Here is a 55,874-nt window from a genome sequence, read left to right on the forward strand (position 1 = left end):
ACATCGTAGGTGTATCCAGACACCCTCTTAAGTGGAAGGGTCGTATTGGGCGTGTTTGGCACGTCGGCTAAAACGCGGTTAGGGCCACTGTTGGGGCCCAATTGAATGGTGCCGGATGAGCGCAATCCAGCCACGCCAGAAACGCCCGCAATGCAACTCGCCGTGGTCTCGATGCTAGCGTTATTGATCCGCAACAAATTCAGGGCGTAGAGGCTGGTGTCGACCTCAATTTTAGTAAGTTTTGAGTGTGCAAAACTATCGAAAGAATTGGTATCACCGCTTGCTGCAGGGCAGTTGATGGAACCGGTCCGAGCGCACGACGTCGACTTGACACCGACTGGCAAGACAAGACTAAGTGGGTGGTAGGTTTCATCAATAGGGACCGATTGTAGATCGGGCTGCGCTGTTGATCGAGTTGCGTTGGCTGGGCCGATCGCGCTTGTGCTGTACCTCCGCTCCATCGTGCCCCACGAAGAAATTCCCCTCGCGTACTCCTTGCCGACATCGACACTGGCGGTTAAAGAGGCGGAGTGTGTGTAAACATCGTCTGTCCAGTTCGCTTCGGTTGCTGAGATGGGGCCTGCGCCAACGGCGGCGGCCGTTACCACGGTTAGGGCGGTCAGCGACACTGCCCAGCCTTTCAGACTGTCCGGGAAGGTCATGAGGATGCAGCCCTCTGTCGCGGTTGGACAATCTGTTTCCGAGGCCAGAACGCCCACACCACCAATAGCGATGCCGCTACGGTGATTCCTCCCATATAAATCGGTTGACTTATAGCCGATACGGTGTAAGCAAGGCTGGGGAGATGCCACAGGACCTTCTTGACCTCGGTCACCTCGTACGGCTGCGAATCGGGTGAATCGTTGGCGTCGCCCTTCATCTCAATCGAATACACGCCGCCTCCGACCTGCGCGGTGGAGACGACCCGGTGCGTCACGGGGAGCTGAGCCTCGCCGCGAGACACTGTCGTCACATCGCCCACGCGGATGTCGGACGCTGGGATTTGTCTGACGACGGCAAGTGAGCCTGTGGGAATGGTCGGCGACATCGAACCGGTCTTGAACATGATCAAGCTGACGTTGAGGGCGAATGCGGCGATCGTCGCAATTATGCAGACGACACCGGCGCCGGCGAGAAAGGTGAGAACCCCGCTTTCCAGTGCGGCCCAAAAGACCCTTATGCTCGGAAACGAACTCCCGGAAGAGCGGGGGATGGCGGCTTGAACCTTTCGATGTCTCATCGCTTCACTGACTTTCCGGGAGCTAGAGAGTAAGGCGACGAGTCGGTCGAGCTCACTTGATCGCATCCTTATTTCGCAACAGTCGATAACCGTCAGACGGGAGTAGACACGGCATTGAATCGCCAGGCCAGTTGGCCTGTTTGGCCACCTTGGACCGCGCTGGTTGCTGAAGGATCAAGTGTGATCCTGAAGCACACGCCTTGAGGTGCTTGCGTGTTGCCTACGAGGGTGAGGAGAGTACTGTTTGCAGGCGACTTCTTCGTAAGGTTCTCGTACCCGAAATCGGGCAGAGGCGGGGTTGCGGACGGCAATTTCCCGTCTGTCCCATCATGGTTGCAGCTGGCTGGGGGAACGTTGTACAGGCTGATCCGTAGCTTGTTAAAGAACTCAAGGTTTGCGCCGCTAGCGGGCGGAGATGGCGCCTCACCGACAGTAATCTTGGCATTGTACTCGCTGGGGTTAGGGCCAATACGGAGGTTGAGGGGTGCGTACACCGACTGGCCCGGGGACATCGCGGAGGGAGCGACTTTGAAAACCAGCCCGCCGCCTGTCGAGGAGTTGTAGTCCAGCCAAGCGGACCCCGTGGAATCGACGGCGCCCTGGACGTTAAAGGTGCCAGCTTTGAAGCTGCCGCTAACCCAAACATCATCCGTCCATGCCGCAAGGGTCATAGTTGCGCCGAGTCCGAGGACAATGCCGCCAGCAAGAATCGCCTTGCGTTTGCGGTTACGATCCGAACGGACGGAGGTGGCGGGTGAGTCGGTCATCATCTATTTCCCGGAGTGTAGGGGCGGGCGGGACCGTTGAGCGGTCCCGCCCGCTGGGTAGATCACGGCCATGCGTCAGCTTCCCGATAAGCGACGTCGGCGATGATCAGGGGGTAGTTGTCTGGGTTCCGAGGAAATCCCAGGTGATGGTCGTTGCGACATCACCCGACGCGGCATTGATGGCGTTCCTGGAGTCCTGTGTATCCGCCAGAGTCACGGCAATGCACAATGGGACCTCATCAGCGGAGGCGGGGGCCACGGCCGGGGCGGTGCCGGTTAGCGTGCCGGGAGCCTTGACGGCGGTGAGGCTGCTTTGAGACGCCCAGGCAATCCCATTGCCCGTGCCGTCTGCCACGCACGTGGTGGCATCCTGCCCGATCGAGTAGCTCAGGAACGGGGAAAGGACGCCTCCATCTGTGTAGGCGGAAAGCTGCGTGAGGGTGCCTGGGAGGTCGGTCTTTTCCGTCGTTTGAATTGAGAACGGGGCGTAGACAGTTTCACCCGGGGCCATGCTGGCTGCGAAAGTGAGCACGGCAGCACCGGCTGCGGTGCCGTAAGGCCTCCAGTCCTTGGATTTCATTTCCGTGTTGAGGGGGTCGACGGCTCCCTGGAGGGCGAAGTTTCCTCCGGTGTTGAAGACGCCGTTCGCAAACACATCATCCGACCACGCGGCCAGGGTCACCGCGGTGCCGAGGCCGAGGACCACGCCGCCGGCGAGGATCGCCTTGCGCTTGCGGGCCCGGTCCTGCTTCCGCTGGGCTTCGGGAGTGAGGGGAGTGGTGGCGTCCATATGCGCCCTGCCTTTCCGAGGGGGACCACGCGATGATCCCGGGGGTGAGATGTGTCGGCCTCGTACAGGGAGCGGACTTGATCGACACCGGGCCACTGCGGTGACCCGCTGCTCACATTACGAAAAAGTTACTGATGCCGCAACCATGAATGTGGGTTTATTCTCCCAGCGCAATGCACCGATCGGTCGCTCGGTACGCACTCGTTAGGTGTCGTGAATATTAGTGTTGACTTGGATTTGGAGTGGGCTCCGACATTCGAGGAGGTCAGGGCGGTGCAAGGGGGAGCGGCTGTCAACCCGTGCACCCCCAACCTGGCTCGCTGGCATACTCGGCCCCGTGCCCCGCGCGCGCCAGAGGTGAATCTGGTCACATGCCTACCTGCAGGAGAAGCCGATGCCCGACACCCCGTCCCTGAAGCTCGGTTACAAGGCGTCGGCCGAGCAGTTCGGTCCGCGTGATCTGGTGGAGTTCGCCGTGATGGCGGAGCGGGCGGGGATGGATTCGGCGACGGTGTCGGATCATTTCCAGCCCTGGCGCCACGACGGCGGCCACGCACCGTTCTCGTTGGCGTGGATGACGGCGGTGGGCGAGCGCACCGAGCGGCTGCAGTTGGGCACCTCGGTCCTGACGCCGACGTTTCGCTACAACCCGGCCGTGCTCGCCCAGGCGTTCGCGACGATGGCGTGCCTGTACCCGGGACGGGTGTTCCTGGGTGTGGGCACGGGTGAGGCGCTCAATGAGATCGCCACCGGCCACCAGGGCCAGTGGCCGGAGTTCAAGGAGCGTTTCGCGCGCTTGCGTGAGTCGGTCCGGCTCATGCGCGAACTGTGGACCGGTGAGACCACCAACTTCGAGGGCGACTACTACTCGACCAAGGACGCGTTCCTCTATGACGTGCCCGAGGGTGGCGTGCCGGTGTACGTGGCGGCGGGTGGTCCGGTGGTGGCCAAGTACGCCGGCCGGGTGGGCGACGGGTTCATCTGCACCTCCGGCAAGGGGATGGAGCTGTACACCGACAAGCTGCTGCCCGCCGTCGAGGAGGGCGCGGGGATCAACGAGCGGGACTCGGCGCAGATCGATCGGATGATCGAGATCAAGATCTCCTACGACCCCGACCCGGAGAAGGCGTTGGAGAACTGCCGCTTCTGGGCGCCGCTGTCGTTGACTCCGGAACAGAAACACTCGGTGGATTCGCCGCGGGAGATGGAGCGCCTGGCCGACGAGCTGCCGATCGAGCAGGTGGCCAAGCGCTGGATCGTCGCCTCGGACCCCGACGAGGCCGTCGAGCAGGTCAAGAAATACGTCGATGCCGGCCTGAACCACCTGGTCTTCCACGCCCCCGGCCACGACCAGAAACGCTTCCTCGACCTGTTCACATCCGACCTCGAACCGCGACTGCGAGCCCTTGCATGAGTAACGAGAACAACCTCCCCGGCCCGGACACGGCCGATCTCTCCGGCCTCGAGGGCATCCTCGGCCACAAGGAATCGGTCCGCGTCCTGCGCTATCCGCACGAGACCGAGCCGGATGAGGAGGGTCAGACCACGGAGTGGCATTGCGACATCGTCGTCGTCGACGACGTTCCCGCGCCCGGCTTCTCCACCTACGCCACCGTGGGCGCCCGCGAGCTCCCCACCAACGTCACCACGCCCGAGGGGCGGCAGATCCGCTCCGAGTTCGTCACCGTCGGCCGCACCGGGCACCGCGCCATGGCCGACGTCCTGGACGCGTGCGCGCTCGCCGTGGCCACCGGTTCCATCCACGTGGCGCCCGGCGCGGTGATCCCCAACGCGGTGGGCCTGGTCGATCCCGGCCGCACGTGCGAGCACCTGGTCCTCACGCCGCCGTTCCTGTGGCCCGACCTGCAGGTGGTCGACGAGACCGGCGGGCCCGACGGCACCGGCCCCCTGCTCACGCGGCTGCAGGCCGTGCCGATCACCACCGCGGAGATGTCGGCCATCGGCCGCGACGGCGCCGACGCCCTGTTCGAGCGGCTCGACACCGCCGACGCCGACGTCACCAACCCGGACCGCCCGAGCGTGGTGTGAGTGGGGCTCGTGTGAGCGCGCCCGCGCCCGCGCCCCGGACGCCCGGCGGCGTGGCCCGCCTGCTCGACACGGCGGCCGGGCTGATGATCGTCGAGGCCACGCCCGACGGCATCGCCCGCCTGGTCCAGGTGGATGCGGAGCAGGTGGACGCCGACCAGCTCGACCACGACGAAGCCGCCCCGACCTGGTTCAACGTGAAACATCACGACGACGACGACGAGGGCCACGATCCCGAGCCCGGCGCAGCGGCGGAGCACCTCGCCCACCTGGCGGAACAGGTGGAGGGTTACCTGGCCGGGAGGCGCCGCGAGTTCGACGTCCCGCTGGACTGGTCCGCGGCCGGGGTCCACGACGAGTTCTCGCGTGAGGTCTACCGCGAGATCCAGCGCATCCCCTACGGCGAGACCTCCAGTTACGGGCAGGTCAGCATCGACGCGGGACGGCCCCGCAACGCCCGTCGTGTCGGCCGTCTGTGCACGCTGGTGCCGGTGCCGTTCGTCATCCCCGTCCACCGGGTGATCCGCGCCGATGGCGGAATGGGGAACTGCCCCGAGTACCGGCTGCGGTTGCTCGAGCACGAGCGTCGCAACGTCGCCGCCGAGCGCGCCGGGAAGGCCGGGCCGCTTCCGTTCCGGTAGCCGTCACCGCTGTTCCCGGTGTTGCGCTTCGGACAGTCGCCGCGAGCGGTGGGACAGCGGCCACCCCGTGGTTAGTGTGGCGGTCAGCGTCGGGGGCTGAGGTCCCGCTGGCGCCGAACGACTGCCGTCGACCACCACCCACGGGGGAAGCCATGACCGTCGGATCCGTCGCCACCGCCACGCGCACCGAGGGTGTGGCCGAGAAGTTCCAGCGGGTGCGGGGGCTGACCGACTTGCTCGCGTCCCGGCTCAGTCCCGAGGACCAGATCCCCCAGTCGATGACCGCCGCCAGCCCCGCCGCCTGGCACCGGGCGCACACGACGTGGTTCTTCGAGGAGTTCGTGCTGGGCAGGGTGCCGGGGTACACCTCACCCGAGCCGGTGTTCCGCTTCCTGTTCAATTCCTACTACGAGGCGGTCGGCCCGAGGCAGCCGCGGCCGGAGCGTGGACTCATCACGCGCCCGTCGGTCGCGGAGATCGGGGACTTCCGCGCGCGCGTCGACGAGGCCGTCGTCGCCGCCCTCGGATCCGGCCGGGTCGACGAGCGCGGCCTCGAGCTGCTCGAGCTCGGTTGTCATCACGAGCAGCAGCACCAGGAGTTGCTGCTCATGGACATCAAGCACCTCTTCTCCCACAACCCCACCGATCCGGTCTACGTCCACAGGGCCGCGGACCCGGCGGGTGCGGTGCCGGGGGAGACGGGGTGGCTCGCCGTTGACGAAGGGGTCGCGGAGATCGGCGCCCGGGTCCGCGGTGGGGGTGGCGCCGCCGACGACGGTTCCGGCCCTGCGGTCGGCTTCTCCTACGACAACGAACGCCCCCGCCACCGCGTGTGGATCCCCGGCTGTGAGGTCGCCACCCGCCAGGTCACCGTCGGCGAGTGGAAGCAGTTCATGGCCGACGGTGGCTACGCGCGGCCGGAGCTGTGGTTGTCCGACGGCTGGGCGACGGTGCAGGCGGAGGGCTGGGACGCGCCCGGGTACTGGCGCCGGGAGGACGACGGCCCGGCCGGCGGCATCACCGATCCCACGACCGCCGCCGATGGCGAGTGGACCACCTTCACCCTGAGCGGCCGACGCCCGATCGTCGACGCCGAGCCCGTCATCCACGTCTCCTTCTACGAGGCCGACGCCTACGCCCGCTGGGCCGGAGCGAGGCTGCCCACCGAGTTCGAGTGGGAGGTCGCGAGCAGCGGTTGGGAGATCCGCGACGAGCTCGACCCCGACCGGTGCCACCCGTTGCCCGCCGCGGAGCAGGCGATCGGTGGCGTGTGGGAATGGACCTCCAGCGCGTACCTGCCCTACCCGGGGTTCGTCACGGAGGAGGGCGCGGCCGGCGAGTACAACGGCAAGTTCATGTCCGACCAGCACATCCTCCGCGGCGGCAGCGCGTTCACGCCGGCCGGGCACACCCGCCGCACGTACCGGAACTTCTATCCGGCCAGGTCGAGGTGGGCGGCCGCCGGCGTGAGGCTCGCGCGGTGACCGGTGCGCGGGAGGTGGCCACGCTCCGCGGCGCGGACGGGTCGCCAGGGGCGACGGGCGGGGCCACGACGGCGACGACGACAGAGACGACGACAGCGACGACGACGACGATCACCGCCGATCCCGACACCGCCGCCCTCGAATCCGACCTGCGCGACGGCTTTTTCGGCGACCCGCCGACGGTGCCGCCCCGCTGGTTCTACGACGAGAGGGGCAGTCTCCTCTTCGACCAGATCACCCGATTGGCGGAGTACTACCCCACCCGCGCGGAGGCGGAGATCCTCCGGGCGCGGGCCGCGGACATCGTCGGCGATGCCGACACGATGGTCGAGCTCGGCGCCGGGACCTGCGAGAAGACGCGGGTCCTGCTCGACGTCTTCGCCGGCCGTGGCTCTGCCGGTGGCTCGCCCGCCGAGGCCGCGAGCCCCGCCGCCGATCCACACGCCGGCGCCGACACACACACCGCCGCCGCGGGGCCGCTGTTCGTGCCGGTCGACATCAGTACCGAGATGCTCTTCGGCTCCGCTCGCGCGCTCACGGCCGAGTACCCCGGGCTGCGGGTCGTCCCGGTCGTCGGCGACCTCACCGCCCTCGAGGGGCCACTACCGGGCGAGCCCGGAGGTCGCCTCGTGTTGTTCCTCGGCGGCACGATCGGCAACTTCACCGACGCCCAACGCACGGACTTCCTCGCGATGCTGCGCGGACTCACGGACCCGGGCGACCGCGTGGCGCTCGGCTTCGACCTGGTGAAGAGTCCCGAGCGGTTGGTCGCGGCCTACGACGACGCCGACGGCGTCACCGCGGAGTTCAACCTCAACATGCTCGACGTGATCGCCCGGACCGTCGAGTGCGCCGGTCTCGACCGCGTGGACTTCCGCCACGAGGCCGTGTGGAACGCCGGCGAGAGCAGGATCGAGATGTGGTTGCGGGCGATCCGCGACGTGCGAATCCACTTCCCGACGCTGGGGCGCTCGCGAACCCTGTCCGCAGGGGAGGGCATCCGCACCGAGATCGCGCGGAAGTTCGAGCCGGACGCACTGGTGGCCGAGCTCGCGGGGCACGGGTACGTCGGCCCGACCGTGTGGACTGACGACGCCGGGGACTTCGGTCTGGTCCTCGTCGTCGTCGACTAGGTGTGATGTCCAGGGATGCACCGCGACGCCCGCACGGTTGGTCGGCACCGCACAGACACCGAGGAGAGGGGCTCGACGTGATCACCCCAGACCGATCAGACCTCGGTGAACGCGCCCGCCGCCTCCTCGAGGATGCCCGCGCGGTCGAGGCCGCCGTCGATTCATCGGCAGCTGAGCTGTTCCGGCTGGGCGGCGAGGTCGCTCGCGCCGCGACCCGCGGCGAGGCGGCGCGGAGCGGGGCCCACGTCGCGGCCGCGCGGGACGTCGTGAACGGACTGCTCGAGGACCTGGCGGCGATCGCGTCGCTGGTAGACCGGCTCGCCTCGGAACTCGACCGGATGGGTGGTTCCGTGGACGCGCGTGGGACGGGGGCGGTCGGCACGGAGGCCAGCGCGGGGGCGCGCGGCACGCTCGATTCCGTTCGGTGCGTGATCGATGCGGCGGATGATCGGGGCCGTGAGTGCCGGTGGATGGGTGAGTTGGCGACGGACCGGGTGCGGGACTTCGCCGAGTTCGAGCTGCTGCACTCGCAGGCGTCCCAGCACCTCGACCGCAACCGGCTGGACGCGGCCGATGCCGTCATCCCTCGCCTCGTCGCCCTGGACCGCGCGCTGGTGAGCATGGAGGTCGGCACGATGCTCGACGAGCTGAAGTTCCGACTCATGACCTCTCGCGGGTAACCCTCGGCTGACCTGCACGTTCGTGCTCGCAGGCGCTCCGGTGTCGTACGTGTGTTCTATGCTTTGGGTCATGGAACAGGGAGTATGGGACGCGGAGGTGCGGCGCGCCGGGCATGACGAGCCGGCTCCGCTGACCGACGTCCTCGCGTTCCTCGAGGCGTCCGTGGAGACACTCTGCGCGGTCGACTGGTCCGAGCACGATGCCGAGGCACTCGCCAACGCGGTGGGCCGCGTGGAGGTGGTGGCCCGTCGGTTGGATTCCAGCGGATCCCGGGCCACCGCGGAGTTGGCCGCGCTGCACCGCCAGAAGGGACGCACCGCCGGAGGCGTCGCCGCGCTCCTCGCCGAGAAGTTGGGACTGGCGAAGGGCACGGTGCACGGGCGGATCGAGGCCGGCGGGCGCCAGGCCACCCCGGCCGGACGGGCGGCCGCGAGCGGGGAGATCACGGGTGAGCACGAACGGATCATCGCGAGAGCCGTCTCCGGTCTGCCCGGGACGATGGGCGGTGACGCCAAGGCCCGGTTCGCCGAGGAGCTCACGGAGTTCGCCCGCTCGGCCGCGCCCGCCGACCTGCGGACCGAGGCCGCACGCCGCGTGGCGGCCCTGTGTCCCGACCGCGGCAGGGACCGCGAGGAGCACCAGGAGCGGCAGCGATCCGCGCGGCTCGGCGCGGTCCGGTCCGACGGCACCAGCACCCTGACCATGACGCTCACGCCACGCGGTCGTGCACTGGCCGAGAGGGCGCTGTGCGACTTCGGCGGCCCCGGCGGTGCCGTGGAGTGCGAACCGGGATCCGACGAGCGCACCCCCGAGCAGCGGGCCCACGACGCCCTGGTGCACCAGTGGGCGCTCGGCTCGACCGTCGACCCCGCCCGACCCAAGGGCATCGCGACCATCGTCGTGCGGGTGACCCCCGAGCAGCTCGAGGACCCCACGGCGCTCGTGCAGACCGACGCCGGCACCCAGCTCAGCGTCCGGCAGGCCGTCTCCATGGCCGGAACGCTGCCGTGGTTCGTCTCCCTCCTGCGCGACGGCCGAGAAGAGCTGCACCGGATCGACGTGGACGCCCACCCCGAACGACGTCTGGCCTCGGCGATCCAGAGACTGGTCCTCTACGCCGCCCACGGAGGCTGCACCTTCCCCGGGTGCACCGCCCCTGCCAGACGAAGCCAGTTCCACCACGTGCGGGAATGGTCCAGAGGTGGGCCCACGACCGTCGCCAACGGGGCACTCGGCTGTCCCGTCCACCACGGCTTCGTGGGCGACGGCCCCGGTGGGTGGAAAACCGTGGTGAACCCTTGCTCGCCCGGGTCGTGCACGTGGCTGCCGCCCGGCGTCGACAGGCTCACCGATGTGTGACGACCCGCCCCGGACCGGGGTGGGGGATCGGCCCGTCGGGTGTGTACCAGGTGTGCCGCGCCGCGAGCGCTGTCACAATGCCCCCGTGCCCGATTCCCTCCCGCCCGAGTCCACAGCGTCCGATTCCCCGGCCACCGAGTCCGCTCGGACCGAGCCCTCCGCGACCGAACCCGCCGCGGCCGAGTCCTCCATGCCAGGGGCGGCGGTGTCGACCGGGGCCGAGCTGTCGGAGTCCGACGTCGCCGCGCTCTCGATCCCGTCCCAGTCGGTCGGGGAACCGCTCTCCTCGTCGGCCGTCTACGTCGTGGCCCCCGAAGGGGACACGGGCAAGTCGACCGTCGCCCTGGGGTTGCTGCGCATCCTCGCCGGGACCGTCCAGCGGGTCGGGGTGTTCCGCCCCGTCACCGTCGCACCCCGCCCCACCACTCCGGGCATCGACGAGGGCGAGCCGGAGCGCGACCGCATCGTGGAGATGCTGCTCCAGCACGCGACCGTCGACCTCGACTACGAGGATTGCATCGGCGTCACCAACATGCGCGTCCATGAGGACCGGGACGCCGCGCTGAGCGAGATCGTCGACCGGTACCACGCGGTGGCCCGCCAGTGCGACGTCGTGGTCATCGTCGGCACCGACTACACCGGGGTACCCAGCCCGACCGAGTTCGACTTCAACGCGACGGTCGCCGTGAACCTCGGCGCTCCCGTCCTGCTGGTGATCCGCGGAGCCGACCGCTCGCCGACCGAGATCGGCACCAACGCCCGGCTCACCCTCGACGAGCTGCGCGCGGAGCACGCACACCCCGTGGGGGTCGTCGCGAACCGGTGCGATCCCGACGCAATGGAGCAGATCAGGGCCGAACTCAGCACGCTCGACGTGCCCGCGTGGACCCTGCCGGCGCAGTCACTGCTCACCGCCCCCACGATGGGTGAGCTGCTCGAGGCGGTCGACGGTGAGCTCTACTCCGGTGACCCGGCGCTCCTCGACCGCGAGGCGATGGCCGTGATGGTCGGCGGCATGACCGGCGACAGAATCCTGGAACGGCTGGTCGACGGGATGGTGGTCATCGTCCCGGCCGACCGCACGGACGCGCTCCTGGCGATCCTGGCCGCCCACGCCGCCGAGGGCTTCCCCTCCCTGGCCGGGATGATCTGGAACGGCGGAGTCATGCCCAACGCCGCGATGGACAAGCTGGTCCGCGGCATGCGCTCGACCCTGCCCATCGTGTGCACGAAGCACGGCACCTACGACACCGCCCGCCTGGCCGCGGAGACCCGCGGACGCGTCTACTCGGGATCGGGGCGCAAGGTCGAGACCGCGCTCAGCCTCATGGAGAAGCACGTCGACACGGAGGAGTTGCTCGCCCCGCTCCGGGTCGATTCACCGGATGTGATGACCCCGCAGATGTTCGAGCACCAACTCCTCGAGCGTGCGCGGGCCGACAAGCGGCACATCGTGCTCCCCGAGGGCGACGACGACCGCATCCTGCACGCCGCCGGCAGGCTCCTGCGGCGGGACGTGGCGGACCTGACGATCCTCGGCGATCCCGAGGCGATCCGCCGGCGCGCCGACGAACTGGGTATCGACCTGGGCGGAGCGACCCTGATGGACCCGCGCACGAGCGAGCACGCCGACCGGTTCGCCGACGAATACGCCGAGCTGCGCAAGCACAAGGGCATGACGCTGGACGTGGCCCGCGACCGCATCCTGGACATCTCGTACTTCGCCACGATGATGGTGCACACCGGACTCGCGGACGGCATGGTCTCCGGTGCCGCCCACACCACCGCACACACCATCCGCCCCGCACTCGAGATCATCCGGACCCGTCCCGACGTGAAAACCGTGTCCAGCGTGTTCCTCATGTGCCTGGCGGACCACGTACTGGCGTTCGGGGACTGCGCGGTGGTGCCCGACCCCACCGCCCAGCAGCTCGCCGACATCGCCGTGTCCTCCGCCGAGACCGCCTCCCGCTTCGGGATCGACCCGCGCGTGGCGCTGCTCTCCTACTCGACCGGCGACTCCGGCAGCGGCGCCGACGTCGACAAGGTGCGCGAGGCCACCGCCCTGGTGAGGTCCCGGATCGAGGAGGCCACCGACGACGATCCGGTGGCCGGCCTCATCGTGGACGGCCCCCTGCAGTTCGACGCCGCCGTCGACCCCACCGTCGCGACCAAGAAGATGCCGGATTCCCCGGTCGCAGGCCGGGCCACCGTCCTCGTCTTCCCCGACCTCAACACGGGCAACAACACCTACAAGGCCGTGCAGCGGACCGCGGGCGCGGTCGCGATCGGGCCGGTCTTGCAGGGGCTGCGCAAGCCCATCAACGACCTCTCCCGAGGCGCGCTGGTGGAGGACATCGTCAACACGGTCGCGATCACGGCCGTCCAGGCGCAGGGCGCCCCCAACTCCCAGGAAAGCGACTCATGACCCGTGTTCTCGTCATCAATTCCGGATCCTCCTCGCTGAAGCTGCAGATCCTCGACACCGCCGTCGAGGGCGAGCTGGCCTGGGCGCTGGTCGAGAGGATCGGCGAGAGCGTCGGCACGCTGACCGTGCGCCGCAGTGACCTGACCGGAGCACCCGCCGAAGAACGCACGGCGGAGGCCGAGTTCCCCGACCACACCGCCGCGCTCGGCCGCGTGCTGGAGTTGGCGGAGGAACTGCACGTGCACCCCACCGACCTCGGTGTCGAGGCGATCGGGCACCGGGTGGTCCACGGCGGGCCGGCCTTCCACGAGCCGATCGAGGTCACTCCCGCGGTGGAGGCGGACATCGAGGAACTCGAGGTCCTCGCCCCGCTGCACAATCCGGCCAACCTCCGCGGGATCCGGGTGGCCCGCGAACTGCTGCCCGGGTTGCCGCACGTCGCCGTGTTCGACACCGGCTTCTTCCACACCCTTCCCGCCGCCGCCCACACCTACGCCATCGACCGCGAGACGGCCACCAAGTGGGACCTGCGGCGATACGGGTTCCACGGCACCAGTCACGAGTTCGTCTCCCGCCGCACCGCCGACATCCTGGGCCGCCCGTACGGCGAGCTCAACCAGATCGTCCTGCACCTGGGTAACGGTGCGTCGGCGTCGGCGATCGACGGCGGCCGCGCCATGGACACCTCCATGGGACTGACCCCCCTCGAGGGCCTGGTCATGGGCACCCGTCCCGGCGATCTCGACCCCGGCCTGATCATCCACCTCATCCGCGACCGCGGCATGTCGCCCGAGGACGTCTCCACCCTGCTCAATCGCAGGTCGGGCCTGGAGGGACTGGCGGGAGCGCGCGATTTCCGCGAACTCCTGACGCGGGTCGATGACGGCGACGAGGACGCCACGCTCGCCTACGACGTGGTGATCCATCGCCTGCGCCGCTACATCGGCGGCTACTGGGCGGTACTCGGCGTCGTGGACGCGATCACCTTCACCGCCGGTGTGGGGGAGAACGTCGCCCGCCTGCGGGCCGACGCGCTCGCCACCCTGCGCGGCTGGGGAGTGGAGATCGACACCGAGGCCAACGAGAACGGCACCGGTGAGCGCATCATCTCGGCGCCCGGCAGCCGCGTGACGGTCCTCGTGGTGCCCACCGACGAGGAATTGGCGATCGCCCGGGCGTGTGACGAGGTTCTGGGTTTGGGGAAGTAACTCCGTCCACATTTCCTAAGGACCTTTTTAGATATAGAGTGCAGGGGATCCCCGGCGACCGAGCCCGGGCTTGACGAAGTCGGACGATGCCGAACGCCTCACCTCTCTCCCCGGACGCCGGGCCCGCGCGCCCTCCGCGCCCGGGCCCGGCGCAGGGTCCTCGCAGGAGTCGCGGGGTCGTCCCACTCATCCTGGCGGCGGTCGTCACCCTGGTCCTGGCCGGTGCGTCTGTGGCGCGGGCGATGACGGTGGCTCCTCTCGATGCCCACGTCGATCTCGAGTTCTCACTCGACGGGTCCACCTGGACGGACGCCCCGGATCTGGTCCTGGGGTCCTGGGGATGCGACCTGGACGGTGGGTCCGCGGTCCCCGATCCGGCCGGGGCGATCGGCGGCATCCCCGAGGTCGACCCCTGCGCGATGCTCCCGGGCGAGTTCGTCGACCGCAGCTACCACGTCCGCAACGCCACCGACTCGGGCCGAACCGGTCGGTACGAGGTGGGGGTCGGGGACTTCGTGGTGTCGGACGGCGCCGAGTTCGCGGTGCGCTCGACCATCGCCGGTGCCGCGGCCGCCGACTCGGGGACCGTGATGCTGTACGGCCCGGGCACGGGGCAGGCCGGGAGCTCGCCGGCCCGCGGCTCCACGGTGGCAGTCCTCGACCTCGGGCCGGGGGAGTCGGCGAGAGTGGTGGACGAGGTGTCCGTCCCGCTTGACGTCCCCGACACGGCGCAGCGGCAGAGCGTCAGCCCGAGGATGTGGGTGTCGTTCTCCGATGTCGCTGGTGTCGACCGCGACGGCGACGGACTGCCCGACACCACCGAGGACCAGCTCGGCACCGATCCCGCGGACCCGCTCAACCCCCTGCCCGACGGAACGGCTGGAAGGGAGTACGGGCCCGAGCCGTTCCTCCCGACACCGCCGCCGGGCACCACGCTCGACGTCGACGCCGACACACTGCCGCCGGGCATGAGGGTCGTGGATGGTGTCCTGACCGGCACTCCCACCCGCCCCGGCACCTACGACATCGGTTTCACGGTCACCATGCCCGGCGGTGCCACCTACGCCTCGGTACGCCGCGTGGTGGTCCACCCCGCCTCCGGCGGAGGCTCCTCCGACCTGCCGGACTTCGTCTGGCCCGTCATTGTGGGGGGCGTCATCGGAGTGGTGATCGGGATCTTCGGCCCCGGGCTGGGCTCCCTCGCCGGTTCGCTCGGCGGGTCGTCCGACTCGCCCGGTTCATCCGGTTCCGGGGGATCGCGTGGCCCCGGTGGCCCCGGTGGCTCCGGTGGCTCCGCCGGGTCGGACTCGCTGGCGGGCACCACCGCCCCCACCGCCACCGCTCCCACCGCCCCCACCGCCACCGCCCCCACGACCGCGGCCACCACGCCTGATGCGGACCCCGCCACGGACGAGGGCGACGACACCGGTCGGGTCGCGAACGGAGCGTTGACCCCACGCGAGGGGGCGCCGTCGGACGAGTGGATCCGCGCCAATTCGGAGGTCCGTGGGTCGCTGGCGACGACCGGCGTCAGCGGTACCGAGCTCGTGCTGTGGGCGCTCACTGCGGCGGCGGCCGGCGCGACACTCGTCCTGTTCGCGAGGCGCCGCCACGGCGCGCATCACCTCGTTGAGAGCGACCCCGCTCGGGACGGCGAAGGCTGAGCCTTTCCTGCGCTTCCCCGTTCCCCGTTCCCCGTGTGCTCCCGCGGTCTCAGAACAGGGTGCGGGGGCGGATGCTGTTCGCCTGGTCGACGAGCCGGAACCGCTGCTGCCGGGTCTCGGTGGAGCGCGCGAGGGTCCGCAGTACTGTCTCGGCGCCGGACCGGAGCCCGAACTCGGTGAACGGCACGCCCCGCATGAGCGGCGACGGGGACGGTTCGTTGCCCGGCAACTGGATCCAGGACAGCGCCGTGGTCAGGACGGTCAGACGGATCTGGAACGCCCGGTGTTCGCCGGCGGACAGGTTGGTCACGCGGCGGGCGGCCTCGCGCAGGTGCGATTCCTCGGTCTCCCCGAGCGGACGGCCCTGGCACAGCAGGAGGATCGCGGTGAGGTTGGCCAGTGCCGAGTACCGCGAGTTGGGCGGGACGCGGTCGAGTTCCTCGATGGCGGCCGCGACCTCGCCGCGCCGCTGCAGCTGGCGGGCCAGCCCGAACGCCGAGCTGATCACCGAGCGGTCGACCGACCACACCGTGCGATAGAAGTGTTCGCTCGATCGGGCCCAGCGCGCCCGGTCGCTCTCCGGGCACACGTCGAGGATCAGTTCGGCCGTCGCGGCCAACGCCAATTTGGGGCCGTTCTCTCCCGGCATGGCCGAGAGCACCCGCTGGAACTGGGGGTAGGCCCGGACGGGATCCCCCTTGAGCAGGGCGATCACCCCGTCGTACCAGACCAGTCGCCACTCCGCGCTCTTCCGGTGGGCGTTCTGCTCCAGTAACGCCTCCGCCGCAGCGAGGTCGTCGCTCTCGAGGTAGGCGCGGGTGAGCGACATGATGACGCCGACGCTCTCGTGGGCCTCGGACTCGGTGTCCGAGTACAGCTCGCGGAGAGTGTCGATCCGCTGCTCGACCGACGTGTACGACGTCGCGGCGAGGATGCGGCTGGCGGGGTCGGAGGACTCCATCAGCGGCACCGGGAGCGCGTTGACGAGCTCGGACCCGGTGAGCGTCGTGTCGCGGGCGCGCCCGTCGACGAGGAAGTCCGTCGGCTCCACGGTGAACAGCGTCCCGAAGGTCGATCGCTGGGGGGAGAACACCGAGGAGAACGCCGGGTGCGGGACCCCTGTGCGCAGCGCCAGCACCTCGCGCAGCACGCCCATGAGCTGGTTGGCCATCCCGTTGGCGCTGCGGAACCGCGAGTCGGGTTCCTCGTGGGTGGAACGCAGGAGGAACCGGTACAGCGAGTCGTACCGGCTGAACACCGGCTCCTCCATGGGGGAGGGGATCCCGTCCGCGTAGCGACCGTCGACCACCGGCAGTCGCACGATGAGCGAGGCGAGGGTTCGGCCGACGGTGTACAGGTCCGAGGCGATGGTGGGCCCGGTCCGGGGGATCTCCGGGGCCTGGAATCCGGGGGTCCCGTAGATGTGCCCGTAGTCGCCGACGCCCGACACCGCGCCCATGTCGATCAGCTTGACGTGGTCCTCGGTGAGCATGATGTTCTCGGGCTTGAGGTCGTTGTAGACCAGTCCCACCGAGTGCAGGTACGAGAGCGCCTGCAGCACCTCGAGCACGTAGGCGATGGCCTTCTCCACGGGCAGCACCCGCCCCGGCGCCGCCCGTCGGACATCCCGCAGGCTGGGCCCGCCGACGTACTCCATGACGATGTACCCGCCGTGGGTCGGCGAGGTGGCCCAGTCGTCGTGGATGAAGTTGTAGATTCGCACGATCGACGGGTGGGACAGTTCGGCCAGGATCTCCCGCTCGGCGACCGCGACCTCCTGGGCCTCGGCCTGGTCGGCGTGGAGCAGTCCCTTGAGGACCACCCACCGGTCGGACACGTTGTGGTCGACCGCCAGGTAGATCCAGCCCATCCCGCCGTGGGCGAGCGCGCCGCGGACCTCGTACTGATCGGCGACGATGTCGCCGGGCCGCAGCTCGGGCCGCGGGAGCCTGCCGCCGGACGCCTCGCACTCGGCCTCGATGTCCTCGGGCTCCAACATGGCCGAGGTGGGGTCCACGGGGATGATGTACGGCAGGTCGACCAGGCCCTCCGCGGCCTGGCTCGGGCGGTCCTCCGGCTTGTCGGGGTGGCGCAGTCGGAACGGCGTCGACGTGGCGCGATCGCCGGTGGTCATCTCCCCGGTCCGGGCCGACGCGCGGGGGCCGGGCACGGACTCGGTGCGTGACTCGGGATCGTGACCGTGGCCCGCGCCCGGGGCGTGCCCCCTTCCGCCGGTGCCCGCCGCCCCCGCGTCGTCCCCGGCGTGCGGATCGGTCTCGGCCAGGAACCCGGTCATCGATATCGCGCCGGTACCGACGTGCGCGCCGGTGGCCTCGAGATCCCCGGTCGCCTCCATCGCGCCCGTGGCCTCGGTGACCCCGGTCGCTGCGGCTCCGCCCGTCACCGCGACCGCCCCGGTCCGGAGGGTGGCCTGGGTGCCGACGGTCGGCTCGCCGTCCTCGGGCGGGTCGTCCCACTTGCGGTAGCTCATCGCTGCTCCTCCGGCACGTACCTCGGCACCGGCATCCCGGGGCTCGGTCCCAGCCCGGACAACCATGTCGAGTACATGCGGTTCCACGTGCCGTCGGTGCGGATCCGCTCGAGCGTCGAGTTGACCTGTCGGACCAGCCCGTCGGTGTTGTTGCCCGGCGTGGACTTGGCGATGCCCACCCCGTACGGCTCGGCGTCGAGTTGCGGGCCCACGATCTCCAGGTACGGGTCCTGGGCGGTGATGCCCACTAGGATCGCGTCGTCGGTGGTGATCGCGTCCACCTGGTTCTGTTGGATGGCCACCAGGCAGTCCGCCCACGTGTTCACCGACAGGACCGTGATCCGCTCCAACTCCGACCACAACCGCGACGCCGAGGTCGTGCCCGCCGCGACACACACGCGCTTGCCCTCGAGGTGCTCGATCTCCGTGATGCCCGACCCGCGCACCGCCAACACCCGCTGGTAGGCCTGGTAGTAGGGCACCGAGAAGGTCACCCGCTCGCGCCGCGCGCACGTGATGGACATCGACCGGATCACCACGTCCACCTGGTCGTTCTCCAGTGCCTCGAGCCGGTTGGACGACGTCAGCGAGCGGAACTCGACCTGCCGGGGGTCGCCGAAGATGTCGGTGGCGATCTCCCGGGCCAGGTCCACATCGAAACCGGTGAGCTGCCCGCTGGCCGGGTCGCGGAAGGAGAACAGATTGGAGCCCTGGTCCAGCCCCACGATCAGCCGGCCCCGCTGCAGGATGCGGGGCACCCGCTCGGCGGGATCGGCGTCATCCGGCCGCAGACTGGGCAACGGGTCGCAGTTCTCGTCGTCCTCGTCGGGCAGGCCGCCCGGGATGTCCGTAGTGATCACCGCGCCGGCGGGCAGGGGCATCACCGCGTCCACCTCCGGGATCCCCGCCCCTTCCGTCTCGGGAGACTCGGCCACGGCACTCTGTTCCGGCCCGCCGGTGCCGGGGCCGCCCTCGCCGTCGTCGACCCCACACGCCGCCCCCATCGCCAGGGTCGCCACCAGGGCTCCCCCGAGCGCCACCCGGGCCCACACGCCCGCCCGCGCCGTCACAGGTACTCCCTGACCCGGGGCGCGATCCCCACGACCACGGCGAACGCGGCCAGGGTGGACAGCGCGATGATGAGGTCCGGCCCGCTGGAGGAGGTGCGGCGCGCGTTGTCGATGCGCGTGCGCAGGGTGTCGCGGGCCTCCTCGATGGCGTCCTGCATCGACTCGTCGAACTCGTCGAACGCCGCGCCCGAGTCGCCGTCGGACTGACCGGAGGAGATGGTGATCGCGCCCTGATAGTCGCCCTGCTGGTACAGGGAGTCGGCGCGGTTCTGGGCGGCCATCCACTCGTCGAGCGCCTCGATCGCGCCCGTCACCGCGCCCTGCGAGTCCAGGCTGATGCGGCCGGTGGAGTCCTCCTCCTCGTCGTCGAGGTACACGGTCAGGGTGTCCCGCACGCCGCCCAGGATGGCCGCGCGCTCGGCCGCCGACCCCTCCGGATCGGTACGCCGCACCAGGTTCAGCGTCTCCTGCGCACGCACCTTCTGGGCGTTGATCCGCTGGCGGGTCAGCTCGTTCATCGGCGCCGCGCCCTCGGACAGGCCCTTGGCGTTGTCGTTGGCCGCGAGGAACCCGGCGATCATGGTGAGCAGGAACGTCGCCACCATGAGCAGCGAGGCCAGCGCGAGGGGGGGATTGACCCGCCGCCCGGTGAGCCGCCACAACCACTGCTGCAGCAGCACCAGCACCGCGATCGCCAACCCCAGCAGGAAGAACGACCCCCACGGCGGCGAGGACCACTCCCGGTCCGACTGGCCCACCGACGTGGACTGCCGGTCGTACAGGTCGGCGGCGGCGGGCAGGATCGTGTCCTGCATCAGCGCCGACGCCGACGCCAGGTACGCCGACCCGACCGGATTGGCCACGCGGTTGTTGGTGCGCGCCGTCTCCACGAGGCCGGTGTAGGTGGCCAGCTGCGCGTTGATCTCGGCGAGCTGGTCGATGGACTCCGTGTCGCTGCGGTCGAGGCCCTGGGAGGCGGCGATGATCGACGACGACGAGGTCGCGATCGCCTGGAGGTAGCGTTCGCGCAGTTCCGCAGGCTCGATACCGCCGGTGATGAACGCCGTGTTCGCCGCGGAGTCCGCGATCGTCAGGGAGCTGTACAGCGTCTGCGAGGCGTTGGCGACGGGCTCCACCTCGGCCAGCAGCGTCTCGTGGTAGCTCTGACGCTGGGTGATGGTCGAGGACGCCACGACCCCGCCCGCCAGGACGGTGATGATCGCCAGCAGTGCGAACACCGACATCCGGCCCGGCGTGGTGAGGGCGTCCTCCCAGAAGCGGGCGGCGCGGCGGCGGACCGGCCGGCGGGGTTGGAGGGGGGAGACCGACTCACCTCCCGAGCCGGGGGCGGACGCGGGCGTGTCGGCGGAGGGGCCGCGGGTGTGCCGTCGCGAGAGGGTTGGGGCGCGCATCAGTTCGCTCACCTCCCCGGTCTCCGCCCGTCGAGCCGACGATCCGACGGGAGTGTGTCCCAGGTTAGTGAAGTGGCGGCGCGGAGTCGGGCAGACTGGTCGACGAGGACTCAAGGTTCCGCCCGATCCGGGGGTGGACGGGTCCAGGGGAGGTGGAGGACCGGTGGCGGCGAGCGAGGGTGACGGCAACGGCTGGGTGGTGTCCGACGCCGGTGATCGTCGGTGGGGTCGGTTCGGTGCCGCCGGACTCCTGCTGCGCGCCGCCGACCCGTCCGATCCCGACGTCCCCCTGGTGTTGCTGCAACACCGCGCCGTGTGGACCGCCTCCGGCGACACGTGGGCGCTGCCGGGCGGTGCGCGGGACTCCTACGAGGACGCGCCGGTGGCGGCGTTGCGCGAGACGGAGGAGGAGGCCGAGATCCGGCCCGCCGACGTGGTGGTGCGCGCCGAGGTCGTGACCTCCCGCATGCCCGGCACCGTGTGGCACCGGCCCGGACTGGACATGCGGCACGTGGCCGAGATGATGCGGCGGATGCGGCCCGACCAGCGTCACGACGAGGCGCCCGAGGGGTCCACCCGCCCCCGCACGATCCCGCCGCTGGTCCAGGAATCGCCCGACGCGGTGGAGTGGACGTACACCACCGTGATCGCGGATGCCCCGCGCGCGCTGGAGACCGTGCCCAACAACGAGAGTCTCGAATTGCGCTGGGTCCCCGAGACCCGCGTGGCCGAGCTGCCGCTCATGCCCGCGTTCGCGCACGCGTGGGCCAACGGACTGCGCTCCGAGCCGGTCGAACTGGTGGTGGACGTGGCCAACGTGCTCGGCTCCCGCCCCGACTGTTGGTGGAAGGACCGGGCCGGTGCCACCGCCCGACTGCTCGACGAACTGGGTACCGGCATGCCCCGCACGCTCGAACTGCCGGGGGCTGGGTCACCCCGGGGATTCGGCTGGGTCGCCCGCGCGCACGCCGTGATCGAGGGCGCCGCCCGCGCGGCCGAGCACGACGGCCCGTTCGTCGTGCACCGCGCCCCCGGGTCCGGCGACGACGCGATCGCCGAGCTGGCCACCGAGCTGGATGGCGGGCCCCGCCGGGTGGTGGTGGTCACGGCCGATCGGGGACTGCGGGACAGGATGCCGGAGGGGGTCCTCGTCGTCGGGCCCCGCGTCCTACTCGGGTAGCGGCGCGCACGGATGACCACCTACCAGGTCGCGGACGAGGCACGCGGGCTGCCTCGCGAACCCACGAGCGCGTGGATCGGCTTCCTCGTCGCGGGCGCGGCGGTGCTGTGGGCCGGCGTGCTGGTCTGGGCGGTCGTGGCGCTGCCCGACCGGGTGCCGACGCAGTTCGAGTTCGGCGGCCCGCCCACCAGTTGGTCGTCGAAGGCGGGCACGCTGGCCGTCATGGTGGGCACGACCGCCGTGCTGGCGCTCCCGGCGGCCCTGGTGCCGTGGGTGCTGTTCCGGTCCCCGGCGGCGATCAGCGCGCCCAACCGGCAGTGGTGGACGGCCACCCCGGCACGGTTCCGCCGGTTCGAAAGGCTGATGCGCGAGGACCTGCTGCTGCTCGCGGCCGTCGGGCTGCTCCTCATGGCCGTGGCGCAGGCCGGGATCATCGTGGCCGCGCACTCCGCGAGCGGTGGGATGCCGCCGTGGCTGCTTCCCGCCATACTCGTGCCGCTGGCCGGAATGGTCCTCGTGATAGTCCGTATGACCGGCGCCGGCGGGCGGTACGCGGAACACCCGGACCTGGATTGAGGCGCCCGACCTCGACCGCCCTGCCGGATCCGCGCGGCGTCGCGCCGCACGGGTGCACACTGGAGCGCATGACACCGTCCCCTGAGATCCTCGTCGGCCCGATGCTGCGGTACGTCGACAGCACCGACGCCACGGTGTGGGTGGAGGTGTCGGCGCCGTGCGAGGTGACGATCCGCGCGGGCGACGAGGTGGTCACCGAGCGCTCGTGGGGCGTGCACGGTCACCACTTCGCGGTGCTGCACCTGTGCCGACTGCGGGAGGGTGAGGTGACGCCGTACGAGATCTTGCTCGACGACACGCTCGCCTGGCCCGTCGACCCGGACCGGCCGAGCGTGATCCGCACGCCCCGCGCGGACGACACGGTGCGGTTGGCGTTCGGCTCGTGTCGGCGCGGTGAGAGTCAGACCCCGGTGGCGCTCCGCGAGATCGGCGCCGACGCGCTGGTGGCGCTTTCGCACCGCATGGCGCACACGCCGCACGACGAGTGGCCGGACGCGATGCTCCTGCTCGGCGACCAGGTGTACGCCGACATCCCCAGCAGGGAGATCTCCGAGCGGTTGGCCGAGCGCCGGCGCGCGGGCGGGGGACCGCAGTCGGTGCGCGATTCCGCGGGGGCCGGCGGCGACCGCGACGTCTCGGACGAGATCTGCGACTTCGAGGAGTACTCCTGGCTGTACCACGAGTCGTGGCGCGATGCGGACGTGCGCTGGCTCCTCTCGACCGTGCCGAGCTGCATGATCCTCGACGACCACGACCTGCGCGACGACTGGAACTCCTCGCACGCGTGGCGCTGTGAGATGACCGCCCAGCCGTGGTGGCGGGACCGGGTGATCGGCGCGTTCGGCAGCTACTTCGTCTACCAGCACCTGGGCAACCTCGCGCCGGACGAGCTGGAGGCGAACGAGATGTACCAGTCGCTGCGCTCGGCGGGCGCGGATGCCGAGCGGGAGACGCTGCTCGACCACTTCGCCCAGTCCGCCGACTCCGAACGCGGCGCCGTGCAGTGGAGCTTCAAGCGCGACTTCGGTCGGGTGCGCGTGGTGATGCTCGACGTGCGCGCCTCGCGGCACCTGAATCCGCAGGACCGACGGGTCATGGACGCCGGCGAGTGGGAGTGGACCCGCGACGCGTGCCTGGACCCGGATGCGGAGGTGGACCACCTGGTGATCGGGTCGTCGTTGCCCGCGTTCATGCTGCCCGCGCTGCACAACGTCGAGGGTTGGAACGAGGCCGTGGCCCGCGGCCGCTCGGGCTCCCGGCTCACCGCCCGGGTCGGGGAGCGGATCCGGCTCGCCGTGGACCTCGAACACTGGGCGGCGTTCCGGAACAGCTTCGACGACCTGGTCGGCCTGCTCACGGAGGTGGCCTCGGGTGATCACCGGCCCGCCCCCGCCTCGATCCTCCTGCTGGGCGGCGACGTGCACTGTTCCTATCTGGAGGAGGTGGACCTCACCGCCGGGCGGGTTGCGGACTCGCCCACCCGGGTCCACCAGTTGGTGATGTCGCCCTTCCGAAACCCTCTACAGAAGACGATCCGGGCGGTGAACCGGCTGTCGGTCCGCGAGCCGGTGCCCGCGCTCACGCGTCGACTGTCCCGGGCGGTGGGGGTGCGCGAGCCCGAGGTGCGGTGGCGCGTCACCGACGGCCTCTGGTTCGACAACGGCGTGATGACCCTCGTCCTGCGCGGCCGCCGCGCCTCGGTGCAGGTCGACCACGCCACCGTCGAGTGGCCCGCGCTCGGGCTGGGCAAGGTCCTCACCCTGGTGCCCGGCCTGGCGCCGGACTCATGGGGACGACGACGACGGCGAGACGGCGATTCGCTCGAGCGTAAGCCCCGACAGGTGTTGCGCAGGACGCTGAGCAAGGAGCTGACCGGGGAGGGCCTGCCGTCGCGCGGTGCCGCTGTCCGGGCGGAGGCCGCGCTCTAGGCCAGTGCGGCGCGGAGTTCGCGGGCCGCGGCCGTGGGATCGGTCGCCCCGGTGACGGCGCGGACCACCACCACGCGGGTGGCGCCCGCGGCCAGTACCTCGGCTAGGTTCGTCGCATCGATCCCCCCGATGGCGAACCACGGCTTCCCGGCCGGCCCCACGACGGTTCCCGCGGCGTGGCGCACGAGGTCCGGGCCCGGCGCGACGCGGCCCGGCTTGGTCGGGGTGGGCCACACGGGGCCGGTGCAGAAGTAGTCCAACTGCGGGTTCGCCGCCGCCCTGTCGACCTCGTCCGCGGCGTGGCAGGACAGTCCGATCACCACGTCGTCGCCGACGATCCGCCGCGCCCACTCCACCGGTAGGTCGTCCTGGCCGACGTGCAGCACGTCCGCCCCCGAGGCGACGGCGACGTCGGCGCGGTCGTTCACCGCGAGCAGTGCTCCGTGCGAGTCGCACACCTCGCGCATCACCGCCAGCGCCCGGAGTTCGTGACCGGCCTCGAGCGGTCCGAGATCGCGGTCGCCGGGGGAGTTCTTGTCCCGCAGTTGGACGATGTCGACCCCGCCCGCCAGTGCCGCGGTGACGTCCCGGCGCAGTGCGGGGAACTCTCCCGTCCACCCCTGCTCGCGCGCCCGGTCGTCGAGATGACGGCGCGCGTCGATGCAGAGATAGAGGCGGGCGTCGGCGAGGCGGGCACGGAGACGGTCGGCACGGGAGGTCATGGTCACAACCGTAGGCCAGGGCCCCACTAGGCTGGCCGTCGTGATCGACGACCCCCGACGTCCCGCCGCGCGGAGCGGTGCCCGCCGCGTTGCCGTGGTCGGTGGTTCGGTGATCGGCCTGGCGTGCGCCTGGTCGATCGCCCGGTCCGGAACCGCCACGGACGTGGTGATCCACGAGCCCGACGACTCCGGCCCCGACGGCGTTCCCGCCAAGGGGGCCGCCTGGGTGGCCGGCGGCATGCTCGCCCCCTTCAGCGAGGCGTGGCCGGGGGAGGAGGCGGTGTTCGCGCTCGGCGTGGACTCGCTGCGGCGCTGGCCGGGATTCCTCGCCGCCCTCGAGCCGCACGTCCCTCCCGGCCCGCCGGTCCGCACCGCCACCCGCACCCACATGCTGGCCGTGGACGAGGCCGACGCCCGCGACCTCGACATGGCCATGGAGTGGGCCGCCCGCCAGCCAGACCCCGCCGGCCCCGACCCCGCCGACTCCGACCCCGCCGGCCCCGACCCCGCCGACTCCGACCCCGCCGGCCCCGACCCCGCCGACTCCGACCCGGTTCCCGGGATCACCGACGCGGACCTGCGCCGCGTCACCCGCCGTGAGCTGCGCGAGGCCGAACCGTCCCTGGCCCGCGTCGCCCGGGTCGCCTACCGAATGGACTCCGAGGGGGCCGTCGACAACCGCGTCCTGTTGGCCGCCCTGACGCGGGCGTGCCGGGCCGAGGGTGTGACGTGGGTGCGGGGTGCGGTGGCCTCGGTGGACGACGTCGACGCGGACCGCGTCGTCCTGGCCGCGGGCGCGGGGTCCGCCGCTCTGGCGGGGCTGCCGGTGCGCCCGGTCAAGGGTGAGGTGCTTCGGTTGCGCGTCCGGCCCGGCTGCGAGGACCCGCCCCGCGGGGTCGTGCGGGCGTTCGTGCGCGGGCGCCCGCTCTACCTCGTCCCGCGCGACGGCGGCCTGGTCGTGGGCGCCACCCAGTACGAGCACGGCGACGACCGGCAGGTCACCGTCGGCGGGGTGCGCGACCTGCTCTCCGACGCCGAGACGGTCTTCCCCGGCATCGGAGAGTACGAACTGGCCGAGGCCATCGCCGGGCTCCGGCCCATGTCGCCGGACAACCTTCCGTTCCTCGGCGCCGACCCCGCGGACCCGCGTCTCGTCCACGCCACCGGGCACGGCCGCAACGGCATCGCGCTCACCCCGGTGACCGTGGCCGCGGTCCTGGCGACGCTGGATGGTCTGGCCGTCCCGGCGGCGGCGCGAGCGGCCGCGCCGGACCGCTTCACTCGGGGATGAGTGCCGCGGCCGGGCCGACTACGGTGGGGATACACCGCAGATGTGAAGCAGGAGGGCCCATGATCGTCACCGTGAACGGCGAGGACCGCACGCTGGCCGACGGCGCGACCGTCCGCACACTCGTCACCGTCCTGGAGCTGCCCGACGAGGGCGTCGCCATCGCCGTCGACGGCGTGGTGGTGCCCAGCTCGGGTTGGGACGCGGCGCCGCTCGGGGCGGGCGCGGAGGTCGACGTCCTCACGGCGGTCCAGGGTGGCTGAGGCCGATACGGCGGTCGCCGCGATCCTGGACTCGCCCCTGGTGATCGCGGGCGAGGAGATCTCCTCGCGGCTCATCACCGGCACCGGCGGTGCCGGGAACCAGGAGGTCCTGCGCGAGGCGCTGATCGCCTCGGGCACCGCGTTGACCACCGTGTCCATCCGCAAGGTCGACCTCCGGCTGGGCTCGGACGGACTCGGGCTACTCGGGATGTTGAAGGAGCTCGGGATCCGCCCGCTGCCCAACACCGCCGGCTGCCGGGGCGCCGCCGAGGCCGTCAAGACCGCCCGGCTCGCCCGGGAGGCGCTCGGCACCAACTGGGTCAAGCTCGAGGTGATCGCCGACGAGCGCACGCTCCTGCCCGACGGGGTGGAACTCCTCGAGGCCGCCGAGGACCTCGTCGACGACGGTTTCGTCGTCCTCCCCTACACCACCGACGACCCCGTCCTCGCCCGCCGCCTGGAGGACGTGGGCTGCGCGGCGGTCATGCCCCTGGGCGCGCCGATCGGCACCGGGCTCGGCATCTGCAACCCGCACAACCTGGAGATGATCGTCGAGCGCGCCGGCGTCCCCGTGATCTGCGACGCGGGGATCGGGACCGCCTCCGACGCCGCGCTTGCGATGGAACTCGGGTGCGACGGTGTCCTGCTCGCCACCGCCGTCACCCGGGCGGAGAACCCGCCGCTCATGGCCGCCGCGATGCGCGAGGCCGTCCGGGCCGGGCACGCCGCCCGACTCGCCGGGCGCATCCCCAGGCGGTTCTGGGCGCAGGCCTCCAGCCCGCCGGTCGACTGAGCCACTCCCGGGTCAGTCCTCGGTGCGCGGCACCCGCCGCACGCCGATCCCGCCCATGAGCGCCAGCCCGGTGACCCGCACCACCGGGGCTCCTGGCGGGGCCTGACGGACCGGGCGCGGATCGGGCTTCCAGCTCCCGGACTCCTCGCCGAAGCCACCCATCAGCCCCAGGCCCTCGATCTCCACATGCATGTCGTCGGGGACCAGGATCTCGATCCCGCCCATGACCGCGAACGCCCGGATCGTGGTCTCGTGGGACTGCAGCGAGGCGGCGCGCAGGTCGATCTCGATGCCGCCCATCATCGCGAACGCGGTGTGCACGGCGGGCAGGGTCCACGTCCCCTTGCGTTCGACCCCGCCCATGACCGCCAGCGAGGTAGCCGGCCCGCTGCCGCCGGTGACGCGGCGCTCCGGGGCCCGGTGCGGGCGGGCCTCCGGGGTCGACTCGTGGCCGCGGTGGGCGACGGGGAGGTCGTGCGTGAGCTCGATCAGGTCGGACCGGAACCTCGCGGCGTATGCCAGCGAGGTCCGCTCGTCGAACTCGGCGAGCGTGAGCCGCCCCTCCGAGAAGGACTCCTGCAGGAGCCTGGCGGTGGCGTCGCGCTCGGCGTCCGAGGCGCGTACCGAAGGCAGGTGGCGGTCCGGGTCGGGCGTGGCGTCGTCCATGGTCACGAGGGTAGTCCCGCGCGACCTGTACGCGGGCTGAGTAGGTGGACGCACCCTGTCCGCACCCCGGCAGGCAGACTGGGGCCATGATCGAGGTACGGAATCTCACCAAACGCTTCGGCGCCTCCACCGCCGTGGACGACCTCAGTTTCGACGTACGGCCCGGGGTCGTCACCGGCTTCCTCGGGCCGAACGGCGCGGGCAAGTCCACGACGATGCGGATGATCGTCGGCCTGGACACCCCCACCTCCGGGGAGGCGTTGATCAACGGGACCCCGTACCGCGAACTGGAACGCCCCGCGCACAAGGTCGGCTGCCTGCTCGACGCGTCCTGGACGCACGCCAACCGCTCTGCCGGTGCGCACCTGAAGATGGTCGCCGCGGCGGGCGGGGTGGCCCCGTCCCGCGTCGACGAGGTGCTCGGCCTGGTGGGCCTGACCGACGTCGCCGGGCGCAAGGTGGGCGGGTACTCGCTCGGGATGCGCCAGCGGCTCGGCCTGGCCACCGCCATGCTCGGTGACCCGGAGGTCCTCCTGTTCGACGAGCCCGTCAACGGGCTCGATCCCGAGGGCATTCTGTGGATCCGCCGCTTCATGCACGCGCGCGCCGCCGAGGGCCGCACGGTGCTCGTGTCCTCGCACCTGCTGTCGGAGATGGCGCAGACCGCCCAGGATCTCGTCGTGATCGGGCGCGGCAAGCTGCGCGCCCAGACCTCGGTCGAGGAGTTCCTCTCCGCCGCCAAGTCCTCGGTGATCCTGCGCACCCCGCACGTCGACGAGTTCACCGCCGCCGCGCGCGATGAGGGCATCGAGGCCACGTTCGACGCCGAGCAGGGCGTCTTCCTCATCGACAACCTCGGCGCGCCGCAGGTCGGCGACCTTGCCGCGAGCCTGGGGATCACCGTCCACGAACTGCACGAGAAGCGGGCGTCGCTGGAGGAGGCCTTCATGGCCCTCACGGACCAGGATGTCGAGTACCACGGTCAGGAGTCCACCCGATGAACCAGCTGAAGTCCGAGTGGATCAAGGTCACCACCACCAAGAGCGCGTACTGGCTGTACGCGATCGGAATCGGCCTGGCCGTGGTGCTCGCGGTGGTCATCGGCCAGTTCGAGCAGTCCGCCACCGGGGAGCCGATGGCCGGGGCGCCCGGCGGCGGCAGCGACCCGCTGTTCCCGATCCTCGGGGTCAGCGCGTTCACCGTCCTGCTGGCGTGGATCGCCGCGATCGTCGGCGTGACCGGCGAGTACCGCTATCACACGATCAAGGCCACGTTCCTGACCACGCCGTCGCGCTGGCCGGCGATCGTCGCCAAGACCGTCCTGTTCATGGCGCTGTCCGTGGTCGTCACGGCCGTCGGGGTGATCCTGGCGCTGCTCGTGGCCGGGGCGCTCTCCGGCAACGAGGGCTGGACCCCGTTCTCCGGCGATGGCCTGAAGTACCTGTGGCGCTTCCCCGTCTACGCCGCGCTGGGCACGCTCGCGGTGATGGGGTTGGCATACATCATGCGCAACGCCGCCGGCACGATCTCGTTGTTCCTGGTGTGGACGCTGGCGCTCGAGGGCATGATCTCGCTGATCCCGCGGGTCGGTGAGGATCTCGCCGCGTGGATGCCGTTCTCCAACGGAGACTTCTGGACCCAGGGCGAGACCGTGCGCGGTTACATCACGTGGGGTGAGTGGCCGGCGTTCGCGTGGTTCGCCGCCGTCTGCGTGGCCCTGTGGGTCGCCGGGGCGCTGATGACACTGCGCCGGGACGCCTGAGTCCGGCCCCGATCCGACGTCGCACCGGGGCTCGCGCGTCGGGGGACTGGTGGGTGGCGGCGCGGTCGGTGACGACGACGAGGTCGACCCGTCGCTCCACCCGTGCGACCTGCCGGGTGACTCGCCGGACCGGAGCGGCTATCGACCGGTGATCGGCAGGTAGACGCGCCCGCCACGGTCGGTGAACTCGGCGGACTTCTCGGCCATCCCCGCCTCGATCGCCTCCACCGTCTCCATCCCGTGTTCGGCGGCGTAGTCGCGGATGTCCTGGGAGATGCGCATCGAGCAGAACTTCGGACCGCACATGGAGCAGAAGTGTGCGGTCTTCGCCGGCTCCGCCGGCAGCGTCGCGTCGTGATACGCCAGGGCGGTGTCGGGATCGAGGGCCAGGGCGAACTGGTCCCGCCAGCGGAACTCGAACCGCGCGGTGCTCAGGGCGTCGTCGCGGGACTGCGCGCCCGGATGTCCCTTGGCCAGGTCCGCCGAGTGTGCGGCGATCTTGTACGTGATCACGCCGGTCTTCACGTCGTCCCGGTCGGGCAGGCCCAGGTGCTCCTTGGGGGTCACGTAACACAGCATCGCCGTGCCGGCCTCGGCGATGCGGGCCGCACCGATCGCGGAGGTGATGTGGTCGTAGCCCGGCGCGATGTCCGTGGCGAGGGGGCCCAGCGTGTAGAAGGGTGCCTCCTCGCACCACAATTCCTCGAGCCGGACGTTCTCCACGATCATGTGCATCGGCACGTGTCCCGGTCCCTCGATCATCACCTGGACGCCGTGTCGCTTGGCCACCCGCGTGAGCTCGCCCAACGTCCGGAGCTCGGCGAACTGGGCCTCGTCGTTGGCGTCGGCGATCGATCCCGGGCGAAGGCCGTCTCCGAGGGAGAACGTCACGTCGTAGCGCGCGAGGATCTCGCACAGTTCGTCGAAGTGGGTGTAGAGGAACGACTCGCGATGGTGTGCCAGGCACCACGCCGCCATGATCGAACCGCCCCGGGACACGATTCCGGTGACCCGCTTGGCGGCCAGCGGGACGTAACGCAACAACACTCCGGCGTGGACGGTCATGTAGTCCACGCCCTGCTCACACTGTTCGATCACGGTGTCGCGATACAACTCCCAGGTCAACCTGGTCGGGTCGCCGCCCACCTTCTCGAGCGCCTGGTAGATGGGCACGGTGCCCACCGGGACGGGGGAGTTCCGCAGGATCCACTCGCGTGTCTCGTGGATGTCCCGGCCGGTGGACAGGTCCATGATGGTGTCCGCGCCCCACCGGGTCGCCCACACCATCTTCTCGACCTCCTCCGCGATCGAGCTGGTGACCGCCGAGTTGCCGATGTTGGCGTTGATCTTGGTCAGGAAGCGCTTTCCGATGATCATCGGCTCGCTCTCCGGGTGACGGTGGTTGGCCGGGATGACCGCACGCCCCGCGGCGACCTCCGAACGGACCACCTCGACGTCGATCCCTTCCCTCACGGCGATGAACCGCATCTCCGGGGTGGTCAGGCCCGCGCGGGCCCAGGCCAGCTGGGTGCGGACGAGCGTGGGGTTGTCCGCCGAGGCGGAAACGGCCTCGGGGTGGGACCAGCCGCGACGGGTGGGCGGCAGGCCCGAGGCGAGGTCGTGGCAGTCCGCCGGGTCCGGGTATCCGGTGTACGGGCCTGAGGTGTCGTAGACGTCGAAGGTCGTGCCGGTGGTGAGCACGATCCGGCGCACGGGCACGCGCTGATCGTCCCCGCTGTCGCCGGGCACCTCGAGGTGGGCCTTGCTGCTGGAATGGATGGGGCCGCACGTCACGACCCCGATCGGGGTGGCGGTGGCGTCGTCGGTGGATAGAGCTGTGCCCATGGTGGTTCCTGATCTCCCTACGCCGGCATGATCCGGACAGGTTCTACGGTCGACGACCCGGCTGGTCGTCCTCTCAGCCCGCGCTTCGAAGCGGACTCCCGTGTGGACGAGTATGGAATTGTGCCGGCCGAGCGTAACCCGACGAGTAGCATCACGGGTGGGACACGCCCTGCCGAAGGAGTTCTGATGCCCGCTGGAACGTCGCTGAAGTTGGTCCACAACACCGATAGAGACCGCTTTGAACTGTGGGACAGCGAGACCTTCATGGGCCTCGTCGGTTACGAGAAGGACGGCGACGTCTACATCCTGCTCCACACGGTGATCGAGGAGCGGTACGGCCAGCAGGGCATCGCCCGTCTGCTGGTCAGCCTGGTACTCACCCGCATGCGTCTCGACGGGCTCAAGATCCGTCCGGTGTGCAGCTATGTCAGGCGTTTCCTCGTCCGCTTCCCGGAGTACCAACTCCTCGTCGCCCCGCAGTGACATGAGGTCCCGCTGACATGAGGCCCCGTTCGACAGGTGGAGAGGCGTCGGGGGAGCGGACGTAATCTGATCCCAGACGACCAGCGACCCGGAGGACTGCCATGACCTACCCGCCCCAGGGAAACAGTGCCGGCGGCGACCTCGCCGGTGGTGACGACGCCAACCGGGGTTCCTACGGCCAGAACCCGTACGACCGGAGTTCGCACGGTCAGGGTGCCTATGGTCAGGGAACGTACGGACAGGGAACGTACGGACACGGCTCGTACGGGCACAGCGACTACAGCGCCCAGACCCCCACGGGGTTCGGCGCGCAGACCCCGTCCTTCGCGGCATCGGGTGGGTACGGCGCACCGGCGGGTGCCAGCCCGGGCCCGCCGTCGAACGTCGGCTGGGCGGTCGCATCGATCCTGTGCTTCTGGCCGCTGTCGTTCGTCGCGATGACCCGCGCTCTGGAGGTCTACCCGTTGTGGGCCGCCGGCCGCCACGCCGAGGCCGAGGCGGCCAGCGCGACCGCCAAGAAGCTCGGCGTGATCTCGCTGGCGATCGTGGCGGTGCTCGTCGTGCTGTATTTCATCTTCATCTTCGCGATGGTGGGGCTGGCCTCGAGCGGCCTCTAGGCCCCGGCGGGCCCGGGCGTCAGGCCAGACCCAGCCTCGGGGCCTCGATCGCGGGGCACGCATCCATCACCACGTCCAACCCCGCGTCCTTCGCCCGCTGCGCCGCGGCCTCGTCGATCACGCCCAGCTGCAGCCACACGGCCCCGGCCCCCTTGGCGATCGCGTCGTCGACCACGCCGCCCGCGAGCTGCGAGTTCACGAACACGTCGACCACATCGACCTCGCCGGGGACGGACGCGAGATCCGGGTACCCCTGCTGACCGTGCACCGTCTCCGCCTTCGGGTGGACAGGCACGATCTCGTGTCCGAGGTCGCGGACATAGGCGGCGATCCGGTAGGCGGTGCGCCCGGTGTTGCCGGAGAGGCCGGCGACGGCCCACCGCCCCTTCTCGGAGAGCAGGCGCTTGATGACGGCCGGGTCATTGGTATGGGTCATACCCAGTGCAAGGCCCGGCGCGGCCCGGACATTCCCCGCGCTGGTCCCCGGCTGAGCTCAGTCAGTCCCCGACGGGGCCGATTAGCGGGGACATCGCTGCGTTCGCTGGCGCTCTCTCCGCTAGTCCCCGACGGGCCTGCGCGCGGGGCGCTTCCTTCGCGGGCTCAGTCAGTCCCCGACGGGGCCGATGCGCGGGGACATCGCTGCGTTCGCTGGCGCTCTCTCCGCTAGTCCCCGACGGCGTCCTTGCCGCGCCGGACGATCTTCGGGTCCGGGTCGAACACCACCTGGGGGTCCTTGTCCGGGTAGTCGAACTGGTTCAGGAAGTAGCGCATCGCGTTGATGCGGGCCCGCTTCTTGTCGTTGGACTTGATGGTGATCCACGGTGCCCACTCGGTGTCCGTACGACGGAACATCTCCTCCTTGGCGACCGTGTACTCCTCCCACTTGCCCAGGGACTGCAGGTCCATGGACGAGAGCTTCCACCGTCGGACAGGGTCGAGTTGCCGGATCGCGAACCGGGTCTTCTGCTCCTCCCGGGTGACGGAGAACCAGAACTTGGTCAGCCCGATACCCGAGTCGACCAGCATCTTCTCGAAGTTGGGCGCCTGCTCCATGAACGTCTCGTACTGCGAGTGCGTACAGAACCCCATCACCCGCTCGACTCCGGCGCGGTTGTACCAGGAGCGGTCGAACAGCACGAGCTCACCGCGGCTGGGCAGGTGGGCGATGTAGCGCTGGAAGTACCACTGGTACATCTCGGTCTCGGTGGGCTTGACCAGCGCGACGACCCGGGCCTGCCGGACGTTGATGTACTCGGTGAACCGCTTGATGGTCCCGCCCTTGCCGGCGGCGTCGCGGCCCTCGAACACGATCACCTGCCGGTGTCCCGATTCGGCCTGCCAGTTCTGGAACTTCAGCAGTTCGATCTGCAGCAGGTACTTCTCGACCTCGTACTGGTTGCGGTCCATCCTCTCGTCGTACGGGTAGTTCTCCCGCCAGGTGTCGACGGCCCGACCGTCGATGTCGATGAGGTCCGGGTCCTCCCCGTGGTCGTCGCGGACCGTGAAACCCTCGGCGCGGAGCCGGTCGATGTAGTGCCGCAGCTGGAACGTGGACATGGTTCAGTCGAGGTCCACGACGACGGGCGCGTGGTCCGAGGCTCCCTTGCCCTTGCGTTCCTCGCGGTCGATGGACGCTCCCGTCACACGTGCGGCCAGGGCGGGGGAGTGCAGCTGGAAGTCGATGCGCATGCCCTTGCGCTTGGGGAAGCTGAGCCCGGTGTAGTCCCAGTAGGTGTAGACGCCCGGTCCGGGCGTGTGCTCGCGGGTGACCTCGCGGAACCCGGCGCCGTCGAACGCGGCGAACGCCAACCGTTCGGGACCGGAGACGTGGGTCTTGCCCTCGAAGACCTCCATGTCCCACACGTCCTCGTCGAGCGGCGCGACGTTCCAGTCACCCATCAGGGCGATCTGGGCGTCGGAGTCGGCGGCCAGTTCGGCGGCGGCGTGATCGCGCAGGCGGGCCAGCCACTCCAGCTTGTAGGTGTAGTGCGGGTCGCCCAGCTCACGGCCGTTGGGGACGTAGAGGCTGTACACGCGGACGCCGTTGCAGACCGCCGAGATGGCGCGGGCCTCAGGGTCCTGCGAGACCTCGGGGTCCTTGTGGAAGCCCGGCATCCCGTCGAAGCCCAGGCGCACGTCCTCGAGCCCCACCCGGGAGGCCACGGCGACGCCGTTCCACTGGCTCAGCCCGTGATGGGCGATCTCGTAACCGGCCTCTCGGAAGGCCTCGGTGGGGAACTGCTCGTCCTTGCACTTGGTCTCCTGCATCGCCAGGACGTCGACGTCGGAGCGTTCGAGCCAGGCGAGCACGCGGTCTTGTCGGGCTCGGATCGAGTTCACATTCCAGGTGGCCAGGCGCATGGGGCCGAGTCTATTACCCGTAGGTGGTCGGTCGCCCGCGGGAAGTGCTTAGTGGACGACGACGAGGTGACGCAGCGAATGGTGCGGTTCCAGCCCGAGCTTGGCCCACAGGCCACGTCCGGCGGCGTTGTCCGCGAACACGTGCAGGTGACATTCCTGCGCCCCGAGGCCGAGCCCCCAGTCGACGAGCGAGCCGGTGACGACCTCGGCCAGGCCGCGGCGGCGGTGGGCATCCGCGGTCTCCACGCACGAGACCGCGATCCGCGCTTCGCCGTCGGGACCGGTGGTGACGGCGCCCCGGGCGATCGCGGCCAGCTCCCCGTCCTCCTCGAGTCGAGCGAACACGGCGTGGCCGCCGGGGCCGGGGGAACCGGCGTCGGGCCCGGAGCCGACGAGCCCGGCGGTGGCGAGCATCGCGGGCCGGACGCGCTCGGGGGCGAGGCCGGCGGTGGCGTGGTAGAGCTCCAGCCAGTCGTCGTCGGGACGATCGACCAGCGTGACCGGCGGCCGGGTGGCCGCGGGGAATGCCTCGTCGACCACCGTGAGCAGGTCGCGGCTGGCGACCGTGCAGAGCAGGAGCTCGCGGTCGGCGTGGATCCGTGCCGGGTCCACCGGGACGCCGCCCAGGGTCATCCGGTCGGAGGTCACGAGCCGTTCCACGTCCACCAGTCGCAGCGGCAGGCCACGGGCGGCGTACCAGTCACGCACCCCGTCGAGTTCGGAACAGCTGGCCCACGGAAGGACGGGCACGGCCGAGTTCCCGCGGTACGACCAGTCGTCGCCGGCCCGGCAGAACCAGCCGTCGACGATCTCGTACTCCCGGCCGGGCCACGCCAGGGCGCCGGCGTACTCGCGCGCCCGGATGTCGCGGGCCCGCACCGGCCGCGGCGGGACGACCTTGAGCACCGCGACGTCGGCGTCGGGGATCCGCACCTGCTCACCGGACTCCCGGGCCACGACCAGTTCCGGCTCGAGTTCGACCACGCGACCGATGACGTCGGTGTACAGGTGCGAGGTCTGGCCCGCCTCCAGATGGCGCCGCACCACCACGCGATCGCCCACCGCCACCCGGCGGCCGGCGTTCCACCGGGACCGTTCCGACAGGCCCCGGTCCTGCTCAGCCATGGTCGGTGACGACCTCGTCGTCGTAGTCGTCCTCCTCGTCGGCGAACGGGTCCGGATCCGTGGCCGGGTCCCAGCTCAGGCCGGGCACGCCCCACCCGGCGTCGCGGATGTGCCGCTTGGCGGCCTTGCGGTTCCGGCCGATGAGACCGTCGGTGTAGAGGAAACCGTCGAGATGGCCCACCTCGTGCTGCAGGCAGCGGGCGAACAGTCCGTACCCCTCCACCGACACGGGCTCGCCGTGCTCGTCGGTGCCGGTCACGCGCGCCCACCAGGCGCGGCCGCGGGGGAAGTTGACCGCGGGGACGGACAGGCAGCCCTCGAGGTCGTCCTCCGGATCCGGCATCGTCTCGGGGATCTCGGAGGTCTCGAGCACCGGGTTGACGATGCACCCGCGGCGGTTGAGCCAGCCTCCGCGCGCCTCGACCTCCTCGCGGGTGACGCCCTCGCCGTCCTCGGTGTCCAGGTCGGGGCAGTCGTAGACGAACAGGCGCTTGCGCACGCCGATCTGGTTGGCGGCCAGGCCCACCCCGTTCGCGGCGTCCATCGTGTCGTAGAGATCCTGCACCAGCCCGGCGAGTTCCTCGGGGGACTCGGTGACGGGCTCGGTGGGGGCGTGGAGCGCGGGATCGCCGAGGATGACGATGGGACGGACGGCCATGGTGGTCGATTCTAGAGCGCCGGACATGGCGATGTGTCGGAGGCGTGTGGTTCACTACGGGGGAATCACAACGGTGTATTTCACACCGGCTGTATTTCAACCCGCACAGGGATCCGTCGGGACGGCGAGGAGGCGCGCACATGGGTCGGACAGCCGCCGCAGCACGCGAGGTGCGTGTCGAGCGCGGGCAGGATGCCGGGGATCCGCGCGCCGAGCTGCACGCCGCCGATCCCGTCCTGTCCGACCGGGACCGGGCGATGCTCGAGTTCGAGCGGCAGTGGTGGAAGTTCGCCGGCTCCAAGGAGGAGGCGATCCGGCAGCAGTTCGACATGTCCGGCACCCGCTACTTCCAGATCCTCAACGACCTCATCGACCGCCCCGAGGCCCTCTCCGCGGACCCGCTCCTCGTCAAGCGGCTCCGCCGGATGCGTTCCAGCCGACAGAAGGCACGCGCGGCGCGCAACCTGGGAATGCGGCTCGACTGACCTAGACTCGGCGGCGTGAGCTCCCAGTCCGGAAACCCGCAGTACGACAGCCCGCAACCCGGCGATGCCGAGTACGGCGACCCCGAGTACGGCAACGCGCGCGGCGCCGACGATCCCCACGGTCCGGGCGACGGCCCCGGCATGGACGAGCCGACCGGCCCGCCGTACCGCGCCATCGCGATGGTCCTGCTGGCCGCGGTGGTGCTCGCGGTCGGTGTCGGGCTGGTCCAGCTCTTCGGGAGCGATGACGACTCCGCCCCCACCGCCGACGACACCACCTCCCAGGTCGAGCAGGACGGCCAGGGCGGGCAGGACGCCGACGGCGGCACCGGAGCCGACGGTGCCGACGGCGCGACCGCCCCGGGCGACGGCGGCGCCGGTCAGGACGGGCGCGTCGGGGACGGCGACGGGACAACCGGTGGGGGCGCCGACGGGCGGGACCCGCAGGCCGCCGACCCCGCGGTGCCCGGGCAGGGCCAGCCCGCCGGTCAGGTGCTCGGTGGGGCGGGACCGGACGTGACCTCCGTGCCCGTGCAGATCTTCAACAACAGCACCGTCACCGGCCTGGCCGGACGCACCGGCGAGGCGTTGCGCGAGAACGGCTACGCCGTGGGCGACGTGGCCAACATGCCGTCCAACCGCGGCGTCGTGGCCGAGTCGACCGCCTTCTACGGAACCGGCCCCGGTGAGCAGCAGGCCGCCCAGGCGATCGCGGCCCAGCTGGGCATCACCGCCAAGCCCCGGCCGGCAGATCTGGCGGGCGAGGCACCAGGGGTGATCGTGATCGTCACCCAGGATCTCGATCGCTGACCCCTGAGGATATGATGAGCCCAGGCATCCCGCCCGCGGGATGCACGCTCAGTAGCGACTTGCAGCTTCCCGAGATCGAAGGAGCCCCCATGGCCCCGCGTCAGACCGCCCGCCGCCTCCTGGTCGCGGCTCCCGCACTCGCCCTCGCGTTCGCCGTGGCCGCGTGCAGCCCGCCCAACGAGCAGCCGGCCGAGGCCGACGCGCCGTACACGCTGCCCAGCTACTCCGAGGACGCCAAGCCGACGACCTCGATCCCCGAGACGCAGGAGACCACCGCGGTCGACAGTGCCGAGGACTTCCAGGGCGGTACCACCCCGACCGGAATCCCCGGCGAGGGCGGCGACGAGGGTGGCGGTCAGGCCACCACAGACGACGGCCTCGTCGTGGTCCCGGGCGCCGAGCAGCCGGCCGGCGGTGCCCCGGCGCAGCCCGCTCCCTGAGCGGCCCGCCCCTGACCTGACGGGCCGGCACCACCCCGGAACGACGAGAAGAGCGTCCCGCACACATCCCCCGAGAGGGGCCTGTGCGGGACGCTCTTCTCGTCGAGCGGCCGGCGACGGGTCAGGTGGCGACGGGTCAGTTGGCGCCGTTGCCCTCGAAGCCGGTTCCGGTGAACTTCTCCAGCACGGGGGCCTCGTGGGTGATGGTGCCGTCCTCGACGCTCTCGCGGTAGGCGAGGTTGCCCACGCGGTTCGCGATCACCGGCGCGGTGCACACGGCGACGATGGCGGCCAGCACGAGCATGCCCAGGTCGATGTCCGGGAAGATTCGGATCCCGGCACCGGACAGGATCAGCACGAGGCCGAGGACCTGCGGTTTGGCGGCCGGGTGCATGCGACTGAGGGTGTCGCGGAAGCGGACGAGACCGATCGCGCTGGCCAGCGTCAGCAGCGCGCCGGCGAGGACGAATAGTGCGGAGATGATCTCCCGCAGGTCATCGGTCATGAGAGGGCCTCCTCGGGGGATCCGACGCTGTCATTGACGCGGAAGCGGGCCACGGACACCGAGCCGAGGAACGCGACCAGCGCGAGCGCGACGAGCGCGGCCGCCGGCGTGGTGTCCTTGGTCCAGGCGATGTAGACGCCGATGCCGCCCTGGGCCACGGCGACGAGCGTGTCGAGAGAGATGAGCCGGTCGAGGGTGTTGGGCCCGCCCACGAGTCGGATCATGGTGACGAACAGCGCGGCGGTCAGCGCGATGATCGCCAGACTCCACAGGATGAGCGAGAAGGTGTTCACCGGGGTCCCTCCTGGTCCTGGTCGGTGGCGGCTGCCGTGCCGGAGCCGGCGTCATCGGCCGCGCCGGCGGTGGTCGGGGCGCTGTCGGCGGGCGCGGAGTAGTGCTCGGGACTCGGCTTCCAGTCCTCGTCGCGTTCGAACGCACGCTGGTACAGCTTTTCGATGTGCCGGGTCTGGTGACGGAACTGTTCGACTGCCGTGTCGGTACCGGCGTCGAGGACGTGGATGTACACGTACCGGGCCACGGGATCGACGCGGACGACGATGCCGCCCGGCATGAGGTTCAGGGTGTTGACGGCCAGGGCCAGCGTGAAGTCGGACTTCAACCGCATCGGGGCGCGCAGCACCGCAGACCGCGGCGGCGCCGTGGGGCGGACCGACAACCACGCGACGGTGAACGACGACCGGACCAGGTAGTAGGCCACCACGATCACCAGCCACACCGTGGACACCGGGCGAAGCAGTCCCTCGACGGGGACGCGGGGGAGCGGGAGCACTGCCGTGACCAGGATCGACACGAGCAGGCCGGCAGCGATGGTGCCGATGTCGATGCTGCCCCACAGCAGGACCCAGGCGAAGCTCAACCACAGGATCATGAACAGGCGGGCGCCGAGCACCCGGGGCTCCAGCGTGGTCTTCCGGGCCATGTCAGCGCACCCCCGTCACGGAGTCGACGTAGCGTTCGGGCGTCGCATCGGTGGGCACCGTCTCGAGGTATTCGACGCGTTCCATCAGGCTCTCGGCCGCGCCGTCGGTGACCGCGAGCAGCGGGCCGGCGAAGACGGTCATCAGCAGGGAGACCACGATGAGGGCCCAGGTCGGCGCGAGCATGCTCCACGGCATGCGGCCGACCTCGTCGCGCTCGTCGAACTCGACGTACTCGTCGGACGGCAGCAGTGCGAGCGGCTTGGCCAGTGCGATCGCGCCCTCGGGGGCGTCGGCCCTGGGCCGCCAGAACGCCTTGGACCACACGCGGACCACGACGTACAGGGTGAGCAGGCTGGTGACCATGGCGCCGGCGACGAGCACCCACATGAGTGCGCCACCGACCTCGGCGCCCGCCTGGACGACGGCGAGTTTGCCGACGAAGCCCGAGAAGGGCGGGATGCCTCCCAGGTTGAGCGCCGGGATGAGGAACGTGACGGCGAGAACCGGGCTGACCACGCCGAGCGAACCCAGACGGCGCAGGGAGGACGATCCCGCCTGGCGCTCGATCAGGCCCACGACCAGGAAGAGCGTGGTCTGCACGACGATGTGGTGGCCGACGTAGTAGATCGCGGCGCTGAGCCCGGACTCGGTGGACAGTGCGACGCCGAAGATCATGTACCCGATGTGACTGACCAGCGTGAACGACAGAATTCGCTTGATGTCCGACTGGGCGATCGCACCGAGGATGCCGACGACCATCGTGAGCAGGCCGGCCACCAGCAGGACCCCGTCCATGCTCCCGCCGGGGAACACCAGGGTGTGGAACCGGATGATCGCGTACACGCCGACCTTGGTGAGCAGGCCCGCGAACACCGCGGTGACCGGGGCGGGCGCGGTCGGGTACGAGTCGGGCAGCCAGGTGGAGAGCGGGAACACGGCGGCCTTGATGCCGAACGCCACGAGGAACACGGCGAAGATGGTGTTCCGCAGTCCGTCCGGGACCTCCGCCATACGGGCGGCGAGCTGGGCGAGGTTGAGGGTTCCGGCGGCGGAGTAGGTCAGTGCGATGCCCAGCAGGAAGACCATGGAGGACACCATCGACACGACGGTGTAGGACACTCCCGCGCGGACACGTTCCTGACTGGCACCCAGCGTGAGCAGGACGTAGGACGCGGCCAGCAGCATCTCGAACCCGACGAACAGGTTGAACAGGTCGCCTGCGATGAACGCCGCGTTGAGGCCGGCGGCCAGCGCGAGGTAGGTGGGCAGGAAGACCGAGGTCGGCTGGTCGCCGTCGCCGTCGCGGACGCCCTGGCCGACGGCGTAGATGATGACCGTCAGCAGGATCACGGCGGACACGCACAGCATGAGCGCGCTGAGTCGGTCCGCGACCAGGGTGATTCCGACCGGGGCGTCCCAGCCTCCCACCTGGACGGTGTGCATCCCGTGCTGCTCGGTCAGCACCAGCAGGACGCCCGAGATGACCAGGACCGCGGTCAGGGTGACGATCGTGATGAGGTTCTGGATCCGCGGGCGGCGGGAGACCACCAGACACAGGGCGGCCGCCAGCAGCGGGGCGAGGACGACTGACGGGATGAGGTAGCCGAAGAGGTCGGGGGAGATCACAGGTCCTCCCCCTTTCCGGCGTCCTTGTAGCGCTTCTCGCGCAGGTCGATCCTCCGGGCCTCGGCCTCGGCCCGGGCCTGCGCCTCCGCGCGGGCTTCGGCGGCGGCTTCGGCTTCGGCCTCCTCGAGGTCCTCGTCGTCGTAGTCGACGTGGTCACCGAGCTCGGTGGGCAGACCGGTCGTGTGGTCGTCGGAGGCGTCGCGGTCGGGCGCGGACCAGGCGTCGGTGGGGGAGCGCTGGGCGATCTTGGTGTCCTCGGCGTCATCCGCGACCTCGTCCACGGTGGTGAACTGGTACGAGCGGTAGGCCAACGCCAGGATGAAGGCGCCGACCCCGGCGGTGATGACGATGGCGGTGAGGATCATCGCCTGGGACAGCGGATCCGAGTCGATGGAATTGTCTCCCCAGGTCCGGTCCCGGATGGGTGGGTTCCCGGGGGCGCCGCCGGCGGCCAGGATCAGGAGGTTGACGCCGTTGGACAGGATCATGATGCCCAGGAGGATCTTGATGATCGCCCGCTCGAGCAGCAGGTAGACGCCGGCGGCGCTGAGGATGCCGGCGAGGAGCAGCAGGGCGAAGTCGGCGGTCATGGCATTCCCTGTGGGGTGGAGCCCTGGTTCTCCGCGGCCTCGAGGCGTGCGGCGCGGCGGGCGGCCAGATCGGACCGCGGGGCGGCGCCGTCGACACCGGGGACGCGACGCAGGGCGGCGGTGGACGGTGAGTCGGTGGCGTCGACGTAGACGGCACGGAGCTCCTCGAGGTCCTCGGCGTCCAGGTCGAGTCGGGCACCGAGGCTGCGGAGGATGTCGAGGACGAGTCCGACGACGATGAGGTACACGCCCGCGTCGAAGAACAGTGCCGTGACGAACTTGACGTCCCCGAACACCGGGAGCGTCCCCTCGAAGGTGGCGCTGGACAGGGGTGGTGCGCCGAAGAACATGGAGGCGGTGGCCGTGCCGGCGGCCAGCAGGAGCCCGAACCCGAGGATCCGACCCGCGTCGATCGGCACGGCCTCGCCGAGTTCGTATCGGCCACCGGCGACGTAACGCAGCACCAGTGCCAGGCCCGCCACCAGACCGCCGGCGAAGCCGCCACCGGGGTTGTTGTGCCCGGCGAAGAAGAAGAACAGGCTCAGAATCATCATGGTCGGGAAGATGAGCCTGGTGGTGACCTCGAGGACGAGGGAGCGGGCCCGCGGATCGCGGACGGTCGCGCCGACCAACCAGCGGCCGGGGGAGGCGCCGGGCGCCTCGATGACGATCCGGGCGGCTTCGATGCCGCGCCGGCCGGAGCGGGTCTTGTCGGCGTCGGCGAGGCGCGGGCCCGAACCGTAGCGCCGATTGCGGAAGACGAGGCTGGCCACACCGGTGGCGGCCACGAGCAGCACGGTGATCTCGCCGAGGGTGTCCCAGGCGCGGATGTCGACGAGGGTGACGTTGACGGCGTTGGCACCGTTGCCGATGTCGTAGGCGATGTCCGGGAAGACCGTGGACACCGCCGGATGCTGGCGGGCGTTGATGGCGTAGGCGCCGACGATCACCACGAGCAGTCCCACCCCGATGCCGAGCCAGGCGCGCATCCGGCGGAAGCCGTCGGACAGCGGGACCTCGGCGGGCATGGTGCGCAGGACCAGGACGAACGCGACCATCAGCAGCGTCTCGACCAGCACCTGGGTGAGCGCCAGGTCGGGGGCGCCGTGGAAGGCGAAGATGATGGCGACGCCGTAGCCGGTGACGGACGTGCTGATCACCGCGGCGAGGCGGTTGCGCAGGACGGTGGCGGCGATCGCGGCGACGGTCATGGGGATCATGACGAACAGCACGACCGGGTTGCTCGCCAGCTCCATACGCAGGCCCTCGCGGGTGCCGACCATCAGTGACGCGAACGGGAACAGCACCAGGGTGACCAGGATGATGCCGAGCGTCAGGGGGAGGGAGCCGCGCTGGATGCTCGCGGTGAGGCGGAGCGACAGCAGGTCGAAGAAGCGGAGGACCGCGTCGTAGATGCGGTCGGCGTTACCGAGGGCGGGCGACTCGAACTGCATACGCTCGACGGTCCGCTGGGCGACGTAGAGCATCGTTCCCAGCACGTACACGACGGCGGTGAGCGCCAGCGGGATGCCGAAGCCGTGCCACAGTCCCAGGTGGTAGTCCTCCTCGCCGCGCCACGGGCTGCCTGCCGGGAACGCGACGTCGACGAACCGGACGAGGAGGTTCTCGACGGGGGCCGACCACAGGCCGAGCACCAGGCCGGCGACGGCGAGGGCCGCGGGCACCGAGAGGAACCACGGGCTGACGGGCTTCGAACGGGCGACCGCGGGGCTGATCCCGTCCTGGAAGGACGGCTTGGCCCGGAAGGCTCCCATGACCAGTCGGGCCGTGTAGGAGAACGTGAGCACCGAGCCCAGCACCAGGCCGGCGGTGACGACGATCGACGGCATCCCGTGGAGGCGACCCTCGACCAGCACCGTGGCGAACGCGGACTCCTTGCCGATGAACCCGAGGAAGGGAGGGAGTCCGGCCATCGAGGCGGCGGCGAGGGTGAAGAACACCGCCAGTGCGGGCCGGGTGCGGCCGAGCCCCGACAGTTCGCGGATCTCGCGGGTGCCGGTGGTCTTGTCGATGACGCCGACAGCCATGAACAGGGACGATTTGAACAGCGAGTGTGCCAGCAGCATGGTGAGCCCGGCGAGCATGGTGTCCCGCGACCCGATGCCCACCAGGACCAGCAGGAAGCCCAGCTGGGAGACCGTGCCGAAGGCCAGGACCAGCTTGAGGTCCGTCTCGCGTAGTGCGCGCCAGCCGGCCATGAGAAGGGAGCCCAGACCCAGTGCGATGAGCGGGAGCTGCCACGTGGACGAGCCGGACAGGCCGGGGCTGAAGGCCGCGACGAGGAAGACCCCGGCCTTGACCATCGCGGCGGAGTGGAGGTAGGCGCTCACCGGGGTGGGTGCGGTCATGGCCCCGGGGAGCCAGAAGTGCAGGGGCGCGATGGCGGACTTGCTCGTCGCGCCGATGATGACGAGCGCGAGTGCCCAGTGGATGAGGGCTCCGGACGGCGGGGCCGCGACGATGTCGCTGAGCAGGTACGACCCGGCCTCCTGCGCGAGGATGATCATGCCGACGAGCATCGCCAGGCCGCCGAGGGTGGTGACGAGTAGTGCCTGGGTGGCGGCGCGGCGGGACGAGGCGCGCTCCGCGTAGTGGCCGACCAAGAGGAAGCTCAGTACGGAGGTGATCTCCCAGAAGATGTAGAGCAGGATCATGTTGTCGGCCACGACCAGGCCGAACATCACGCCCGCGAAGGCGACGAGCTCTGCCGCGAACAGGTGGAGACGTGGTTCGGAGTCGTCGAAGTACCAGGTGCAGTAGAACAGGACCAGCGCGCCCACGCCGAGCGCGATGAGGGACATCAGCGCGGACAGCGCGTCCATCCGCAGGTCCAGCGTGAGATGGATCCCCGGGGCCCACTGGAGGGACTCCGTGGGCACCCGGTCGAGGTTGGCCGCGACCCACACCGCACCGGCGGCGGGGACCACCGCCAGGAGGGGAAAGGCGCGACGGCCGAGCCTCAACACCAGCGGGATCGCGATCAGGGCGGCCACGGCGTGGGCCGCGAGGATCACGATCACCGGCGGCTCCTCTCCTTGCGTCGAACGGACGACGACATGCGGACGCACCCGCCGCGAGACGGCGGGAAGCCGGTGGTCGACCGGGGCGTGGTTTCGGGTTTCACTTTACAGAACAGTGTTTCCGGCCCGCTTTCAGCGCAGGTGAAGGCGGGTGGCGGCGCTGAGGAGTGCGGCGATGGAGGCCTCGGAGGAGGTCTGGCCGAACCCGAGGGCCCACGTCTCGCGCCGCCCGCAGCCGGCCCGCAGAATGGTGCACCACGACTCGGTGTCCCCGAACGAGTGGCCCCCGTGCCGGTGGCCCTCGTACTGGTGGAACTGCTCGATCTCCGTGCGTGCGCCGACCCGCCCCAGCATGTCCGACATCGCGGTGAGGTCACCACAGGATTCGGTGGTCAGGCGGTGGGCCGTGAACTCCCCGGGTGCGTCCCCCGGCGCGCGGGTGGCCAGGATCGCCTCGTAGGCGGTGATGCCCCGGCCGAGGGGGCGGCGGGAGAGGTCCGCGAGATGGAAGTGGTCGGACGACGGGGCGTAGGTGTCGACGAGCGTGCGCCAGTCCAGCCCCGCGGCCTCGGCGGCGAACCCGCGGGGCGGTCGACGACCGAATCGCTCGGCGAAGGGACACGTGAGTGTGGCGGGTGTGGCGGGGGTGGCTGGGTGGCCGAGAGGGGGATTCGCGGTGGGGTACATGGTGTTCTCGCTTCTCGCTTCTCGTGGGTCGGTGCGGTGACCGACGAGAAGGAGTAACCACGCAACGGGGGTGCCGGTCTGTCAGGCCCCGTTACGTCCGGTTACTACGAGAATCTTCCGCATGGCTACACACTGTAGGTGGCCGCTGTGGACCACGGCAAGCCCGTGACACTCAGCTCTCGCGCCGTTCGGCGTACCGTCGCAGTTCCTCCACCTGCACCGGGTCGAGGGACGGCTTGACCGCGCGGCGGGCCCGCGCCACGTCGTCGGCGGTGACCTCGGCCGCGTCGATGTCGCGTCGCATCGCGGTCAGCGCGGACTCCCGCAGTAGCGCGGCGCAGTCCGCGGCCGAGTAACCGTCCAGGTCGGCGGCGAGCTGTGCCAGGTCGACGTCCTCGGCCAGCGGGACGTCGCGACCCGCGGCGCGGAGGATGTCGGCGCGGGCCGCGGCGTCCGGCGGGGGGACGAACACCAGCCGCTCGAGCCGCCCCGGACGCAACAGGGCGGGGTCGATGAGTTCGGGCCGGTTGGTCGCGCCCAGGATCACGACGTCGCCCAGCGGTTCCGCGCCGTCGAGTTCGGTGAGCAGGGCCGCGACCACGCGGTCGCCGACGCCCGAGTCGCCGGACTGGCCCCGTCGCGGTGCCAGGGCGTCGATCTCGTCGAGGAACACCAGCGACGGCGCCGAGTCACGTGCCTTGCGGAACAGGTCGCGCACGGCCTTCTCCGACGACCCGACCCACTTGTCCATCAGCTCGGCGCCCTTGACCATGTGGACGGTCAGACGCCCGCTCGAGGCGAGGGCCCGGACGACGAACGTCTTACCGCAGCCCGGCGGGCCGTACAGCAGCACACCCCGCGGCGGCTGCACTCCCAGCCGTTCGAAGGAGTCCCGGTGCTGCAGCGGCCAGAGCACGGTCTCGGTGAGCGCCTGACGCACCTCCTCCATGTCCCCGACGTCGTCGAGGGTGATGGACCCCAGGCTCAGTTCCTCCGTGCCGGACCTCGACAGCGGCCGGATCACACTGATCGCGCCCAGGAGGTCGTCCTGTTCGAGGCGTGCGGACGAGAGGGCGGCGGCGTCGTCTCCCGACGCCCGCCCGGCCGCGCGCAGGGCTGCTTCCCGGGTGAGTGCCCGGAGGTCGCCGGCGACGTACCCGGGCGTGCGGTCGGCGACGGCCGCGAGGTCGACCGTGGCGGTGGGGACGTCGCGGAGCATGACCTCCAGCAACGCCGCGCGGTCGGCGGCGTCCGGCAGGGGCAGGTCCAGGACGCGGTCACAGACGTCGGGCTCGCGCAGCCGCGCGTCGGCGGCCTCGGGGTGCACGCACGTCGCCACCAGCACCGACCCGGGCGTGGCGACCACCGAGCGGAGCCGGTCGAGGACCAGGGTGGACACGGGCTCGGCCTCGGCGGGGAGCAGCGCGTCGATGTCGGTGACCAGCAGGATCCCGCCGCCTTCCCGGGTTCGCTCGGCGGCTGCACGCACCGCCTCCAGTCGCGAGGCGGGGTCGAGGGCGCCGACCGACGGCCCGTCGAGCACCTCGAGTCGACGGTCCCCCGCGACGGAGCGGACCAGCGTCGCCTTGCCGACCCCGGGAGGGCCGGCGACCAGGACCCCGAGGTGCGGCGACGCGCCCAGCGTCCGCAGCAGCTCCGATCGGTCCAGCGCGAGCGAGAGCCACTGCTCCAACACCTCGGCCCGGTCGGCGACGCCCACGAGGTCCTCCCGCGCGACGGCCGTGATGGCCGAACCGCCGGCCGCACCGGTGGGTTCGGCCATCCCCGGTCCGCGGGATCCCGCGGCGGCGGGAGCGGACGGGCCGGCCGTGTTCGTCGTCGATCCCGCTCCGGTCACCACCGCGGTGGTGGGCTGGATGGAGACGATCCCGTCCGGCACGGTCGCGGTGACGGTGAGCAGTTCGGTGCTCCATGCCGCGCCCATGGTGTTGCGCAGGGTGCGGGTGGTGTCGGAGGTGGGGAAGTCGGGGCCGAGGTCGCGAGGCATGAGCGTGACCGAGTCGCCGACGCGCACCACCTTGCCCAGCAGCGCCGAGCGCAGCACCCGCTCGGCGACTCCGCGGCCGGCCGGCGGGAGGCCCTGGACCTCGATGGACTGCGCGCCCGTCACCTGTGCGGCCCGCACGGTCACCCGGGCGTCCTCACCCAGTCCGCAGTTGGCCGCCACCACCTCGTCGACCACCAGTACCCCGCTCGGTGCGCCCCTGGGTGCCGCGGCGACCACGGCGCCCGTGGTGCGGGCGCCGATGATCTCGATGGCGTCCCATTCCCGCATCCCGAGCGCGAGGATCACCTCCGGGTGCGCGCGGACGATCCCCCGTCGGGAGTCGGCAGCGGACGCGGACAGGCGCAGGGTCAGGTCGAGATCCGGGCGGGGGTTCACGGAGGTGAGCGTATCGCGGCCGTCGCCGGGCCCCCTGCGCCCCGGCGCGGCTACAGTGCGCCGCGGATGGCGTTCCAGGCGACGGGGATCTGACGCGAGTAGTAGGACCAGTTGTGCAGCCCGGTGGGCAGGTGGTCGATCTTTGCCGGGATGCGCAGTTCGCGCAGGCGACGGTCCGCCGCGCGCGTGCACTGCCCGGTGGCCTGCTCGAGCGCCATGCCGGCGACGAAGTTGGCGGCGTCGCCGTTGTAGTCCTCCCAGTCGCCCGGGTTGGCCACGCCCGTGCCGGACGAGAGGTAGATCGCCTTTCCGCGCAACTGCTCCGCGTTGATCAGTGCGTCATGGGCCGCCCATTGCGCGTTGCCCGGCTCGCCCCACATGTTGGTCAGCGTCGCACCGCGGCTCTCCACGGTGTAGCGGGTGAGGATCTGGCCGAGCGCGTCGGTGGAGTAGCAGCCCGAGACGCCGAACACGGCCCGGTAGAGATCGGGGTGGCGCGTCGCGATGGTCACGGCCGCTCCGGCGCCCATCGAGATGCCGCCGATCGCGCGGCTGCGACTGGTGCTGACCTGGGGCTCGATCAGGGCGGGCAGGTCGCGGGTGATGAAGGCCTCCCACTTGCTGATGCCCAGCACCGGGTCGGGCTCGTTCCAGTCCGCCCACATCGACCCCTGGCCGCCGGTCGGGATGACGAGGTTGACGTTCTCGTCGCGGAACTGCTCTGCCGCGCCCCACTGCATGAAGCCGCTCGGGAGTTCGGAGCCGACGCCGTCGAGGAGGTACAGGAACGGCGCGTTGCGGTTGCCGTCGGGCGCGCGGTGGACCTCGACCGTGATCCCGCGCTTCATGTCGGCCGAGTCGATGAGCCAACGCTCGTAGCGGCCGTCGATGTCCTTGCGTACGACACGCGTCTTGGTGATGTTCGGGTTGGGTTGGGGTGCCGGCGGCGGGGGTCCGGCGAACATGTTGGGGGAGAATCCGAGCCGGTTGGCGATGCCCATCATCGATGACCCGGACGAGCCCGGCAGGTTGCCGAAGTAGAGGAGCTGGCTGAGGCTCTCCGGCGAGATGGTGCCGAGTGCACCGTTGGCGATCTGCTCCGGACTGATCGACCCCGGTAGCCCCTGCGCCTGCGCCGGGGCGGGGAGCAACCCCACCGTCAGTGCGGCGGCGGCAGCGGTCGCGAGGAGGGCGCGGCCTGCGCGGGTGACGCGGTGGGCGAGTGCGGGCACGGGCATGGCGGCTCCTTCTTCCGGGCAGCCGAGACCTGGTCGAACCGCCACTGGTGACAGTATCGGCCCAGGGGCATCACACTGTTACCGGTTCGCCGAGCGGGGGGCTCAGCGGTAGCGCTGCAGGAACGCCGCCTCCGCCAGTGCGATGCGCTCGATCTCCCGCGGGTCGACGCTCTCGTCGGGGGAGTGGATCGCGGCCGCGGGGTCCTCGACGCCGAACAGTGCGATGCTCGCGTCGGGATGCGCCCGCTGCAGCGCGGTGCACAGTGGGATCGATCCGCCGGAGCCGACCACCGCGACCTCATCCGCGCCGTAGGCCTGCGCCAGGCACTGCGAGAGCAGGTCGTGCACCGGGTCCGAGCCGCCGGCCGGGACCGAGCGGAACGGGTGGCCGACGGTCTCCTTCTCGACGGTCACCCGGGCGTTCCACGGGCGCCTCCGCTCGATGTGCTCGACCAGCAACTGCTGCGCGTCCTCCGGTTCCATCCCCGGCGGCACCCGCAGGTTGACCAGGGCGCGGGCTCGCGGCTGGACGGCGGCGATCGCGCCCTCGACCGGAGGGCAGTCGATGCCCAAGACGGTCACCGCGGGGCGGGACCACACCAGGTCCGCGAGCGGCGCCGCCGTCGAGACCCCGACCCCCTCGAGGACCCCGGCGTCGCCGCGGAAGGTCTCCTCGGGGTAGGCCTGCCCGTCCCACTCGCCGGAGAAGTCCAGGCCGTCGACGGTCGTGGCGCCGGAGTGGGGGTCGCGCATCGAGGACAGGATCGAGATGAGGGCGGCCAGCGCATCCGGCGCCGCGCCCCCGAACTGTCCGGAGTGGACCCCGGCCTCCATGGTGTCGACGACGACGACGACGTTCGCGATTCCCCGGAGGCTGGTCGTGAGCGTGGGGGTGCCGACCGAGACGTTCCCGGAATCGGCGATGAGGATCGCGTCCGCCGCCACCAGGTCGGGCCGATCGACCACGAGATCATCCAACCCCCCTCCGCCGGTCTCCTCGGAGCCCTCCACGACGAGTCGGATCCCCAGGCCGTCCAGCGGGTCCGGACCGGGGGCGCCGCCCTCGTCGTCGTCACCCATCGCGGCGAGGGCGCGCAGGGCGGCGAGGTGGACGACGAGGTTGCCCTTGCAGTCCGCGGCCCCCCGGCCGTACCACCGGCCGTCGCGGTCGGTCAGCTCCCAGGGGGAGGACGTCCACTCGCCGGGGTCCCCCGACGGCTGGACGTCGTAATGGCTGTACAGCAGCACCGTCGGCCGGCCGGGCGCGGCCGGGCGGTGGGCGAACACCGCGCGCGACCCGTCGGATGTCTCGATCACCTCGACGGACTCGGGTCCCAGGCCGGGGATCGGTAGGTCCGCGAGCAGCGCGCGGACCAGCTCACAGGCCTGTGCGCAGGCCTCGGGCTCGGCACCGTGCACCGACGGCAGGGCCACGAGGTCGGCCAGGTCGGAGCGGGCCCGGTCGAGCTGGGCGGCGACCGCGGCGGCGAGCGGGGCGAGGTCGGGGTGGGCTTCGGCGAACGCGGGGGAGACGGCCATGCACCCAGAGTAGTTCCCGCGTCCGACACGAATCGCAACATGAACGGAAAGTGAACGGAGCATGAAGTATGGTGGGGGACATGAGTAGCTTTGTGATCGTCGTCACCCCGGCCGAGGGGGAGTTCCGTGAGCTCGCGAGCCTCGACGAGCTGCCGGCGCACGTGCGTGCGGACCTCGAGGCGCTGCGGGACGAGGTGTCCGAGCGGTTCCCGGAGGCCGAGGCGATCGGCGAGACCGGTGCCCTGTGCTCGCGACCGGAGATCGAGGGCGTCGGGGTCGTCATCCGACCCGAGGTCATCACGCGCCCACTCGTGGTCAACGCCGTCATGCGCTTCGCCGCGCCGCGACAGCTCCGCGTCACGTCGCCCGAACTGGGACTGGTGGCCGACCCGCGGGAGCGCATCGACATCGACGTCCACCGTCGGCCCACGATGACGGGTGCGGGGATCGCGGACCACGCGGTCCGCGGACGGCCGCGCGGGACCCTGCCGTGGGTCACCCGTGAACTCCTGTCCCAGCTCATCGGCAAGTTGATGATCGACGGCGACCGGCTGGAGCTCGGGGTCGACGACGAGCGCTGGTTCCGCTATGAACGCTCCGGTCGGACCCTGCTGATCGAGGCATCGGACGGCCCGGACGTCCCCCTGCACCGGCTGGCCGTCCCGGTGGACGCTGCCGATACCGCCGCAGATGCCGGGTGGGCGTGGGCGCGGTGCGACCAGAACTGGGCGGAGCGTCTCGAGGGAGACGCCCCGGCCGGGGACGGGGACGCGCGTCCCGCGGCGGACGACCCGGGCACGGGCGACAGGGGCAGGGCGACCGCGGCCTGACGCCGACGGCCGAGCCGACGTCACACGGAGTTCTCGTAGCGCAGCGACGCCACCACGGCGTCGACCGTCTCGCTCGGCTGGACGCCGGGTTCTCCCTCGTCGGCCATCAGGACGAACACGATGGAGGCGGGTGCGCCGTCCGGCCCCCGTGTGGACACCGCGACGGTGTCGAAGCGGATGGTCGGGGGCGTGCAGGCGTTGCGTGGCGGCCGCACCTCTCCCCGCAGTGACACGTACCAGGCGGGCACCCCCGAGACGCCGATGCTGCGGGCCTCGGGGACGGGGACGTCGGCACCGGCCTCGGTGAACCGCCGGTCGATCGAGTCCGCCATGGCGCGGGACGCGGACTCGGCCTGCTCACGCGCGTCGCCGGGCAGGACCGTCGCGCTGATGCCGGCCAGCGTCCGGAAACTCAGGCCCCCGAGACGGCAGTAGCCCCGGTCGGCGATGGAGTTGGCGGTGGTGACGTACCCCGAGCCCCAGTCGGACCCGGGATCACCGCCCTCGGTGTCGCCGCCGAGGGGATCCCCGACCTCCCACCCGGGCGGAACCGAGTACACGAGCCCGGTGGGACTGCGCACGTCCTGCCAGTCGGCGGGTGGGGGACCGGCGGCCAGGGTGGGCCCGGGCTGCTCACGGGTGGGCTCGTCGGCGTCGTCGACGCCCCCCGGCCACAGGGCGCACCCGGAGAGCGACGCGACGAGGGAACCGGCGACGAGGGCCGTGGCGGCCCGGGTCATCCCGGGTCAGCCCCGCTCGGCGAGGGCCTTGATGCGCTGCAGGGAGGAGGACACGCCCCGGTCCATCTCGCTGGTGAACGACCGCTGGCCACCGAAGAGCTTGTCGGTGAGGAACCGGGAGATGAAGGTGAGTCCGTCCGGGACCTCGCGGCGCTCGGTGAGGAGGGTGCCGCCGGACGGGGTGGGCTCGAGTTCGAACACCCACACCGTGGTGTTCTCCGTGATGCGGTTCGCGAAACGTCGACCGGGCTCGAACTCCACCACGCGACTGGTCGTGGGCCAGACGATCGGTCCCCGCCTGTTGAGGTTCAGTGCCCACGTCCCCTTGGTGGTGCGGCCGCCGAGGGCGAGGATCTTCCAGGCCTGGCTGCTCCACTGGGTGGCGTTGCGGACCTCGGAGATGACCTCCCAGACCCGGGCCGGTGGGGCGTCGATCTCGATGGAACTCTCGATGGCGCCTTCGGTGGCGGCTTCGGTGGGCATTGACGGGCCTTTCCGACGGATGGCTGGGACGGCGTCTCGATGGTAGGGCAGGGCAGGGGCGGATGAGGGGCGTTCGCCGAGCGCGAACTTCCGATCCGGGCCTTTGCACTCGTCGGGGGCGAGTGCTAGAAAAGCGATTGGCACTCGGCTACCCTGAGTGCCAGCAAGATCTGAGAACTGAGGTCGCAAGGTGAGGCGCGGATCCGACACGGTCCGCACCGTCCGTCGCGGGCACCGACGCTGACCACGTGCGTGTCACCCCATACCCGGAGGATGATTCACCCCATGGCAAAGATGATCGCGTTCGACGAAGAGGCCCGGCGCGGCCTGGAGAGCGGTCTCAACCAGCTCGCCGACGCCGTCAAGGTCACCCTCGGCCCCAAGGGCCGCAACGTCGTGCTGGAGAAGAAGTGGGGCGCCCCCACGATCACCAACGACGGCGTCTCCATCGCCAAGGAGATCGAGCTCGAGGAGCCGTACGAGAAGATCGGCGCCGAGCTGGTCAAGGAGGTCGCCAAGAAGACCGACGACGTCGCCGGCGACGGAACCACCACCGCCACCGTTCTCGCCCAGGCGCTCGTTCGCGAGGGCCTGCGCAACGTCGCCGCGGGTGCCAACCCGATGGGCATCAAGCGCGGCATCGAGAAGGCCGTCGAGGCCGTCACCAAGCACCTGATCGACTCCGCCACGGAGATCGAGACCAAGGAGCAGATCGCTGCGACCGCGGGCATCTCCGCCGGCGACCCGGCCATCGGCGAGCTCATCGCCCAGGCCATGGACAAGGTCGGCAAGGAGGGCGTGATCACGGTCGAGGAGTCCCAGACGTTCGGTCTGGACCTCGAGCTCACCGAGGGCATGCGCTTCGACAAGGGCTACATCTCGCAGTACTTCATGACGGATCCGGAGCGCCAGGAGGCGGTCATGGAGGATCCGTACGTCCTGCTGGTCTCGGGCAAGGTCTCCACCGTCAAGGACCTGCTCCCGCTGCTGGAGAAGGTCATCGGCGAGAACAAGTCGCTGCTGATCATCGCCGAGGACGTCGAGGGCGAGGCCCTGTCGACCCTGGTCGTCAACAAGATCCGCGGCACCTTCAAGTCCGTCGCCGTCAAGGCCCCGGGCTTCGGTGACCGCCGCAAGGCCATGCTGCAGGACATCGCCATCCTCACCGGTGGCCAGGTCATCTCCGAGGAGGTCGGCCTCTCCCTCGAGACCGCCGACATCTCCATGCTCGGTAAGGCCCGCAAGGTCGTCGTGACCAAGGACGAGACCACCATCGTCGAGGGCGCCGGGGACCAGGGTCAGATCGAGGGCCGGGTCAACCAGATCCGCGCCGAGATCGAGAACTCCGACTCCGACTACGACCGCGAGAAGCTCCAGGAGCGCCTCGCCAAGCTCGCCGGCGGCGTCGCCGTCATCAAGGCCGGCGCTGCCACCGAGGTGGAGCTCAAGGAGCGCAAGCACCGCATCGAGGACGCCGTGCGCAACGCCAAGGCGGCCGTCGAGGAGGGCATCGTCGCCGGCGGCGGCGTCGCCCTGGTGAAGTCCGAGGTCGCCATCGAGGGCCTGTCCCTCGATGGCGAGGAGGCCACCGGCGCGAACATCGTCAAGTTCGCGCTCAGCGCCCCGCTCAAGCAGATCGCCTTCAACGCCGGGCTCGAGCCGGGCGTCGTGGCCGAGAAGGTCCGCAACCTGCCGGGTGCCCAGGGCCTGAACGCCGCCACGGGCGAGTACCAGGACCTCCTCGAGGCCGGTATCAACGACCCGGTCAAGGTGACCCGTTCGGCGCTGCAGAACGCCGCGTCGATCGCCGCGCTGTTCCTCACCACCGAGGCCGTCGTGGCCGACAAGCCCGAGCCCGCCGCGCCCGCCATGCCGGGTGGCGACGAGATGGGCGGCATGGGCTTCTGATGTAGCCCACCCCAGCACGCGGCCGTGGCCCGCACCGGAGATCCGGTGCGGGCCACGGCTTTTGTCGGGCTCTCCCGGGGCGTCGGGTCACGTAACACGATCGTCACGTGGGCCTCCCCGCGTAAAACGTCTGTGACCTGCGGTTAATGAACGGTTTCGTCTCTGGTGGCTGCTGAACGGCCGCCCTAATGTCTGTGTCAGGCGCCTCGGAGGGCGCCGGAACACACTGAGAACGGAGACCCCCATGCCCAACTTCGGTCAACTGTCCGACCTCTTCGGCGGAATCACCGACATCCTCGGCGCCGTCGTCTTCTTCACCGGGTCCCTGGGTGGCGAGGGTGGGGTCAACGACTTCATCGGCGCGATCACGAGCATCAGCGCCGACTAGCGGTCAGTACTCACCCATATCTCACCACCACCTACCTAGGAGCAGACGATGACTTTCCCCGAATTCGGATCCCTTGCCGGCGTCAGTGGCGCACTGGGCTTCCTCAATGACTTCCTCGGCGCGTTCGGAGACGTGTTCTCCGGACTCGCGTACTTCACCGGGGGCGACTTCCAGGAAGCGCTGGCGGGAGGGTTCCTCCAGTGAGATAGACCCTGTCGGGGGAGGCGACTGTCCCCGACGGCCCGCACCGGTCCCCCGGTGCGGGCCATGGTCCATTTCGGGGGCTCGGCGCGCGCAGTATGTGACCCGCGGTAACAATTGTGTTGCGGACCTTGTGGTGAGATGGAGCACTTCTTACTCTTGCAGGTAGGCGCTCTACCGGGCGCATGAAGCAACTGGGAACGGAGACCTCATGCCCAACTTCGGTCAGCTGTCCGACCTCTTCGGGGCGATCACCGACATCCTCGGCGCCGTCGTCGTGTTCACGGGATCTGCGGGCGGCGGTGACACGGGAGTCAACGCCTTCGTCGAGGCCATC

The 55,874-nt window shown here is 70.6% G+C and carries 56 protein-coding genes (2 of these 56 cut by a window edge); 29 read left to right on the plus strand and 27 right to left on the minus strand.

Translation table 11 applies throughout. From position 1 onward, the window contains the following. Both AC3DE3_RS07565 and AC3DE3_RS07570 read right to left on the minus strand, forming a co-directional pair. Positions 1-662: the 5' portion of a hypothetical protein gene (locus tag AC3DE3_RS07565; protein ID WP_488369552.1), read on the minus strand. Its footprint begins 841 nt before the window's first position; the window shows 662 of its 1,503 coding nt (coding positions 1-662); its start codon is at positions 660-662; its stop codon lies beyond the left edge, outside the window. Beyond that, positions 659-1,066, minus strand: coding sequence for a signal peptidase I (locus AC3DE3_RS07570; protein WP_488369638.1), 408 nt, complete (start codon positions 1,064-1,066; stop codon positions 659-661). The genes AC3DE3_RS07565 and AC3DE3_RS07570 overlap by 4 nt, the downstream gene beginning before the upstream one ends. Here AC3DE3_RS07570 and AC3DE3_RS07575 point away from each other — a divergent pair. Then, complete coding sequence (locus AC3DE3_RS07575) at positions 1,035-1,223, plus strand: hypothetical protein (RefSeq protein WP_488369642.1); 189 nt, start codon at positions 1,035-1,037, stop codon at positions 1,221-1,223. The two genes, AC3DE3_RS07570 and AC3DE3_RS07575, sit on opposite strands and share 32 nt — an antisense overlap. A 109-nt stretch (positions 1,224-1,332) precedes the next feature. Here AC3DE3_RS07575 and AC3DE3_RS07580 read toward each other — a convergent pair whose 3' ends face one another. Further along, the gene (locus AC3DE3_RS07580; protein WP_488369553.1) at positions 1,333-2,007 is read right to left on the minus strand and encodes a SipW-dependent-type signal peptide-containing protein; all 675 of its coding nucleotides are present in this window, start codon (positions 2,005-2,007) and stop codon (positions 1,333-1,335) included. A gap of 106 nt (positions 2,008-2,113) precedes the next feature. Next, positions 2,114-2,797: a SipW-dependent-type signal peptide-containing protein gene (locus tag AC3DE3_RS07585; protein ID WP_488369554.1), complete on the minus strand. Its 684-nt coding sequence runs from the start codon at positions 2,795-2,797 to the stop codon at positions 2,114-2,116. A 394-nt stretch (positions 2,798-3,191) separates the two neighbouring features. On the opposite strand from AC3DE3_RS07585, the gene fgd reads away from it, so the two are divergent. From fgd to AC3DE3_RS07635, 10 genes are all read left to right on the plus strand, one after another. Continuing rightward, entirely contained in the window at positions 3,192-4,211 is a 1,020-nt protein-coding gene (gene fgd, locus AC3DE3_RS07590) for a glucose-6-phosphate dehydrogenase (coenzyme-F420) (protein WP_488369556.1), read from the plus strand. Beyond that, the gene (locus AC3DE3_RS07595; protein WP_067719340.1) at positions 4,208-4,846 is read left to right on the plus strand and encodes a suppressor of fused domain protein; all 639 of its coding nucleotides are present in this window, start codon (positions 4,208-4,210) and stop codon (positions 4,844-4,846) included. Before fgd ends, AC3DE3_RS07595 begins: the two co-directional genes overlap by 4 nt. Before the next feature lie 11 nt (positions 4,847-4,857). Next, the gene (locus tag AC3DE3_RS07600; protein WP_488369557.1) at positions 4,858-5,484 is read left to right on the plus strand and encodes a methylated-DNA--[protein]-cysteine S-methyltransferase; all 627 of its coding nucleotides are present in this window, start codon (positions 4,858-4,860) and stop codon (positions 5,482-5,484) included. 152 nt (positions 5,485-5,636) lie between these two features. Beyond that, positions 5,637-6,968 (plus strand): ergothioneine biosynthesis protein EgtB, encoded by a 1,332-nt coding sequence (gene egtB, locus AC3DE3_RS07605; RefSeq protein WP_488369558.1) that lies wholly within the window; start codon positions 5,637-5,639, stop codon positions 6,966-6,968. Next, positions 6,965-8,101 carry an L-histidine N(alpha)-methyltransferase gene (locus AC3DE3_RS07610; RefSeq protein WP_488369559.1) on the plus strand — a complete coding sequence of 379 codons (1,137 nt, stop codon included), beginning with the start codon at positions 6,965-6,967 and terminating at the stop codon, positions 8,099-8,101. The genes egtB and AC3DE3_RS07610 overlap by 4 nt, the downstream gene beginning before the upstream one ends. Positions 8,102-8,178: 77 nt before the next feature. Continuing rightward, on the plus strand, positions 8,179-8,781 hold the full coding sequence (locus AC3DE3_RS07615) for a hypothetical protein (protein WP_488369560.1): 603 nt from the start codon (positions 8,179-8,181) through the stop codon (positions 8,779-8,781). Between the two features lie 70 nt (positions 8,782-8,851). Next, a complete protein-coding gene (locus AC3DE3_RS07620) occupies positions 8,852-10,141 on the plus strand; it encodes an HNH endonuclease signature motif containing protein (RefSeq protein WP_488369561.1) in 1,290 nt (429 codons plus the stop codon). 190 nt (positions 10,142-10,331) lie between these two features. Beyond that, entirely contained in the window at positions 10,332-12,569 is a 2,238-nt protein-coding gene (gene pta / locus AC3DE3_RS07625) for a phosphate acetyltransferase (RefSeq protein ID WP_488369639.1), read from the plus strand. Next, positions 12,566-13,777: an acetate/propionate family kinase gene (locus tag AC3DE3_RS07630; RefSeq protein WP_488369562.1), complete on the plus strand. Its 1,212-nt coding sequence runs from the start codon at positions 12,566-12,568 to the stop codon at positions 13,775-13,777. Before pta ends, AC3DE3_RS07630 begins: the two co-directional genes overlap by 4 nt. A gap of 242 nt (positions 13,778-14,019) precedes the next feature. Then, entirely contained in the window at positions 14,020-15,441 is a 1,422-nt protein-coding gene (locus AC3DE3_RS07635) for a thrombospondin type 3 repeat-containing protein (protein WP_488369563.1), read from the plus strand. A 49-nt stretch (positions 15,442-15,490) separates the two neighbouring features. Here AC3DE3_RS07635 and AC3DE3_RS07640 read toward each other — a convergent pair whose 3' ends face one another. The 3 genes from AC3DE3_RS07640 to AC3DE3_RS07650 form a co-directional block, all read right to left on the minus strand. After that, entirely contained in the window at positions 15,491-17,932 is a 2,442-nt protein-coding gene (locus tag AC3DE3_RS07640) for a serine/threonine protein kinase (RefSeq protein ID WP_488369564.1), read from the minus strand. Continuing rightward, positions 17,929-18,936 (minus strand): glutamate ABC transporter substrate-binding protein, encoded by a 1,008-nt coding sequence (locus AC3DE3_RS07645; RefSeq protein WP_488369640.1) that lies wholly within the window; start codon positions 18,934-18,936, stop codon positions 17,929-17,931. The genes AC3DE3_RS07640 and AC3DE3_RS07645 overlap by 4 nt, the downstream gene beginning before the upstream one ends. 62 nt (positions 18,937-18,998) lie before the next feature. Then, positions 18,999-20,414, minus strand: coding sequence for a hypothetical protein (locus tag AC3DE3_RS07650; RefSeq protein ID WP_312027450.1), 1,416 nt, complete (start codon positions 20,412-20,414; stop codon positions 18,999-19,001). A gap of 163 nt (positions 20,415-20,577) precedes the next feature. On the opposite strand from AC3DE3_RS07650, the gene AC3DE3_RS07655 reads away from it, so the two are divergent. The 3 genes from AC3DE3_RS07655 (at position 20,578) to AC3DE3_RS07665 (ending at position 24,098) form a co-directional block, all read left to right on the plus strand. Then, on the plus strand, positions 20,578-21,594 hold the full coding sequence (locus AC3DE3_RS07655) for an NUDIX domain-containing protein (RefSeq protein WP_488369565.1): 1,017 nt from the start codon (positions 20,578-20,580) through the stop codon (positions 21,592-21,594). A 12-nt stretch (positions 21,595-21,606) separates the two neighbouring features. Continuing rightward, complete coding sequence (locus AC3DE3_RS07660; RefSeq protein WP_260488872.1) at positions 21,607-22,170, plus strand: DUF1648 domain-containing protein; 564 nt, start codon at positions 21,607-21,609, stop codon at positions 22,168-22,170. A 68-nt stretch (positions 22,171-22,238) separates the two neighbouring features. Then, entirely contained in the window at positions 22,239-24,098 is a 1,860-nt protein-coding gene (locus AC3DE3_RS07665) for an alkaline phosphatase D family protein (RefSeq protein ID WP_488369566.1), read from the plus strand. Here the strand turns inward: AC3DE3_RS07665 and thiE are convergent. Continuing rightward, a complete protein-coding gene (thiE, locus tag AC3DE3_RS07670; RefSeq protein WP_488369568.1) occupies positions 24,095-24,820 on the minus strand; it encodes a thiamine phosphate synthase in 726 nt (241 codons plus the stop codon). The two genes, AC3DE3_RS07665 and thiE, sit on opposite strands and share 4 nt — an antisense overlap. A gap of 40 nt (positions 24,821-24,860) precedes the next feature. Between thiE and AC3DE3_RS07675 the strand changes: the two genes are divergently transcribed. Genes AC3DE3_RS07675 through thiG form a run of 3 tightly spaced genes read left to right on the plus strand, consistent with a single transcriptional unit; the run spans position 24,861 to position 27,164 of the window. Further along, positions 24,861-26,111 (plus strand): FAD-dependent oxidoreductase, encoded by a 1,251-nt coding sequence (locus AC3DE3_RS07675; protein WP_488369569.1) that lies wholly within the window; start codon positions 24,861-24,863, stop codon positions 26,109-26,111. 59 nt (positions 26,112-26,170) lie between these two features. After that, positions 26,171-26,371, plus strand: coding sequence for a sulfur carrier protein ThiS (gene thiS, locus AC3DE3_RS07680; protein ID WP_488369570.1), 201 nt, complete (start codon positions 26,171-26,173; stop codon positions 26,369-26,371). A gap of 22 nt (positions 26,372-26,393) precedes the next feature. Beyond that, positions 26,394-27,164: a thiazole synthase gene (gene thiG / locus AC3DE3_RS07685; protein ID WP_488369641.1), complete on the plus strand. Its 771-nt coding sequence runs from the start codon at positions 26,394-26,396 to the stop codon at positions 27,162-27,164. Between the two features lie 12 nt (positions 27,165-27,176). Here the strand turns inward: thiG and AC3DE3_RS07690 are convergent, their stop codons facing one another. Further along, positions 27,177-27,830, minus strand: a complete 654-nt coding sequence (locus AC3DE3_RS07690) for a DUF1707 SHOCT-like domain-containing protein (RefSeq protein ID WP_488369571.1) — start codon at positions 27,828-27,830, stop codon at positions 27,177-27,179. Between the two features lie 86 nt (positions 27,831-27,916). Between AC3DE3_RS07690 and AC3DE3_RS07695 the strand changes: the two genes are divergently transcribed. Continuing rightward, on the plus strand, positions 27,917-28,831 hold the full coding sequence (locus AC3DE3_RS07695) for an ABC transporter ATP-binding protein (protein ID WP_260488866.1): 915 nt from the start codon (positions 27,917-27,919) through the stop codon (positions 28,829-28,831). Then, positions 28,828-29,592, plus strand: coding sequence for an ABC transporter permease (locus AC3DE3_RS07700; protein ID WP_260488865.1), 765 nt, complete (start codon positions 28,828-28,830; stop codon positions 29,590-29,592). The genes AC3DE3_RS07695 and AC3DE3_RS07700 overlap by 4 nt, the downstream gene beginning before the upstream one ends. A gap of 138 nt (positions 29,593-29,730) precedes the next feature. Here AC3DE3_RS07700 and thiC read toward each other — a convergent pair whose 3' ends face one another. Then, positions 29,731-31,437: a phosphomethylpyrimidine synthase ThiC gene (gene thiC, locus AC3DE3_RS07705; protein WP_488369572.1), complete on the minus strand. Its 1,707-nt coding sequence runs from the start codon at positions 31,435-31,437 to the stop codon at positions 29,731-29,733. A gap of 186 nt (positions 31,438-31,623) precedes the next feature. Between thiC and AC3DE3_RS07710 the strand changes: the two genes are divergently transcribed. After that, entirely contained in the window at positions 31,624-31,920 is a 297-nt protein-coding gene (locus AC3DE3_RS07710) for a GNAT family N-acetyltransferase (RefSeq protein WP_260488863.1), read from the plus strand. A gap of 101 nt (positions 31,921-32,021) precedes the next feature. After that, complete coding sequence (locus tag AC3DE3_RS07715; protein WP_488369573.1) at positions 32,022-32,537, plus strand: CD225/dispanin family protein; 516 nt, start codon at positions 32,022-32,024, stop codon at positions 32,535-32,537. A gap of 19 nt (positions 32,538-32,556) precedes the next feature. Here the strand turns inward: AC3DE3_RS07715 and AC3DE3_RS07720 are convergent, their stop codons facing one another. The 5 genes from AC3DE3_RS07720 to AC3DE3_RS07740 all read right to left on the minus strand — a co-directional run bounded on the left by AC3DE3_RS07720 (position 32,557) and on the right by AC3DE3_RS07740 (position 36,681). After that, complete coding sequence (locus tag AC3DE3_RS07720) at positions 32,557-32,973, minus strand: CoA-binding protein (protein ID WP_488369574.1); 417 nt, start codon at positions 32,971-32,973, stop codon at positions 32,557-32,559. Positions 32,974-33,200: 227 nt separating this feature from the next. After that, positions 33,201-34,094, minus strand: a complete 894-nt coding sequence (gene ppk2, locus AC3DE3_RS07725) for a polyphosphate kinase 2 (protein ID WP_260488860.1) — start codon at positions 34,092-34,094, stop codon at positions 33,201-33,203. Between the two features lie 3 nt (positions 34,095-34,097). Continuing rightward, complete coding sequence (locus AC3DE3_RS07730; RefSeq protein ID WP_488369575.1) at positions 34,098-34,898, minus strand: exodeoxyribonuclease III; 801 nt, start codon at positions 34,896-34,898, stop codon at positions 34,098-34,100. A gap of 48 nt (positions 34,899-34,946) precedes the next feature. Then, the gene (locus tag AC3DE3_RS07735; RefSeq protein WP_488369576.1) at positions 34,947-36,023 is read right to left on the minus strand and encodes a GNAT family N-acetyltransferase; all 1,077 of its coding nucleotides are present in this window, start codon (positions 36,021-36,023) and stop codon (positions 34,947-34,949) included. Next, on the minus strand, positions 36,016-36,681 hold the full coding sequence (locus AC3DE3_RS07740) for a peptide deformylase (protein ID WP_488369577.1): 666 nt from the start codon (positions 36,679-36,681) through the stop codon (positions 36,016-36,018). Before AC3DE3_RS07740 ends, AC3DE3_RS07735 begins: the two co-directional genes overlap by 8 nt. Positions 36,682-36,821: 140 nt before the next feature. On the opposite strand from AC3DE3_RS07740, the gene napA reads away from it, so the two are divergent. The 3 genes from napA (at position 36,822) to AC3DE3_RS07755 (ending at position 38,416) form a co-directional block, all read left to right on the plus strand. Then, on the plus strand, positions 36,822-37,166 hold the full coding sequence (gene napA / locus AC3DE3_RS07745) for a nucleoid-associated protein NapA (RefSeq protein WP_260488856.1): 345 nt from the start codon (positions 36,822-36,824) through the stop codon (positions 37,164-37,166). Between the two features lie 15 nt (positions 37,167-37,181). Beyond that, positions 37,182-37,976, plus strand: coding sequence for a LytR C-terminal domain-containing protein (locus AC3DE3_RS07750; protein WP_488369579.1), 795 nt, complete (start codon positions 37,182-37,184; stop codon positions 37,974-37,976). Positions 37,977-38,065: 89 nt separating this feature from the next. Continuing rightward, positions 38,066-38,416 (plus strand): hypothetical protein, encoded by a 351-nt coding sequence (locus AC3DE3_RS07755; RefSeq protein WP_260488854.1) that lies wholly within the window; start codon positions 38,066-38,068, stop codon positions 38,414-38,416. A gap of 136 nt (positions 38,417-38,552) precedes the next feature. Here AC3DE3_RS07755 and AC3DE3_RS07760 read toward each other — a convergent pair whose 3' ends face one another. The 10 genes from AC3DE3_RS07760 to AC3DE3_RS07805 form a co-directional block, all read right to left on the minus strand. Then, positions 38,553-38,921: a cation:proton antiporter gene (locus AC3DE3_RS07760; protein ID WP_488369580.1), complete on the minus strand. Its 369-nt coding sequence runs from the start codon at positions 38,919-38,921 to the stop codon at positions 38,553-38,555. After that, the gene (locus AC3DE3_RS07765; RefSeq protein ID WP_488369581.1) at positions 38,918-39,214 is read right to left on the minus strand and encodes a monovalent cation/H+ antiporter complex subunit F; all 297 of its coding nucleotides are present in this window, start codon (positions 39,212-39,214) and stop codon (positions 38,918-38,920) included. Before AC3DE3_RS07765 ends, AC3DE3_RS07760 begins: the two co-directional genes overlap by 4 nt. Next, positions 39,211-39,861, minus strand: coding sequence for a Na+/H+ antiporter subunit E (locus tag AC3DE3_RS07770; protein ID WP_488369582.1), 651 nt, complete (start codon positions 39,859-39,861; stop codon positions 39,211-39,213). Before AC3DE3_RS07770 ends, AC3DE3_RS07765 begins: the two co-directional genes overlap by 4 nt. A 1-nt stretch (position 39,862) precedes the next feature. Further along, the gene (locus tag AC3DE3_RS07775; protein ID WP_488369583.1) at positions 39,863-41,488 is read right to left on the minus strand and encodes a Na+/H+ antiporter subunit D; all 1,626 of its coding nucleotides are present in this window, start codon (positions 41,486-41,488) and stop codon (positions 39,863-39,865) included. Continuing rightward, entirely contained in the window at positions 41,485-42,078 is a 594-nt protein-coding gene (locus AC3DE3_RS07780; RefSeq protein WP_488369584.1) for a Na(+)/H(+) antiporter subunit C, read from the minus strand. Before AC3DE3_RS07780 ends, AC3DE3_RS07775 begins: the two co-directional genes overlap by 4 nt. Continuing rightward, entirely contained in the window at positions 42,075-45,119 is a 3,045-nt protein-coding gene (locus AC3DE3_RS07785) for a Na+/H+ antiporter subunit A (RefSeq protein ID WP_488369585.1), read from the minus strand. Before AC3DE3_RS07785 ends, AC3DE3_RS07780 begins: the two co-directional genes overlap by 4 nt. Positions 45,120-45,251: 132 nt before the next feature. Then, positions 45,252-45,806: a hypothetical protein gene (locus AC3DE3_RS07790; RefSeq protein WP_488369586.1), complete on the minus strand. Its 555-nt coding sequence runs from the start codon at positions 45,804-45,806 to the stop codon at positions 45,252-45,254. A 172-nt stretch (positions 45,807-45,978) separates the two neighbouring features. After that, a complete protein-coding gene (locus AC3DE3_RS07795) occupies positions 45,979-48,210 on the minus strand; it encodes an AAA family ATPase (protein WP_488369587.1) in 2,232 nt (743 codons plus the stop codon). 50 nt (positions 48,211-48,260) lie between these two features. Beyond that, positions 48,261-49,448, minus strand: coding sequence for an alpha/beta hydrolase (locus AC3DE3_RS07800; protein WP_488369588.1), 1,188 nt, complete (start codon positions 49,446-49,448; stop codon positions 48,261-48,263). Positions 49,449-49,550: 102 nt separating this feature from the next. Beyond that, entirely contained in the window at positions 49,551-50,987 is a 1,437-nt protein-coding gene (locus tag AC3DE3_RS07805) for a M20/M25/M40 family metallo-hydrolase (RefSeq protein WP_488369589.1), read from the minus strand. 80 nt (positions 50,988-51,067) lie between these two features. On the opposite strand from AC3DE3_RS07805, the gene AC3DE3_RS07810 reads away from it, so the two are divergent. Beyond that, the gene (locus AC3DE3_RS07810) at positions 51,068-51,817 is read left to right on the plus strand and encodes a hypothetical protein (protein ID WP_488369590.1); all 750 of its coding nucleotides are present in this window, start codon (positions 51,068-51,070) and stop codon (positions 51,815-51,817) included. A 20-nt stretch (positions 51,818-51,837) separates the two neighbouring features. On the opposite strand, the gene AC3DE3_RS07815 is transcribed toward AC3DE3_RS07810, so the two are convergent. Then, positions 51,838-52,557, minus strand: a complete 720-nt coding sequence (locus AC3DE3_RS07815; protein ID WP_488369591.1) for a DUF8017 domain-containing protein — start codon at positions 52,555-52,557, stop codon at positions 51,838-51,840. A gap of 6 nt (positions 52,558-52,563) precedes the next feature. Beyond that, a complete protein-coding gene (locus tag AC3DE3_RS07820; protein ID WP_488369592.1) occupies positions 52,564-53,040 on the minus strand; it encodes an SRPBCC family protein in 477 nt (158 codons plus the stop codon). 285 nt (positions 53,041-53,325) lie between these two features. On the opposite strand from AC3DE3_RS07820, the gene groL reads away from it, so the two are divergent. The 4 genes from groL to AC3DE3_RS07840 form a co-directional block, all read left to right on the plus strand. Continuing rightward, positions 53,326-54,948: a chaperonin GroEL gene (groL, locus tag AC3DE3_RS07825; protein WP_488369594.1), complete on the plus strand. Its 1,623-nt coding sequence runs from the start codon at positions 53,326-53,328 to the stop codon at positions 54,946-54,948. A 244-nt stretch (positions 54,949-55,192) separates the two neighbouring features. Further along, positions 55,193-55,336, plus strand: coding sequence for a hypothetical protein (locus AC3DE3_RS07830; protein WP_167507208.1), 144 nt, complete (start codon positions 55,193-55,195; stop codon positions 55,334-55,336). Positions 55,337-55,384: 48 nt separating this feature from the next. Further along, the gene (locus tag AC3DE3_RS07835) at positions 55,385-55,540 is read left to right on the plus strand and encodes a hypothetical protein (RefSeq protein ID WP_260488839.1); all 156 of its coding nucleotides are present in this window, start codon (positions 55,385-55,387) and stop codon (positions 55,538-55,540) included. Between the two features lie 208 nt (positions 55,541-55,748). Beyond that, positions 55,749-55,874, plus strand: the 5' portion of a protein-coding gene (locus tag AC3DE3_RS07840) for a hypothetical protein (protein ID WP_488369595.1). 21 nt of this gene lie beyond the right edge of the window; only the first 126 of its 147 coding nucleotides appear in the window; its start codon is at positions 55,749-55,751; its stop codon lies off the right edge, out of view.

It is taken from the genome of Dietzia sp. IBK-p2-16D (assembly GCF_057773085.1).

Coding starts and splice junctions, on each gene's coding strand:
- AC3DE3_RS07575 (WP_488369642.1), top strand. CDS start 1,035: ATGGTCGGCGACATCGAACCGGTCTTGAACATGATCAAGCTGACGTTG.
- AC3DE3_RS07570 (WP_488369638.1), bottom strand. CDS start 1,066: ATGTTCAAGACCGGTTCGATGTCGCCGACCATTCCCACAGGCTCACTT.
- AC3DE3_RS07580 (WP_488369553.1), bottom strand. CDS start 2,007: ATGACCGACTCACCCGCCACCTCCGTCCGTTCGGATCGTAACCGCAAA.
- AC3DE3_RS07585 (WP_488369554.1), bottom strand. CDS start 2,797: ATGGACGCCACCACTCCCCTCACTCCCGAAGCCCAGCGGAAGCAGGAC.
- fgd (WP_488369556.1), top strand. CDS start 3,192: ATGCCCGACACCCCGTCCCTGAAGCTCGGTTACAAGGCGTCGGCCGAG.
- AC3DE3_RS07595 (WP_067719340.1), top strand. CDS start 4,208: ATGAGTAACGAGAACAACCTCCCCGGCCCGGACACGGCCGATCTCTCC.
- egtB (WP_488369558.1), top strand. CDS start 5,637: ATGACCGTCGGATCCGTCGCCACCGCCACGCGCACCGAGGGTGTGGCC.
- AC3DE3_RS07620 (WP_488369561.1), top strand. CDS start 8,852: ATGGAACAGGGAGTATGGGACGCGGAGGTGCGGCGCGCCGGGCATGAC.
- pta (WP_488369639.1), top strand. CDS start 10,332: ATGCCAGGGGCGGCGGTGTCGACCGGGGCCGAGCTGTCGGAGTCCGAC.
- AC3DE3_RS07630 (WP_488369562.1), top strand. CDS start 12,566: ATGACCCGTGTTCTCGTCATCAATTCCGGATCCTCCTCGCTGAAGCTG.
- AC3DE3_RS07635 (WP_488369563.1), top strand. CDS start 14,020: ATGACGGTGGCTCCTCTCGATGCCCACGTCGATCTCGAGTTCTCACTC.
- AC3DE3_RS07640 (WP_488369564.1), bottom strand. CDS start 17,932: ATGAGCTACCGCAAGTGGGACGACCCGCCCGAGGACGGCGAGCCGACC.
- AC3DE3_RS07645 (WP_488369640.1), bottom strand. CDS start 18,936: ATGGGGGCGGCGTGTGGGGTCGACGACGGCGAGGGCGGCCCCGGCACC.
- AC3DE3_RS07650 (WP_312027450.1), bottom strand. CDS start 20,414: ATGCGCGCCCCAACCCTCTCGCGACGGCACACCCGCGGCCCCTCCGCC.
- AC3DE3_RS07660 (WP_260488872.1), top strand. CDS start 21,607: ATGACCACCTACCAGGTCGCGGACGAGGCACGCGGGCTGCCTCGCGAA.
- AC3DE3_RS07665 (WP_488369566.1), top strand. CDS start 22,239: ATGACACCGTCCCCTGAGATCCTCGTCGGCCCGATGCTGCGGTACGTC.
- thiE (WP_488369568.1), bottom strand. CDS start 24,820: ATGACCTCCCGTGCCGACCGTCTCCGTGCCCGCCTCGCCGACGCCCGC.
- thiS (WP_488369570.1), top strand. CDS start 26,171: ATGATCGTCACCGTGAACGGCGAGGACCGCACGCTGGCCGACGGCGCG.
- AC3DE3_RS07690 (WP_488369571.1), bottom strand. CDS start 27,830: ATGGACGACGCCACGCCCGACCCGGACCGCCACCTGCCTTCGGTACGC.
- AC3DE3_RS07695 (WP_260488866.1), top strand. CDS start 27,917: ATGATCGAGGTACGGAATCTCACCAAACGCTTCGGCGCCTCCACCGCC.
- AC3DE3_RS07700 (WP_260488865.1), top strand. CDS start 28,828: ATGAACCAGCTGAAGTCCGAGTGGATCAAGGTCACCACCACCAAGAGC.
- thiC (WP_488369572.1), bottom strand. CDS start 31,437: ATGGGCACAGCTCTATCCACCGACGACGCCACCGCCACCCCGATCGGG.
- AC3DE3_RS07710 (WP_260488863.1), top strand. CDS start 31,624: ATGCCCGCTGGAACGTCGCTGAAGTTGGTCCACAACACCGATAGAGAC.
- AC3DE3_RS07715 (WP_488369573.1), top strand. CDS start 32,022: ATGACCTACCCGCCCCAGGGAAACAGTGCCGGCGGCGACCTCGCCGGT.
- AC3DE3_RS07720 (WP_488369574.1), bottom strand. CDS start 32,973: ATGACCCATACCAATGACCCGGCCGTCATCAAGCGCCTGCTCTCCGAG.
- ppk2 (WP_260488860.1), bottom strand. CDS start 34,094: ATGTCCACGTTCCAGCTGCGGCACTACATCGACCGGCTCCGCGCCGAG.
- AC3DE3_RS07730 (WP_488369575.1), bottom strand. CDS start 34,898: ATGCGCCTGGCCACCTGGAATGTGAACTCGATCCGAGCCCGACAAGAC.
- AC3DE3_RS07735 (WP_488369576.1), bottom strand. CDS start 36,023: ATGGCTGAGCAGGACCGGGGCCTGTCGGAACGGTCCCGGTGGAACGCC.
- AC3DE3_RS07740 (WP_488369577.1), bottom strand. CDS start 36,681: ATGGCCGTCCGTCCCATCGTCATCCTCGGCGATCCCGCGCTCCACGCC.
- napA (WP_260488856.1), top strand. CDS start 36,822: ATGGGTCGGACAGCCGCCGCAGCACGCGAGGTGCGTGTCGAGCGCGGG.
- AC3DE3_RS07755 (WP_260488854.1), top strand. CDS start 38,066: ATGGCCCCGCGTCAGACCGCCCGCCGCCTCCTGGTCGCGGCTCCCGCA.
- AC3DE3_RS07760 (WP_488369580.1), bottom strand. CDS start 38,921: ATGACCGATGACCTGCGGGAGATCATCTCCGCACTATTCGTCCTCGCC.
- AC3DE3_RS07770 (WP_488369582.1), bottom strand. CDS start 39,861: ATGGCCCGGAAGACCACGCTGGAGCCCCGGGTGCTCGGCGCCCGCCTG.
- AC3DE3_RS07780 (WP_488369584.1), bottom strand. CDS start 42,078: ATGACCGCCGACTTCGCCCTGCTGCTCCTCGCCGGCATCCTCAGCGCC.
- AC3DE3_RS07790 (WP_488369586.1), bottom strand. CDS start 45,806: ATGTACCCCACCGCGAATCCCCCTCTCGGCCACCCAGCCACCCCCGCC.
- AC3DE3_RS07800 (WP_488369588.1), bottom strand. CDS start 49,448: ATGCCCGTGCCCGCACTCGCCCACCGCGTCACCCGCGCAGGCCGCGCC.
- AC3DE3_RS07805 (WP_488369589.1), bottom strand. CDS start 50,987: ATGGCCGTCTCCCCCGCGTTCGCCGAAGCCCACCCCGACCTCGCCCCG.
- AC3DE3_RS07810 (WP_488369590.1), top strand. CDS start 51,068: ATGAGTAGCTTTGTGATCGTCGTCACCCCGGCCGAGGGGGAGTTCCGT.
- AC3DE3_RS07815 (WP_488369591.1), bottom strand. CDS start 52,557: ATGACCCGGGCCGCCACGGCCCTCGTCGCCGGTTCCCTCGTCGCGTCG.
- AC3DE3_RS07820 (WP_488369592.1), bottom strand. CDS start 53,040: ATGCCCACCGAAGCCGCCACCGAAGGCGCCATCGAGAGTTCCATCGAG.
- groL (WP_488369594.1), top strand. CDS start 53,326: ATGGCAAAGATGATCGCGTTCGACGAAGAGGCCCGGCGCGGCCTGGAG.
- AC3DE3_RS07830 (WP_167507208.1), top strand. CDS start 55,193: ATGCCCAACTTCGGTCAACTGTCCGACCTCTTCGGCGGAATCACCGAC.
- AC3DE3_RS07835 (WP_260488839.1), top strand. CDS start 55,385: ATGACTTTCCCCGAATTCGGATCCCTTGCCGGCGTCAGTGGCGCACTG.